The organism is Paenibacillus melissococcoides, assembly GCA_944800085.1.
GTDB lineage: Bacteria > Bacillota > Bacilli > Paenibacillales > Paenibacillaceae > Paenibacillus_B > Paenibacillus_B melissococcoides.
Window position 1 is genome coordinate 152,501 of record CALYLO010000007.1, and the last position, 57,671, is coordinate 210,171.

The following is a 57,671-nucleotide window of genomic DNA, read 5'->3' on the forward strand; positions in this document are numbered from 1 at the left end:
CAGATTAAGTGCATGCAGTTCATTCCGTTTTGCTTTTTTGATGAGCATCGCCACTCGCTTCTCGGCAGCTTCAAGCGTAAAGATCGCATAGTCGACCTCGTCTTCGCCAACCGCATACTGGAATCGACAATGGGCCCGTTCCCATTCCCGAAGCGCCTGTCTAATGTCATCCATCAACTGCTCATGTTCGATTGCCTCCGCCTCTTCCTGCTTTTGGACCCCGGAGAACCAACGCTTGATCGTCAGCCATCGCATGTTCCGTCCCTCCCCACTCCTTGGTATAACTATGGTTATGGGAATCGGGACAAGACTAGAACCGAAAATGCTGACAAAAAGCCCCTGGCTGAATGCCAGGGGCCGAGATCGCTCATGCTATATTATGCGCCGCCATTCCTGTTCAACGCATATTTCTATTGAATTTCCCGCCGTCCCTCCAGCGCTTTGGACAGCGTCACTTCATCGGCATACTCCAGGTCGCCGCCCACCGGCAAGCCGTGGGCAATGCGCGTCACTCGGATACCGAAGGGCTTCACCAGACGAGATATGTACATCGCCGTCGCCTCCCCTTCGATATTCGGATTCGTGGCCAAGATCAATTCCTTCACCCGCTCATCGCTTAACCGCTTCAGCAATTCGGCAAGACGGATGTCCTCCGGCCCAATCCCCTCCATCGGAGAGATTGCGCCCTGCAGCACATGATAATACCCCTCGAACTCCTTGGTCCGTTCCATGGCCACCAGATCCTTCGTCTCCTGCACGACGCAGATGACGGAAGGATCCCGGGTCTTGTCTTGACAGATTCGGCACGGATCCGAATCGGTTATATTGCAGCATACCGAGCAATATTGCAGATTGCGCTTCACGTTGACCAATGCTTTGGCGAAATCGATGACATCATCTTCAGGCATGCGGATCACGTGGAACGCAAGGCGGGCAGCCGTCTTGGGCCCGATGCCCGGCAAGCGGGAAAATGCCTCGATCAACTTCGCGATCGGTTCTGGATAATACAAGGCTGCCTCTCCTTTTCAATGGCATAGGATGCGGACGCCGGTTCTCGCGAACCGGCTATCCGCGCGGCAGACTCCGCAAGATCGAAATCTCCGCTCTATCGGGCATGTTCAAAAAGGCCGGTTTTCAGCACCGCAAAGACGGCAAGAAGCCAAAGCCGACTTTTGAACTCCTCTACAATAATAGAAGGGCATATACCGAATGGTATATGCCGATCATGTCGCCTTATTAGAACAAGCCTGGAATTTTCATGCCGCCTGTAAATTTGGCCATATCGTCATTCGCCATATCTTCTGCTTTGGTCAGCGCATCATTGACAGCGGTAATTACGAGATCTTGAAGCATTTCGATATCTTCCGGATCAACGACTTCAGGCTTAATCGCAATGCTGAGCACTTTTTTGTGGCCGTTCACTTCAACAGTGACTGCGCCGCCGCCGGAAGTCCCCGTCGTCTTCTTGTCAGCCAGTTGCTCCTGGGCCTTCAGCATTTGCTCTTGCATTCTCTTGACCTGTTTCATCATTTGATTCATATTGTTCATCGCTGTAATTTCTCCTTTTTCACATAGAATAATATAATTACTCTTTTATGACAACGAGGTCTTCCCCGAACATGTGGAGTGCCTCGTCAATCCAAGGTTCTTGCGCCGATTCCGCTTCGGAACCTTCCGGTTCCAGCCGGAACGCCGGCTCTTCCTTCTCTCCGGCAGACCGCTCCGCCGTCTCTTCCCAATCCTTCAGCATCATCGTATCGAGCTGATACGGCTTGCCGAACACTTCGGACAGGACACGCTCAATCACCTGCTTGTTGTTGGGCTTCTCGGTCGTATCCCGGTGAATCGTATTTTTGAAGGCGACCAGCACCCGATCTTCCAGTGCCGATACCGGCTCTCCATTGACAAGCCAAGCGTGAATCGTGACGCCGGCTTCCTTCACCCGCTGCAGCACCTGCCCCCAGTTGGAGCGGATGCGGTTCGAGTCGGAGGAATCCTTCAAGGCGGTATACCGTTCGAAATGAGGCGGCTGTTTCGCCATCCGCGACACCCGGGCAGGAGCTCTGGTAGCGGCCGGGGCCCGTTCGGGTTGTCCCCCGTCTGAACGCCCGTCCGGTATTCTCGCCTTCGCCAATTCATTCAGCTTCGCTTCTAATGACGCAACTTGACGCTGCAATTGTTGCACGATGGAAGAAGATCCCACCGCATCGGAGCGATCGGCCTGCCGTTCAGCCGCCTCCGGTTGGCTTGTCAGCGCCCCCGGTTGATTCTGCACGGCTAACTGCAGCAAGGCTACCTCGAATAACGTTTGCGGTTGCACCGCATATTTCATGTCCGTCTGATACCGGTTCAAGGTATCGATAATCCGGAACAAGCTCGCCGCTTCAAAAGCATCGGCCAGCTCCCGGAACGCTTCCACACGAGTCAGACGATCGGTCAGCCCTTCTCCATCCGGCACCATCTTGAGCATCAACAGATCGCGGAAAAAGTAGAGCAGGCTCTCCATGCACTTGTCTGCGCTCTTCCCTTCCTGCATCATCGACTCCACCGTGGTTAGCACGGATCCTACATCCCCGGCTTGAACGGCGCGGGCGATGTCCGCGAACTGTTCCTCCGGTATCCCGCCGGTAATGTCCAGCACTTGCCGGTAGTCAAGACGGCCGTCGGTGAAGGATGCAGCCTGATCAAGGAGGCTGATCGCATCGCGCATGCCGCCGTCCGACAGCTTCGCGATATAGACCAGACTGTCCCGGTCTGCCTCAATTCCCTCATCCCTGCACACTTGCTCCAGACGGGCCACCTGTTCCTCCAGCGTCACTCTCCGGAAATCAAACCGCTGGCACCGGGAGACGATGGTCGCCGGCAGGCGATGAGGTTCCGTCGTGGCCAGAATGAACATGACATGAGCGGGAGGCTCCTCCAGCGTCTTGAGCAGCGCGTTAAAGGCCTCCGTCGTCAGCATGTGAACCTCATCAATGATATACACTTTGTGGCGGACTTCGGAAGGCGCGTATTTGACCTTTTCCCGAAGATCGCGGATTTCTTCCACGCCCCGGTTGGATGCGGCGTCGATCTCGACGACATCCATGACCGCACCGGCGGTGATGCGCCGGCAGGCTTCGCATTCATTGCAGGGCTCCGGACCCGGCCCCTGTTCGCAGTTGACCGCTTTGGCCATGATCTTCGCAGCGGTGGTCTTGCCGGTACCCCGGGGACCGCTGAAAAGGTAGGCATGCGAAAATCGCCGCTCACGCAGCGAGTTTTGCAATGTCTGAATAATATGCTGTTGTCCAACCATGTCACCGAATGACTGTGGCCGCCAAGCGCGATACAATGCAATATGTCCCATGCTGTAACCTCGAGAGCGTTTTTCTTATTATACTATATCACAAATTGTAAAAAAACAGCCATTCCCTCTCTTTGGCAATCAGGAAAACGGCTGTTCATGACTCCTATGATGTTCGAAAATGCGGCGATTTATGGCGCCGGGAATGGGAAATAAAGGGTGAAGGTCGTGCCGTAGCCTTTGGTCGAAACCCGTATCGAGCCGCCCAAATCATGAATAATCCGCTGGCAGACCGATAATCCTAGACCTGTGCCGTTCGCCTTGGTCGTGAAGAACGGATCGAAAATTTTGTCGATAATGTAGCAAGGAATGCCCGGACCCGAATCCTGAATGTCGATCAGGACCCGCTTGCTCTCGTCATCCCGTCTTGCCGTCACGTTCAACACGCCGCCTTCACTCATCGCTTCGATGCCGTTTTTGGCAATATTAATGAACACCTGCTTGAGCAGCTCGCGGTCGCCGATGACCAAAGGCAGCGGCTCGTCCGCCTTGTAATTGACCTGAACCGCATGAAGAACCGCCTCATTCTGAATGATAGGCAGAATCTCGCCCAGCACCTGGTGGAGATTCACCCGCTCTATCGTCAGATGCTTCGGCTTGCTCAGCAGCAAAAACTCGCCGACCAATTCGTTGATCCGGTTAATCTCGGTCAGCATAATATCGGTGTAATGCACTTCCTTGATCATGCCATGCTCGTCGAGCTTCTTCTTGAACATTTGCAGGAAGCCCTTGATCGAGGTTAGCGGGTTCCGTATCTCATGAGCCGTTCCGGCCGCGATCTGGCCGATCATGGCCAGTCTGTCGCTGCGCTGCACTTGCTCTTCGAGCGATCGCAGATTGGACACATCCTTGAGCAGCACGTAAGCGCCAACAATCTGAGCCTGCTCATCCCGGTGTACGTTCGAGTCCATCAGCAGTTCATAGCGATCCGAACCGTTGGTCCAGGAGACAGCATGGTTATGGGTGACGACACCTTCCAGAAGCGACCGCTGCACAAGATGGTACTCCGTCGGCATCTCGCCGAACAGGTCATTGACCCGGCGATGCAGCACTTCGGGCTTGGTCCACCCGAGGATCCGGCACGCCATGTCGCTAATATCCACCAGGCGGAACTGGACATCGAGGAGCAGGATGCCCAGATTGACGTCCTGCAAAAAAGCACCCGCAAACTGCTGCAGCAAATTCAGCTTTCCTTGCTCCTGATCCTGGCCCTCTGTCGATCCGGCAGAGGAGAGGGTACACGCTTGCTGAGAACCAAGAGGCTGATTCAATTCCGTCATAGGCTCACCTCATCGTATTTTTCGCCCATCTCTACCGCTCCCTCTTGATGCTGGGAGATATGTATAGTATTCCGTAAACGCAAAAAAAATCCTGCCTTCTTACTTTAATATTTGAGCATATCTTCATAAGTAGAGAACAAAAAACACCGATTCGCTCGGTGTTGGACATTCGATATTGGAACCGTGCACCTGTTATTGATAATTGTGATCCGAGCGGCACCCTCGTCTTACAGCTCAGGCCAGGCTTCCCTCCGGCACATGAAAAACCCTACTTATGGCTGCTTCCTTCCGGACCTGACCAGATTCATAGGTATTCATTGCGAAGGACCCAGCCGTCAACACCAAAGACGAATACCAAGCCTCACATCAACAAAACCTCTAACAGGAATTCAACCTCGCTATAGCGGATTGCGAGTTACAGGGCACCGCTACCTCCCCGTCTAGCACGGCATAACTTAGTATAGACGATCTGTGCCGAAAGTGCAACCAAAGTCAATTGTTTACAGCTTCCCGGTCCTCCGCCGCTTCCTTCTCCGCCTTGGCTTCGGCCTCTCGTAAGCCCCATAACAGCAGCGTGCCCGAGGCGCTAATGAAGCCGCACAGCCCATATGCGCCTATATGCGTGTTGTCCAGCGGATACAAGCGAAGGAAGGCGCAGGTGACCAGCACCATCCACGCTGTCCCGAATCAATCCAGAACGGGCTGAAGCTCAGTCTGCGGCCGATGAACAGCAAATGGAGATAACCGAAGCCAATCATGATGCTGTATGCGACAAGCAGGCTCAGCCATGCCAGGGCCGGATTCGCCTCCGTCTGCTCCGGCCAGCCCCATGCCGGAAATGCCCCCTTGGCCAGGACAAGCATTCCATAGATGACGCCCCACACGACCAGCGCTCCCGCCATGGACAGCAGGCTTTCGGCTGCGAGGCGGGAGAACTTCCCCTCATGCGGCGGATGGCTGCCCCGTTCCGCCTGTATCCAGGCTTGGTAGCGCCGCTTCCCCCACACCTCTACGGCGGCGGCCAGCAGCAGCATCGCTCCGGCCGCAAGAAGCAGCGCGGGGGACAGGTCGCCCCGCAAGAGCCGGATGAGATATCCGAAGCCGAAGCCGAACAGTTTCTCGGCCATGATGTCACTCCTGCCCCGGAGCGGAGAGATCGGCCTCAAAGTCAAGATTGACCGGGGCGGCAGGCAGGGACTGCCCGATCTCCGGCAGCATATCGGTAACCGGGACGGTCTCGTCGACCTCCTCGAAGCGCAGGCCGTCTATCCAGATCTGTCCCGGTCCGCTAAGCAGCGCCCCGAAGGCAATCGACTCCGCCTGCTCGGGCACATCCAGCACGATCGTATACAGCGCCCATTCGGTCGTGCCCTGTATCGGACGGGCCGTCATATTGTCGAAGGCAAGCACCTTCTCCTCCGGCCCGTCCACGCGCATCCACATCCCTGCATACTGCTTTACCCGCTCCGATTTCATAAATCCATTGAGCCGGATTCTTCGTCCTCTATATTGTCCGGCATCGAACATCTGCATCAGCGTCCCGAAGCCGTCCGGCTTGGCCGACGCATCTCCCCGCAGCGTCCCGGACGCCTTGCCCCGGTGCACCTGAACCCGATCGATGCCTGCCGTGTATTCATGCGGATAGAGCCCGGTTATGAGCCATCCTTGGGGCGCGGTCTGCGGAGCCCGCAGCGGGTTGGACGGCTGCGCCACGTCATCAAATACATCACTCACCATCAATCCCTCCTCCGTTCGATGAAATATCCGGAAGCCGCTCCGGTATTGGTGGGGCGTCATGCCGTAGGCGCGCTTGAACGCGCGCGTGAAGGAGTCCTGCCCGGCGAAGCGGTATTCCAGCGCGATGTCCAGAATCCGCTTGTTCGTCCGGAGCAGATCGGCCGCGGCCCTGGCGAGACGCCGCTCCCGCAAGTAGGAAGCCGCGCTGTACCCCAACTGCCTCTGGAATACCCGATGCAGATGAAAGCGGGACACTGCCGTGTGGCGGGCTACATCATCAAAGTTCACGTCATCGGTCAGATGCCGTTCAATATAAGCCACCGCCTGGCGTATCCACCGCTCATGCTCCCTTCCTCCCATTCGAACACGCTCCTTCCTGACATCCCGGCTTTCCTCTCTAGCATACCCGGCCGAATCGGATGCGGTTTTGACATTTTGTGCTCGACGTCGCGTCCGCATAAAAAAATAAACCCCCTCGCTGTCACCAGCAAGAGAGTCTATATTTAACGTATTACATGCCATATTTCTTCTTAAATCTATCCACACGACCGCCCGCATCGACAAACTTCTGTTTGCCTGTGAAGAACGGATGGCAAGCCGAGCACACCTCTACTTTCAGGTTTTCCTTAACCGAACCTGTTTCGAACGTATTACCGCATGCGCAAGTTACCGTTGTAATGTGGTATTTTGGTTGAATCGCTTCTTTCATTCGAATTCACCTTCTTTCCGCCCTGAGCCCTTTGCGTTCCCAGAGTTATATAGAACAATAATGAATTATAGCACGGCCCGCCCAACAGCGCAACCAGAAAGTAGCGTATCGGGAAGAGCCGCAGCGTCTGTCGGCTCGTCGAATCTCGCCCCGGCGCTCTCTATTAGCTGACTGAGGTGCTCCGGGTACGGCGCGTCGGCGTCGGCGTGTTGCCGTTGGCATCCAAGGTTGCCAGGAATTCCGTGTTCGTCTTCGTATCACGCAGCTTCTTGAGGAACTGATCGATGAATTCTGGCGTTTCGTTCATATTTTTCCGAATCATCCACAGCTTGTCGAGCTCTTCCTTCGATAGCAGCATCTCCTCGCGGCGCGTGCCGGAGCGTCGGATATCGATGGCCGGGAAAATGCGCCGTTCCGCCAATTTGCGATCCAGGTGCAGCTCCATGTTGCCTGTGCCTTTGAATTCCTCGTAGATGATATCATCCATGCGCGACCCGGTCTCGACCAGCGCCGTCGCCAGAATGGTCAGGCTGCCGCCTTCCTCGATATTGCGCGCCGAACCGAAGAAGCGCTTCGGACGATGGAAGGAAGCCGGATCGATACCGCCCGACAGCGTTCGGCCCGATGGCGGAATAACCAGGTTATAGGCCCGTGCCAGCCGGGTGATGCTGTCCAGCAGGATAACGACGTCCTTCTTGTGCTCCACAAGGCGAAGCGCACGCTCAAGCACCAGCTCGGCGACCTTGATATGATTTTCTGGCACTTCATCGAATGTGGATGCCACGACTTCGCCCTTGACGGAACGCTGCATGTCGGTGACCTCTTCCGGGCGCTCGTCGATCAGAAGCACGAACAGCTCAATTTCAGGATTGTTCTCCGAGATGCTGTTCGCGATTTCTTTTAAGAGCAGCGTCTTTCCGGCCTTAGGCGGTGCGACGATCAAGCCGCGCTGTCCCAAGCCGACAGGAGCGATCAAATCCATAATCCGTGTTGAAATGCGGGATGGGGAAGTTTCGAGCACCAGCTTCTTCTGCGGGTAAAGAGGAGTTAATGCAGGAAAGTGCAGCCGTTGCGCGGCATCTTCAGGATTTTCGCCATTCACGGCATTAATCTGCAGCAGCCCGAAATAACGCTCGTTCTCTTTCGGAGGGCGGCACTTGCCGGAAACGACATCCCCCGTTCTCAGATCGAATCTACGAATTTGCGACTGCGAGATATAAATATCTTCCGCGCTGGGCAAATAGTTAATCGGCCGGAGGAAGCCGAAGCCTTCCGGCAAAATGTCAAGAACGCCCTCCATGAACATATAGCCGCCCTGCTCCGCTTGCGCGCGCAAAATCGCGAAAATCAATTCTTTTTTCTTCAATTGACCATAGCCCGGAATCTGGAACTCCTTCGCCAGCTTGTACAATTCGGTCAATTTCTTCGTTTCCAAATCGGAAATTTGTAAATCCATGAATACAACTCCTATTCTGTTATGAAATGCGGACAATGTCGTATCAATAAGTCCATTTCCCTTATTCAGCACGGGAATACAGCAGTTGCTCTTTTATCTATGTCATTGTATTGATGGGCTGTTTCACCGGAAAGAAATCGTGGACGGAATGAAGATGAGAAGATGGTGAGCCAGAGGCAGCCAATTCTTCGTCATAGGTTGATATATCGTAGAAATAGAAATCTTGTCTCTGTATGGATTGTGCCCATATCAATCTATTATTAACCTATCTTTACCCCAACAGAATCGATTTATTCCACCTGACGCCATACATCGGCGCCAAGATTGCGCAAATTGGACACGAGATGATCATACCCGCGGTCGATAAATTCGACTCCTGAAATCTCCGTGACATCGGTATCTACCGTCAAGCCGGCAATTACGAGCGCAGCGCCGGCACGCAGATCGGATGCTCTCACCTTCGCCGCATTCAGCCTTTTGCCCTCGATGACGGCGGTTCGCCCTTCGACCCGAATTTTGGCCCCCATGCGAGCCAGCTCCGGGACATGCTTGAACCGGCTGCTGTACACGAGATCCGTCAGCATGCTCACCCCTTTGGCTTGCGTCAGCAAGCTGGTCATCGGGGATTGGAGATCCGTCGGGAATCCGGGATATACAAGCGCCTTCACATCGATGCTGTTATATTCGGGCTGTCCGATAACGCGAAGCGATTCATCGCCCTCGATGACGCGCACGCCCATTTCTTCCAGCTTCGCCGTAAGGGCTTCCAGATGTTTAGGGATAACGTTGTCAATCAGAATATCGCCGCAAGTGGCCGCAGCCGCAATCATATACGTTCCCGCCTGAATGCGGTCCGGAATAATCGAGTGCGTGCAGCCGCGCAGGCTGTCCACGCCTTCAATGCGGATCGTCTCCGTGCCCGCTCCCTTGATGCGGGCGCCCATCGCATTAAGCAGTGTGGCAACATCTATAATTTCAGGCTCTTTGGCCGCATTTTCAATAATCGTAGTGCCCTTGGCGCGCGAGGCCGCAAGCATAATATTAATGGTCGCCCCTACACTGACGACATCCAAATAGATCTTGGCGCCGCGAAGTTCCCGCGCGTAAATATGGACGGAGCCGTGATCGTTCGTCACCGTCGCGCCTAAAGCTTCAAAACCTTTGATATGCTGATCGATCGGGCGAGGCTCGAAATTGCAGCCGCCCGGCATGCCGATGGTCGCTTCGCCGAACCGGCCCAGAAGCGCGCCCATCAAATAGTAGGAGGCCCGCAGTTTTTTGACGGGTCCATTGTGCATCGGTACCGAAATCATCCGCGACGGATCGATGCGCAGACAGGAACCCTCCCAGCTAACCTGTCCGCCAAGCTCCATCAAGATCTCCATATAAGTGGCGACATCGCTCAGTTCGGGCAAATTATCCAGTACGACTTCCGTCTCCGCAAGGATTGCTGCAGGAATAAGCGCAACCGCGCTATTTTTGGCACCGCTGATCTGAACAGAGCCTCGAAGCGGCCGACCGCCGCTAATCATTAACTTCTCCATGTCAAGCCAGTTCCTCCCATGCGTTGCTGACACCCCCGATAGCCGGCGACATCCGGACTGTATCGGCTCCCCATAAAGCAAAAAGGGAAGAACACCGGCGAACCGGTGCTATTCCCGCATTCGTAAACGTAGTATTAACTATGGAATTGCGCTTGTTACGCTTGGTTGTTGCTGCCGAACAAGCGAATTTTGGCGCGAACGACTTCCACCATCGCTTTACGAGCCGGAGTCAAATATTTACGAGGGTCGATCATATCGGCATCCTTCGCCAATGCTTCGCGAATCGCCGCCGTACAAGCGACTTGGTTCTCGGTGTTCACGTTGATTTTGCCGGCGCCTGCCGCGATTGCCTTGCGGATGGATTCGTCAGGCACCCCGGAACCGCCATGAAGCACGACTGGCACAGGAATTTTGGAAGCTACCGCTTCAATGATATCATAGTGAAGTTTTGGCTCGCCTTTGTACATGCCGTGGGCCGTGCCTACCGCAATCGCCAGCGCGTCTACGCCCGTTTCTTCGTAGAAACGAATCGCTTCTTCCGGCTTCGCCAGTTGTGCGGATGCTTCATCCACTTCCAGGTCGTCTTCGACCCCGCCGATAGTTCCCAATTCGCCCTCGACGGATACGCCCATCGCATGAGCCGCTTTAACGACTTCCTTGGTCAAGCGAATGTTGTCTTCATATGCATGATGGGATCCGTCGAACATGACGGAAGAGAATCCTGCACGGATACAAGCCATAGCGACTTCAAATGTGCTGCCGTGGTCAAGATGCAAAGCGATTGGCAAGCCGGATTTCTTCGCAGCCGCTTCCGCCATGGCAACCGTATATTCCATTCCCATGTAACGCAATGCCCCTTCGGATACACCGAAGATGATTGGCGCATTCTCTTCCATGGCTGCTTCCGTAATCGCTTGAGTGAATTCTAGGTTGTTAATGTTGAATTGGCCCACCGCAAATTTGCCCGCTTTTGCTTTTGGCAGGAATTCGTTCATCGAAACTAATGGCATGGTCTCCATCCTCCTAAGAAGTTGTCTTTGTCTGTATTTCTGTAGTTAGCCGACATCCAGTACGGAGTTATTATATCACATTTGACCGTAAAAAAGTAAACAACCTCTTGACAAACCCTGCCGCTTCCAAGCCGCCATTAGACCGCCATTTCCGCGCTTCGCCATTCATCCGTGCCCGCCCAAAACAAAGAAGCCGGGTGTCAGCGCCCAGCATCGTTCAAACCTATGTCATTGCCTTGCGTAACGGGTCATGTCGTCATATTCGCCGGGTTCGACGCCGAATGGTCCTGTTGCAGCGTCATGTTCACCGCCACTCTCATCTCATCAATGTCGAACGGCTTCGTAAAATGCATGATCGCGCCAAGATCGGTCGCTTCCTTGATCATGTCCAGCTCTCCGTAGGCTGTCATCATAATGACTTTCATCTGCGGCTCCATCTTCTTAATCTGCTTCAAAATTTCCAAGCCGTCCATGCCCGGAATCTTCATGTCCAGCAAGACAATATCCGGAGATTCCTCACGCACGATGTTCAATGCAACCTTCCCGTTGGAAGCTTGGTAGGTCGAGTATCCTTCGCTGCTGAATACTTCCATCAGAAGAACCCGAATACCGTTTTGATCATCGACTATCAATACTTTCTTCTTCTCCAACTGGTACCCCTCCCATCGTGTAACACGAGCGAGTGCATCCGCTAAGACAGGCGTCGCCTCGTATGAACATGCTTTTTTTTCCAAAGCAAGAATAATGGTACTTATTCGCCTTGATATATTAAAATCCTGCTTGAAATACGGAAAAACATGAACTTCCCCTTACGAAGTGCAAAAAATAGGCAGAAATCCCCATAATGGGAATTTCCGCCTGGATCATTATCCGCGGTGCGCCACGGCCGCCCGGACAAACTCCCGGAATAGCGGCTGCGGGCGATTCGGACGGGAGGTGAATTCCGGATGGAATTGCACCGCCAGGAACCAAGGATGATCGGCCAGTTCCACGATCTCGACCAGCCGCCCGTCCGGAGACGTGCCGCTGAACTTCAGACCGGCGCGCTCCATCGCTTCGCGGTATTCATTGTTGAATTCATAACGGTGACGATGGCGCTCATACACCAGCTCGTCCTGATAGCTTGCCATCGCAAGCGAACCTTCCTGAAGCTTGCACGGATACAATCCCAGACGCATCGTTCCGCCCAGATCCTCGATATCCTTCTGTTCAGGCAGCAGGTCGATGACCGGGTAATCGGTCGACGGATTGATCTCCGAGCTGTTCGCTCCTGTCATGCCCAGCACGGAACGGGCATATTCGATAACCGCCACCTGCATGCCGAGGCAAATCCCGAAGAACGGAATCTTCTGCTCGCGGGCATAGCGGATCGCCGATACTTTGCCTTCAATGCCGCGGTCTCCGAAGCCGCCCGGCACCAGAATGCCGTGCACGCCCTCAAGGCTCTCCCGCGCGTTGTCGTCCGTAATCTCCTCCGCGTTCACCCAGCGGATGTTCACTTCCGTATTCGCATCGAACCCTGCGTGCGCCAATGCTTCGACGACAGACAGGTACGCATCGTGCAGAGCCACATATTTACCCACGATCGCAATCTCGACTTGCCCCTGGAGCTGCTTCACGCGATCGACGAGCTTGATCCACTCGGTCATATCCGGCTGCTTCGTCTCCAGCTTCAAATGATTGACGACAATGTCATCCATGCCTTGATCGCGAAGCATCAGCGGCACTTCGTACAAAGTGGAGGCGTCGCGGCATTCCACGACGGCATTGGCATCAATATCGCAGAAGAGCGCGATCTTGCGCTTCAAGTCCTCGGACAAGGCGTGCTCTGTCCGGCATACGAGCATGTTCGGCTGAATCCCGATGCTCCGGAGCTCCTTCACGCTGTGCTGTGTCGGCTTCGTCTTCACTTCGCCGGCAGCCTTGATGTATGGAATCAGAGTGACATGGATGTACATGACGTTGTCGCGGCCGACATCGCTCTTAATCTGGCGGATGGCTTCCAGGAACGGAAGGCTCTCAATGTCGCCGACGGTGCCGCCGATCTCGGTGATGACCACGTCGGAACCGGCTTCCTTGCCGGCGCGGAAGACGCGCTCCTTGATCTCATTCGTAATATGCGGAATCACTTGAACGGTGCCGCCCAGATATTCACCGCGGCGTTCTTTGGAGATGACCGATGAATAAACCTTGCCGGTCGTAACATTGCTGTTCTTCGACAGGTTGATGTCGATGAAGCGCTCGTAGTGTCCAAGATCGAGGTCGGTCTCTGCTCCGTCATCGGTAACGAACACTTCGCCGTGCTGATACGGGCTCATCGTACCCGGATCTACGTTAATATAGGGGTCGAACTTTTGAATCGTAACCTTCAGCCCCCGATTCTTCAGCAATCTTCCCAGGGACGCTGCAGTGATCCCTTTGCCTAGAGAAGATACAACGCCGCCCGTCACAAAAATATACTTTGCCACTGGTGAAACCCTCCTATGATCAAATGCATACAAGACATGTTCTCGGGAGGCTTTGACTCTTGAGTCAGGGTTCGAAGAAATCACATGCTGCCTGATGTTATCGTAACCCATTTGCACGAGAAAAATTGATGAAAAAATGTCAATAAAAAAATAAAAAAGTGACTCCCGTAGTGTCACGGGGCACTTTCATCTTTTAGCGTCAATCAACCTATTCAATTACAAACAAATCAAAAGCCCATATGCTAGTTTACTCTGTAGGACATGCCGTGTCAAGGGAACGTTTGCGGATTTTCCAGCCAATTGATCGCGGCCTCGCCACGATCCAGATTCGCCCAGCACAAGGAGGGGATTTCCGCCGCTTCCAGGCGGCAGCGGCCCGGCTCCGGCATGCGGGACAAGGAGCATACAAGCCCAGAGCAGAGGGGAGGATCCAGATAAAAAACCGTTTGCTTATCCCCCCGCCGAAGCGCCTCGAAGGAGATCGCCCGGGAAACATAAGCAAACGGTCCGTCACAGCCGCTGGCTCGGATTCCGATTACCGATTGTCATCCTCGTCCATATCCGGCTCTTCTTCCTCGTCAGGATTGTCTTCATCGATCTCTTCATCATCGATAATGACTTCCTCTTCTACCTCCGCATCCTCTTCTTCATCCACATACATGTCTTCATCGTCTTCGCCGTCTTCGTCCACGAAGTCGAAGTCTTCATCATTGTTGTAGCTGTCGTCCTCTTCGACGAACATATCGTCGTCTTCCAGATCATCGTCGTCGTCGTTAATGATGCGAGGACGCTTCGTGCCCATCGACTCTTCCGAGCGATCGACAGGATACCAGCGCTTCAAGCCCCAGAGATTGTTCCCTACGCACGCGAAGCGGCCATCAATGTTGATTTCCGTATATAACTGTGCAATGACATCATTAATTTGCTCTTCGCTAAGTCCGCGAAGCTTCGCAACTTCATTCATCAGATCACGGTAGTAGAAAGGCGTGTTGGCTGCTTTCAAGACGAGGAAAGCAATATCCACCATCGGCATTTCTTGCACTTTGTCGGGATCCAGATTCAATTCCAACGGGGTGCTCATAAGGACACATCCTCTCTCAAAGGTTCAAACGGATAACTACGATCATATCCAGTTTCACACCTAAGTAAAACCGATTTTCCATGAAAAAGCAAGTTTATCCGACGCGGACAAAAAAATGCCACATGTCTGTCTGCTTTCCCTGCCATAGATGGAAAAAAGAAACGCGAAGGGGATCCCTTCGCGTTCGACTGTATCCGCACCACAGACAGGTTTACACCTCGTCTACCGTGTGCAAAGCCCTTCGCCGGCTCTTCTTCATCCTATGTCCGCAGCCGCCTTTTGACACGGAAGAAGGCCTAACTTTCGCAAAAAAGGCAGCTACCCCAGTCCACCCTCCTGCCCTTGGCATACGATACCCCACAAGGAATTGTCGGGAGGGACTCGACATTGGATATGACGGCCTTATTGCACATATTGCTTCAAGAGATGTCCTTCAGCGGACGGCCTGCAGCGAAGCGGTTGATTCGCTTCCATCGGCCGGAGCGGTTCGCCGCACTCAGCGAGGCGCTCCGCACGCTTCGCCGGGATCGGCCCGAGCTCCCGCATATCCGCGAACTTCCGCTCATCCGCGCCTGGAGTTGCCCGGTTCCCGAATCAGTTGCAGAGCTGCTGTCACGGTATCCGAACGAGTTCACGATCGAGGACGACGCGTTGATCGCGATTCAGGCCGCTTCCCACAGGCCGGTCTCCTGGGAGCGGGGGATTCCGTGGGGCGTGCGGCAGATCAAGGCTCCGCAGGCATGGGGAACGACCACAGGCCACCGCGTGCATATCGGCGTGATCGACACCGGCGCCGATTACCGCCACCCCGATCTCCGCCAGTCGCTGATGCGCGGAGTCAACTTCGTTCACCGCGGCATGCCGCCGTATGATGACAACGGTCACGGCACCCATATTGCGGGCACGATAGCTGCGGCCAATCAAATGTACGGCATTATCGGCGTGGCTCCCCGCGCCTTAATCCATCCCGTGAAATCATTTGATGAGAACGGGGCTGCTTATGTGTCTGATATTATCCAAGGCATTGAATGGTGCGTCCGCAACGGGATGCACATCGTCAATATGAGCTTCGGCATGAAATCCCGCAGCAAGTCGCTGCTGCAAGCGGTGACCCAGGCCTATCAATCCGGGGTCACCGTCGTCGCTTCATCCGGGAACGACGCGAAGCGCAAGTCCATCGATTACCCGGCCCGCTATCCCCAGACGATCTCGGTCGGGGCGACCGATCGCATGCGGCGGATTGCGCCGTTCAGCAACCGGGGGCAATTCGTCGATATTTACGCCCCCGGCGAGAAGATCGTGTCCTCCTGGATTAAGGGCAAATATCACGAGATGAGCGGCACCTCGATGGCCACCTCGCATATCAGCGGCGCGATCGCGCTCCTGCTTGCCATGCGGCCGCGCTTGAAGCCGGGCGAGATCAAGGCTTTGCTCCGGCGGACGGCGAACCCGGTCCGCGGCCGCAAGACCCGGAACCTCCAGGCCAAGGCGCCGGGGGAGGTCGACGTGATGCGGCTGCTGAAGGAAGCCGAGCGGCTGTAGCGGTCGCCTAGCAGTATCCCTGGCCGGGCCAGAAGCGGTCAGCCAGGGATGGGATATGCGCATGCAATCGTCCCTCTCCGGAATGACGGGCTGCCGAGCGCCCCGCCCCGATCAGCGCTCCCCGCGAATGGGCCCCCGGAGGGGCTCTTCCCGTTCCGGCGAGGAAGTAACTTCCGAGCCTGTGGAACGTTGGGCCTCCGCTCTGTTGGACACTCAGCTTCTGCTCTGCGGAATGTCGGACCTCTGCTCTGCTGGACACTGGGCTTCTGCTCTGCGGAATGCCGGGCCTCTGCTCTGCTGGACACTGGGCTTCTGCTCTGCGGAATGCCGGGCCTCTGCTCTGCTGGACACTGGGCTTCTGCTCTGCGGAATGCCGGGCCTCTTGCTCTGTTGGACACTGGGCTTCTGCTCTGCGGAATGCCGCAGCGTTTCTCGGAACAGGGTCTCATGGCTCGGATCTCCATACAATGATGCAAAACTGCAGCTTTGTCCCCCGTTGCCGCGTCTTGCAATAGAAAATCCTGCAAATATACAGCAATCACCGGGCATTTCTGCTCAAACTCGAATTCTGCCGGGAAAATGATGTACATTTGCAGGAATGATGCTCAGTCAAGCCCCGAACCGAGGCAGAATCCTGCATTACAGCAGGAATTGGGCGTTCCATCGCGGCCATGACAGGAATGATATTCCCTTGACGACGACCGCATACCGTATTCGTCATTTGATGCACGAGGGAGCTGCCGTTCCTTGATGCTCCTTGATAGTGCCGGGAAGCGGCTGCCCCTCCTGGATTCACGCCCGCACCGCTTCCGGGACAGGCGCCGGCCAGTCCTCCAACGTGTAGGCCATGTCCCAGAACAGATATTCCAACTGGCAGCTGGTCAGAAAATGCTCCTCCAGCCGCTGCTTGCGGGCGACAGGCAAAGACTCCGCCCACTCATCAAGCAGCTGGCGAAGCTGCATCGTGATCCCGCTCTCCCGATCTCCATAAAAATGCATCCAGTCATAGAACGGATGGGATGAATCCGGCTTCACTTCCTCCAGCAGCCTGCGGCCGATTTCGGTATACGTCCAAGGGCAGGGCAGCAATGCCGCCACGATATCCTCCCGCGTTCCTCCGTGAGCGACCGTCAGCATATGGTTGACATAGTGATTGGCCGAAGGGGCCAGGGGGAAGCCTTGCAGTTCTTCGTACGTCACCCCGGCGACATCGCAAAAATTTTGATGCGGATGCGTCTCGCTGTCCAGAATAAACGAGATTTGCTCGTTAAATAGAGCCATCGCGGCGCGGTGGTCGCATTTGGAGATCGCAATCCCGTATACCCGGATAAAAGCGTTCAAGTATTCAAAATCCTGCTTGACATAGTGAATGAGCTGTTCCTTCGCCAACGTTCCTTCCGCAATGCCCCGAACGAACGGATGCGCAAAAATCGCCGCAAAAATCGGATCCGCCGTACGCCGGAGCTCTTCTGTAAAACGGGCCATACTCAGCACCTCCGCCTCATTTTCGATGAAATCCAATCAGGAGGAGCCGGCGCGGCCATACAAAAAAGCCGCCCCGAAATGGAGCGGCTTCGTCAAGTCATCATTAAACTGAGCTTCAACTCGAACCTGTGAAGGCCGTCTCCACTTCCCTACGCCGGTATTAACCGGATCAGGTTCAAAGGGTCCAAGCGTCTCTTGTCTCAGCCGCCTTGCGCGGCTCCCCCAGCGGATTTCGTATAAAGTTCACTGTCACGTCTTACTTTAGCTTCGATTCCCAATTTTGTCAAACTATTCTTCCCGATTCATTGCCCGCAGGCCGAAGCGCCTGCCGGACAAGCGATCCCGAACCGTTCATGTGACGCTAAGCGGTTCGAGATTCGCCCGCGGCCCGTTCCACAGTTCAATCCACTTCTTGATGGCGGATACCATAATGACGATGCCGAGCACCAGCATAATGATGGACAGCGCGGCGTTCAGCACGCTGTACCCGGAAGCGGACGGGTTCAGATAGACGTTCTTGACCATCCAGTAACCGGCATAGTTGACCGTGACGAACAAATACGCGAGCGGAATGAGACAGGTCAGCATGTATCTCCGCTTATCCGCGATGTTCAGAATGACTGTCGCCCCGACAATGAGCCCGATCGATGCCATCAGCTGGTTGGAGACGCCGAAGAGCGCCCAGACGGAGCCGATATCGCCCGAGTAGAGCAAGTATCCCCACATCAGACAGGCCAAAGCGCTGGCGAAGATGGAGCCGGGCACCCAATCGACCTGCTTCAGCGGCTTGTAGATGTCGCCGAAGAAGTCTTGAATGAGATAGCGGGCCACCCGGGTGCCGGCGTCAATCGCCGTCAGAATGAAGACCGCCTCGAACATGATGACGAACTGGAAAAAGTAGGACGATAAGTGGCTGAACCACGGAATTTTGGTGAAAATATACGTCATGCCGACGGCCAAGGTGACGGCTCCGCCGGTCCGCCCTTCGAGATCGAGGCCGATCTGCTGCGCCAGCTCCGGCAGATGCACGGTCGACATTCCGAGCGTCTTGAATACTTCCGGCGCCGCATTAATCGCGAAATAGTCGGCCGGCTGCAGCGCCGCCGCCGCAATAAGCGCCATAATTCCTACCAGGGATTCGACAAGCATCGCGCCGAAGCCGACCACCTTGATGTCGCTCCAGCGGTTAATCATTTTCGGCGTCGTGCCTGAGCCGACGAAGGCATGGAAGCCGGATATGGCTCCGCAGGCGATCGTGATCGAGATGAACGGCCAGACCGGTCCGGCCAGTATCGGGCCGCCTCCGTTCACGAACTCCGTGAAGACCGGGAACGGGATCGCCGGATTGATGATGAAGACGCCGGCGATAAGAGCGATGAAGACGCCGATTTTCATGAAGCTGCTCAAGTAGTCCCGCGGCGCCAGGAGCAGCCAGACGGGCAGGGCCGCCGCGAAGAACGCATAGATCGGCAGCAGGAGGGCCAGCGTCTTCGTATCCAGCGTCAGCCAGTCGCCCAGGACGGTGCCTTGGATGGAGGGCCCGAGGAATACGCCGGCCATGAGCAGAAGGAAGCCGATCCCGGAAGCGAGCTTCAGATTCCCCGTCTTCTTGTAGAACAAGCCGACGCCCATCGCGATCGGAATCGTAATCCCGACGGCGAAGGTGCCCCATGGGTTATGCTCCAATGCGTGGAGCACGACCATCGAGAGTCCGGCCATCGTAATCGTAATGATGAAGAGCATCGCCAGGCCGGTGCAGAAGCCGGCTACCGGGCCGAGCTCGTCCTTCGCGACCTCGGAGAGCGACTTGCCCTGCTTGCGCATCGAGGCGAACAAGACGACGGCATCATGCACCGCGCCGCCGATGACCGCGCCGATAAGCAGCCACAGCAGGCCGGGCAAGTAGCCGAACTGCGCCGCCAGTATCGGGCCGACGAGCGGCCCGGCCGCCGCGATCGCGGCGAAATGGTGGCCGAAGGTGACCCACTTGTTGGTAGGGACATAATCTTTGCCGTCATTCAGTTCATGGGCCGGGGTCGGCTTGGAATCGTCCAGCTTCAGCACTTTGGCCGCCATGAACGTTCCGTACAGCCGGTACGCGATCATCAGGATGCATATCGATCCGATTACAATCATTACCGCATTCATGTGTACCACTCCCTGCAATCGTTTTGGAGTCATCATACAATATGAAAGCTTCCCTGCTTCGTTTTCATGACAGAATGCGATAGAGGCCGATTCAACTGCAAAAAGGCCCCTTCGAAATGCAAGCGGTTACACCCCTCGCCCGGACGCCCTCATCGCCATTGCGATCGGGAGAGCCCGATCCGGATTCGGCCGAATCAGGCTTCATGACATCCCGAGCAGCTGCTTCAATTCCTTCATATAGGTGCGGCTGACCGGAATGCGGGATCCGTCCTGCATCCGAAGATGGCAGGTCGAATGGAACCACGGCTGAATCTCCACGATGCGATCCAGATGAACGAGGAACGCCCGGTGGACGCGGAGGATGGAAGGATGATTCAGCTTCCGCTCCAGTTGGGTCAGCGATTCGCCGACCTTGTATTTCCGCTCCGTCGTCGCGATGACCGTCTTCCCCTCTTCGAACCCGAGGTAGACGATATCGTTGACATGCAGCACGATAATCCGCTCGTCAACCGTGATGGCCAGACGCTCCTGCCGCTCCCGCTCCGCCATCCCGCCCCGGGCGGCGGGCGATGCCGAAGCCGAATAGGACTCCCGCTCGTGAAGGCGAAGCAGCTTGCGGATCGTCTGCTGCACCCGCTGCTCGTCGAACGGCTTCAATATATAGTCGGCGGCGTTCAGCTCGAACGCCTTCAACGCAAATTCATCATATGCGGTGGCGAACACGACATCAGGCGGCGTGTCCAGCTCCCGCAGCCGGCCGGCGATATCGAGCCCGCTCTCTTCCTGCAGCTCAATATCGAGGAAGACCACATCCGGCTGCGCCGCAGCGACTCCCGCCAAGGCGTCCTCCACCGCGTCCGCTTCGCCAACGACCTCCACCTGCCTCGTCCTTCTCAGCAAATAAATCAGCTCATCTCTTGCCAACGGCTCGTCATCGACGACAAAGGCCTTCAGCATGACGCTTCCCTCCATTCATGGAACTGAATCGGCACGGCGATCATCACGGTCGTCCCCTGTCCGGGCTCGCTGTCTATCCGGAAGGAGGCCTGCTTCCCGTATATCTCGGCCATTCGCTGCCGGATGTTGTACAGCGCCGTTCCGGTGCCCTCCGCCGAATCGACGGCCTGCTTGCCAAGCGCCCCCTGGATGTCCTTCGCTATCCCTTGGCCGTTGTCCCGGGTCAGCAGAATCATCCGATCGCCTTCCCGGTACGCTTGCAGGGTCACGCTCCCGCAGGGCAGAGCCGCGCCGCGGGGGAAAGCATGGCGCACCGCGTTCTCGACGAGAGGCTGGAGCGTGAACGGTGGCACGAGGACATCCTCCAGCTCCGGATCGATATCGGTCGAGACGGTATACTTGTCCGGGAAGCGCGCCTGCTCCAGGGATAAATACGCTTCCACATGCTCCAGTTCTTTGTGCAGCGGGATGAGCATCGTCCGTGCGCCCTGCAGATTGCTGCGGAAGAAGATGCTGAGCTGCTGCAGCAGATCGCGGGCCTTCTCCGGATCGGTCCGGCACAGCACCGAGATCGTGTTGAAGGCGTTGAAGAGGAAGTGCGGATGAATCTGGGCCTGCAGCGCCTTAATCTCCGCGTCGCGAAGCAGCTTGCTCTGCAATTCCGCCTCGGCCAGCTCCAATTGGGTGGAGAAGAGCTTGCTCAGCCCTTCCCCCAGCTCCTGCTCGACTTGATCGAGCTGCGAGGAACGGGCGAAATACAGCTTCAAGGTGCCCACGGTCCGGTGATGCGCCTGGAGCGGCAGCACGAGGGCCGCCTGCAGGACGCAATCCGGATTGAGGCAGTGGATCTCCTCCCGCGATCTCGCCATATGAATCCGTCCTTCCTTCAGCACCGTCTGCGTCAACTGGGTCGAGATCGGCTGGAGCGGCACGTGATGATCGGAGCCTGCTCCGACATGGGCCAGTATCTGATGCTCATTCGTGATCGAGATGGCGTCGGCATTGGTCTCCTTCAATATAATAAGGGCCGCCTCCCGGCAGGAATGGGCATTCAAGCCCTGGCGGAAATAAGGCAGCGTCTGATCCGCGATGTACAGCGCCTGGTGGGTCTGCAAGGCGCGGGTCCGCTCCTCCTCCTGGAATATCGACTGGATAATCAGCATGAAGAGCAGCGTGCCGAAGCCGTTCACGGCAATCATGGGCACGCTGATCATTTTGACCAGCTCCAGCGCATGGGTCCGGGGCTCGGCCGCCAGCAGTATGATGCCCATCTGCACGGCCTCCATCAAGATGCCGATAAGGGCCGCATGCCAGGCGGCATAACGGTTCTGAACGCGGAAGCGCTTACCGATCAGCCCGGTGACCATCCCGGCGAGTATCGTCGAGATGCCGCAGGCGAAGGCGGTGTAGCCGCCGAGCGTCAGCCGGTGAATGCCCGCGAGCAGGCCGACGCCTGTCCCGACCAGGGGACCGCCGAGCAGCCCGCCGATGGCCACCCCCATAATGCGCGTGTTGGCGAGCGCGCTGCCGCTATCAACGCCGGCGTTCCACGCCTGGGTCGAGATGAGATTGTCATGAATCTGGACGGCGGTATAATTGCTTACAATTCCGAATGCGCCGAAGACGATGATCAGCATCAGCTTTTCTGCATTGCCATGCTCGTTCTGGATGATCTGCCGAAATGATTTCATCCGCGACAGCACAAACGCGATAATCAGCAATATACCGACCCGCTCCAGCATTAACGGAAGCAGGTGAACCATGGGCCTCACCTTCTCTTATGATGATTGTGCTTCTATTATACCTGAGAACCGGCGATAGACGATGGAGAAACATGCTTCCAGGCACTCAAAAAGCCGGCCCCGACAAGCGGGAACCGGCTCCATTGCGTTATATGATTCGTCTCTGCCTTACATCCGTTCTGGAGCGGATACGCCGACGAGACGGAGCACATTGGCGAGCACGGTCCGCACTGCGCCCAGCAAGGCCAAGCGGGACTGGGTCTGTTCCGCATCCTCGGTAATGACGCGCTCCGCCTTGTAGTAGCTGTGGAAGAGCGACGCCAATTCATAGACATAGCGGATGAGGCGGTGCGGCGCATAATCGCGCGCGGCGACCGCAATCTCCTCCGGCAGCTCGCCCATCTTGCGAAGCAGGTCATACTCATGCTCCGCGGTCAGCTTCGCCAGTTGAATCTCCGCGAGCGGCTTCCGCGCGATTCCCTGCTCCTCCGCCTGGCGGAAGATGCTGCAGATCCGCGCGTGCGCATATTGCACATAGTAGACCGGATTCTCATTGGAGGTCGAGATCGCCAGATCCATGTCGAAATCAAGATGCGAGTCCATGGAACGCATCGTGAAGAAATAGCGGATGGCGTCGACGCCGACTTCGTCCATCAGATCCTGCATCGTCACGGCCTTGCCCGTGCGCTTGGACATCTTCACCTTCTCGCCGTCCTGATAGAGGCTGACCATCTGGGCGATCAGCACGATAAGCTTGTCCGGATCGTTCCCGAGCGCTTCCATGGCGGCCTTCATCCGCGGGATATAACCGTGATGGTCCGCTCCCCAAATGTTGATGATCTTATCGTAGCCGCGGTTATACTTGTCCATATGATAAGCTACATCCGGCGTCAAATACGTGTATGAGCCGTCATTTTTGATCAGCACCCGATCTTTGTCATCGCCGAATTCGGTCGTGCGCAGCCATGTCGCGCCTTCCTGCTCGTACACCTTGCCGCGCGCCTTCAACGCATCCAGCGCCTTGATCACTTCCCCGTTCTCATACAGCGAGGTCTCGCTGAACCAGACGTCGAATGGCACGCCGAAGCGTCCCAGATCGCGCTTGATCTTGTCCAGCTCCTTCTCCAGGCCATAGCTGCGGAAGAACGCCAGCCGCTCAGCATCCGGCAGGTTCAGCAGCCGATCGCCTTCCTTGTCGACGAGTTCCTGCGCGAAGCCCTTGATGTCTTCGCCGTAATAGCCGTCCTCCGGCATCTCCGCATCCTGCCCAAGCGCCTGCTTGTACCGGCATTCGATCGACTTCGCCAGATTGTTGACCTGATTGCCTGCATCATTAATGTAATACTCGCGCGTCATCTCATAGCCGGCGAAATCCAGCAGATTGCAGAGCGCGTCGCCGACGGCCGCCCCGCGGGCATGGCCCAGGTGAAGGCTCCCCGTCGGATTGGCGCTGACGAACTCCACCTGGATGCGCTGTCCGGCGCCGATGCCGATGCGTCCGTAATTGTCGCCCTGTTCGCTGACTTCGGGGATCACATCATAAAGATAGGACCGGTCCATCCGGAAGTTGATGAAGCCCGGACCTGCAATCTCCGCGCTCTGGATCGAAGCCGCCGCCAGATCCAGATGCTCCACGATAGCCTCCGCGATCTGGCGCGGATTGCGCTTGGCGATGCGGGTCAGCTGCATGGCTGCATTCGTCGCCAGGTCGCCGTGCGACTTGTCCTTCGGCACCTCGATGACGAAGGCCGGAAGCTCCGATTGCTCCGCCAGTCCGGCCTTGACGACCGCTTGTTCGATCGCCGCTTTGACAGACTCGTTCACTTTTTCCATTACACTCATGCTCATGTAACCTGCTCCTCCTAATGGTTCAGCGGGCTTCCGCCCGTATCTGTAGTTGAAAATAACCGGCTCGCTCTTCTTCCATATATAGCGTATAGGACCATGACGCCGTCCAGGCGCGCAGCCTTCCGGCTTCGTCCTGTTCGTATACGGGCGGCTTCCAGTCCGATGTCTCCGTAACGACGGAGAATCGCATGCCGCTTATCTGATAGTAGCCAATGCCCCGCCCGTCCTTGACGAAGGACAGCTCCGAGTTCACCCCGCCCCGGCGCATCAGCTTGCCGCCATGCGCGCCGGCCTTGAAGGTGACGGAGGTCACCAGCGGGTCTTCCCCGGGATGTCCGGATGCTCCTTGCCCGGTTGGACGCTCCATATCGGAAGCCGATTCCTTGTACAGCAGATAGAAGCTGCTTCCTTTCCGGTACAGCTCGCCATCCGCATAGAGAACGGTAACCTCGCCATCCTGCCGGCTCTCTATGGCGATGCGGACGCGCTCGGCTCCTGTGTGGTTATTGCTCATTGAATTCAACCTCAATCCCTGATGTGCATCCTCTGTTCATCTTATCACTTCATTATCCGGTATGCGTGCTTCTTTTGCAACATGGAATGAGACGGCTTCTTCATTGGCAGCGAGGCCGCTCAAGCCGCCATCAGCCCTGTCTGTTCTGTTCCCGCGTATTCCTTGGGAATCGCTAATAAGTGATGGACTGATAGACCTGCAATGGCCGCTAAAGGAGGCGGTCCGGCAGGCTTGCGAGCGAAACGAATAAGGATCGATGCCGGAAGGGACGCCGGCTTAGATAAGGAAGAACAGGGAAGCTGCCTCCAGGGCGGCTCCTCTTTATGGTTGGGTAAGCTGAATTTGCGCACCCTATATATACGGAAAACATATCGAAAATGAATGAAATATATATTTTTCATATAGACCAGCCAGTGATACGATGGCATCAATACGCTATTCGAGGCAGCGGGGCCTGCGGCCCCTGTCTTGACATCTTGGGGTTGGACTGACTTTGGGGACGGCTGGGCCTTCCTCACCGGAGGATGCGCCGGCCGGACTTCTATCGGACAGGAGTGTGATCTCGATGAACAACCGATTGATTGAAGCGGCCGGGCGCGGACAGACGGACACCGTCCTCGCGCTTATCCGGGAAGGAGCAGACATCAATGCCGCGGACGCTTCCGGCCGTACGGGGATTCTGGCTGCCGTGCACGGGCGGCATGCGGGCACGGTCCGCACGCTGATTGAACTCGGAGCCGATCCCCACATTGCGGACAAGGATGGCGTAACTCCGTCAGAGCATGCTGCGAAGCGGGGCTAGCGCGAGATCGAGCAGCTTCTTGCCGAAGCGATCCCGCGGGACGGCGGACAGAGCGGCCGTCACGATGACGGTCCTGCGGCGGCTGAACCCTCGGCTCTCCGTTCTTACCCGATACTATCACCGTCAAAGGAAGGGATTGTTATGTATAGCGAATACTGGCTGACGCATGTCCGGTTGGAGACCGGCTACATGAAGGAAGATGGGCACATTACGGGCACCTCGACATCGCTGTTCCATATCCGCGTCAAGGACGGGATGATGGAGGAGATTCGTCCGGCGGCCTCACTTCCGGCCGACCCGCTGCCGCGGATCGACGCGCAGGGGCTGCTCCTGCTTCCGCCCTTCCGCGAGATGCATATCCATCTGGACAAAACCTATTACGGCGGGCCATGGAAAGCGGTGCGCCCGGTCTCGAGCATCTTCGAGCGAATCGAGGAGGAGCGCCGCCTGCTCGTGGAGCAAGCCCCTTATGTCAGAGAACGGGCAGCGCAAATTCTCGATCTGATTCTGCGCAACGGCTCCACTCATATCCGGGCTCACGTCAATATTGATCCGGTCTCCGAGCTTCACAATCTGGAGAAGTGTCTGGAGGTGCTGGAAGCTTACCGCGACATGCTTACGTATGAGATCGTCGCCTTCACCCAGCACGGGCTGCTCCGCTCCGGCATGTCCGGGCTGCTCCGGCAGGCGGCCCGCAGCGGCGCAGGCCTCATCGGCTCGGTCGATCCGCATTCGGTGGACGGCGAGATGAAGCAATCGCTCGCTACCTTGATGGACATTGCCGTCGAGACGAATACGGGCATCGACATCCATGTCCACGACGCCGGGGATCATGGCTTGGCCACCCTGCAACATCTGGCGGATCTGACCGAGGATGCCGGCTGGCAGGGCCGCGTCGCCGTGAGCCATTCCTTCGCCTTCGCCAGCGCCTCTGCGGAACAGGCCGCCGAGCTGGCCGACCGGTTCGCCGCGCTCGGCATCGCGGTCCATTCGACCGTGCCGATCGGGCGGCGCGTCATGACGCTGCCGATGCTGAAGGAACGGGGCGTGCCTGTCGGGCTCGGCACGGACAGCCTGACCGATCATTGGTCGCCGTTCGGCACGGGCGACATGCTGGAGAAGGCGGGCCGGCTGGCGGAGCTGTACGGCTATTCGCATGAGCAGGGACTGTCTCAGGCACTCGGATACATTACCGGCGGAATCACACCGCTGAATCCGGACGGGCAGCAAGCCTGGCCGGCGCCGGGCGTTCCGGCGGGCGGCGTGCTCGTGCAGGCGAGCTGCTCCGCCGAAGCGGTGGCCCGCAAGAGCATTCGGCAAGCCGTGCTGCATGAGGGCCGGTTCGTGGCGGGGTCGCTATGATCGGCGCGCGCGGACAAGAACGGCACGCGATAAATCATCAGGCGTTCATGGAACAGGCCGTCCGCCTCGCCTATGAGCATACGGTCCGCCGGGGAGGCAAGCCGTTCGGGGCGGTCCTCGTCCGCGAAGGCCAGGTCATCGCGACCGCCGTGAATGAAGTGCTGACGAGCCATGACCCGACCGATCATGCGGAAATGCGCGCCATCCGCGACGCCTGCCGGCAGCTCGGCACCCCCGATCTGTCCAGCTGCGTGCTGTACGCCAGCGGCGAGCCGTGCCCGATGTGCCTGAGCGCGGCCTATCTGGCCAAGCTGCCCGTCATCTATCACGCCTATCGCCAGGGGGAAGCCGAGGCGGCCGGCCTGGGCACGAGCTGGCTGTATAAGCAGCTCGCCCTGCCTGCGGAAGAGCGATCGCTCCGAATCGTCGCACAGCGGGCGGACGCCGGAGCGGACTCGCCGTATGCCGCCTGGATCCGCCGCCAAGCCGACGGGGACAGCGGATAATAACAAGGGGGGCCGATATGGATGTAAGGCAGCTTCGCTATTTCATCGCCATCGTGGAGGAACGGACGATTACGGCGGCGGCCCGGCGGCTTCATATCGCCCAGCCGCCGCTCAGCCAGCAGCTGAAGGCGCTGGAACGGGAGCTCGGGGTGCAATTGATCTGCCGCGGCCGCAAAGGGCTGGAGCTGACCGAGGCGGGCCAGGCCCTCTATCGGCACGCGACAATGCTGCTCAAGCAAATGGAGGAAGCCGAGCAGATGGTGCGGGACATCGGAGGCGGGACCCAAGGGACGCTGAAAATCGGCGTGAACACGCTGTCCGATCGCCGCCTGCCGGACTGGCTCCGCGCCTTCCGGGCGTCCCGTCCCGAGATGAGATACAAGATTCACCAGAACGACTCGCGCCAGCTGTGCAAGCTGGTGAAGGACCGGGATATTGAACTCGCCCTGATTCGGCTTCCGCTTTATCTGTCGGAGTTCTGCGTTCATCCCTTCCCGGCCGAGCCGTTCTATTTCCTGGCCGGCCGCTCCTTCCAGCCCACGCGTCCGGAACTGACGCTGCGGGATATTGTTGCCGCTCCGCTCCTGCTGCCCAGCACGGAAGGGCTCGGAGTCTACCAGGTCATTATGGATGCGTTCCGCCAGCGCCGCCTCGAAGCCCCTATTCTGGGGGAATGCTCTGACATTTCGCTATTGATGGAACTCGTCTCGACCGGCTTCTGCATGAGCATCGTGCCGCTGACCGTGCAGGGCCGCTGGGGGGAGGAGAACATTCAAGCGTTCCCTCTCCCCGAGATTCACGGCGCTTCGGCTCTCATCTGGCTGAAGGAGCATCATTTGTCCCAAGCGGCGCAGCAGTTCATCGAGATCGTGTCACGATAAAATAAAAACCTTCACGTTCATCTCCTTGCGCCGGAAGGCGCTGCGGAATGCGAGGTGAAGGTTTTTTTGTCTTATTATTGTAAAAAAACACCCCTCCATTCCCCACTCCGCACCAACGGCGGCGGAGAGGATGGAGGGGTATTGTCTTGATGCGTTCGATGCTACTTCACGAAGCCGAGCAGCATCTCGCGGATAATCTTGCTCGCCGTAATCGGCGTCTGCTCGGTCGGGTCATAGATCGGCGCGACTTCCACGAGGTCGCAGCCGACGACATTCGCCTCGGATCGGGCGATGAGATGCACCGCTTCGAGCAGCTCCTTCGACGTGATCCCCCCCGCTTCGGCCGTGCCGGTGCCCGGCGCGCAGCTCGGATCGAGCACGTCGATGTCGATCGTGACGTAGACCGGACGTCCTGCCAGCTCCGGCAGCACGCTCTTCAGCGGCGCAGCCACATCGAACGGATGGAAGTTGATGTTCTCGCGGGCATAAGCCCACTCCTCGCGGGATCCGGAACGGATGCCGAATTGATAGATGTTCTTGCCGCCCATCATTTCCGCCGCCTTGCGGATCGGCGTCGAGTGCGACAGCGGCTCGCCTTCATATTGATCGCGCAGGTCGGCGTGCGCATCGATATGGATAATCGCCAGATCCGGATACTTCTTGTGCACTTCCTGGATAACCGGCCAGGAGACAAGATGCTCGCCGCCCAGACCGACCGGGAACTTGCCGTCAGCCAGCAGCTTGCTTACGAATTCCCCGATGATGTCCAGGCTCTTCCCCGCGTTGCCGAACGGCAGCAGCAGATCCCCGGCATCGAAGTAATTCAGCTCCTCAATGCTCTTGTCGAGATAAGGGCTGTACTCCTCCAGTCCGATCGAAGCCTCGAGGATGCGGGCCGGGCCGAAGCGCGAACCCGGACGAAACGATACGGTGTAATCCATCGGCATGCCGTAAATGACCGCCTTGGCGCTCTCATAGTCCTCCGAACTGTAGATGAACACGTTGCCCGAATATTTTTGATCCAATTTCATAGGTATGCTCCTCCTCGCTGCAGCCTGCCTAAGGGCTTACTTGCAGAGATCCTCGACGAATTTCGGCAATACGAAGGCGGCGTGATGCAGACGCGGCGAGTAGTACTTCGTCTCCATCTCCGGAATGCTCGCTTCCTCCACCTTCAGCGGATCATGCTTCTTGCTCCCCATCGTGAACGTCCACATGCCGCTCGGATAGGTCGGAATGTTCGCGGCGTAGACGCGCACGATCGGGAAGATCTCCTTCACGTCGCGGTTCACCTTCTGAATCAGATCCGCCTTGAACCAAGGATTGTCCGTCTGCGCGACGAACAGGCCGTCATCCTTCAACGCGTCGTAGATGCCTTGGTAGAAGCCGCGCTCGAACAATGGAGCTGCCGGGCCAACCGGCTCGGTCGAGTCGACCATAATGACGTCGTACTCGTTCTTGCTGTTCAATATATGCATATATCCGTCATTCACCTGCACTTCAACCCGCGGGTTGTCCAGCTCGCAGGCGATTTCCGGAAGGTATTTTTTCGAATATTCGATGACTTTGCCGTCGATATCGACGAGAACGGCCTTCTCGACCGAAGGATGCTTCATAATCTCGCGCATCACTCCGCCGTCTCCTCCGCCGACGACAAGCACTTTCTTCGGATTCGGATGCGTTACGAGTGCCGGGTGCGCCACCATCTCATGATAGACGAATTCATCCTTCACCGTAGTCATAACCATGCCGTCCAATACGAGCATTCGTCCGAATTCTTCGGTATCCAGCAGTGTCAAATGCTGAAACGGCGTCTGTTCATTCACATAGGTCTCGCGGATCTTCGCCGTAATGCCAAAGCTCTCCGTCTGCTTCTCTGTAAACCACAATTCCATAGGAATCAACCTTCTTTCTTATCGGTAATGGTATCGTTGGTCCCTGCTGAAATGCTCGTAATGGTTCCCATGTGTACATTCGTAACACTTCATCTACATATCGCACCAAGCTGCTCAGTGTATAAATAGACCATTTGTATTATACGCGAGTCACCCCGTCTTAGCAAAATAAACATTCATGAACTCTCGTTCGCAAACCTAGCATGAAAATAGCGAGGGTTTAGTGGTCGGACCTATTTCCCATACTGCTACTACATGACGCGAAACACGTTCTTTTTAATGGTGGTGTAACCCCGACAAATAAACTGTTGAGGATGAGTTCTGTGTACAAACCTGTGCTGGCTCTGTATGCCCAATCAGAGAACCGCGAACAGAAAAATGCTCAAGCTCGAATTCATCCGCCGTCATGTATTTCAGTTATGGAGGGAAGCCAAGATGGAAGTATTGCTTGAACGCTGTGCTGGAATGGACGTTCACCAAGAGACAATCGTCGTTTGTGTGATGACCACAGATGCTGCGGGGGAGGCCCACAGCGAGATCCGAACCTTTGGAACGATGACCAAACATCTTTTCGAACTGCTTAAGTACCTGGAGTCCCAAGGCGTTACACACATCGCAATGGAGAGCACGGGAATCTATTGGAAACCTGTCTACAACATCCTTGAAGGCTACTTCACCGTCGTACTGGCGAATGCGCAGCGCATTAAGAATGTTCCTGGCCGCAAGACGGATGTTTGTGATGCCGAATGGATCGCGAAGCTGCTTCGAGTCGGTCTAATTGAGCCCAGCTTTGTGCCATCCGAGGACTTAAGGGAGCTACGGGACCTCTGCCGACTTCGAAAAAAACGAATCGGCTCCCTAACAGCGGAGAAAAACCGAATCCAGAAGTATCTTGAAGCAGGTAACGTCAAGCTAGGCAGTGTCATCTCAGACGTATTCGGTGTATCCGGGCGCAGTTTGTTGCAACGCTTAATCGAAAAAGGTTACGTTGACGCGGAAGATGTTGAAGCGAGCGTCAAGGGTTCGATCAAGAACAAAAAAAGTGAAGTTACTGACTCTCTTTTTGGCACGATGACCCCGCATCAAATTCGATTGATTAAAGATTGTTGGGAGCATATCGAATACTTAGAGAAGTCCATTGCTCGGTTGGAAGCCGAAATTAACGATCACTTGGAGCCCTATCGGACGGAGTACGAACTGCTTCAGACCATTCCAGGTGTTAGCGAACGAACAGCTGCAGCACTCCTTGCAGAAATCGGGGCCGATATGGAGCAATTTCCATCCGCAGATCACCTTGCCTCTTGGGCTGGCGTAGCACCCGGCAACCACGAGAGTGCAGGCAAAAAAAAAGTACAAAAAGCGTAAAAGGCAATCCTCATGCAAAAGTGACACTATGCGAAGCGTCTTGGGCAATCGCTCGCTCACGAAACACGGTCTTGGCAACAAAGTTCTGGAAGATTGCTTCACGACGAGGAAAGAAAAAAGCTTGCATTGCCATTTCACGTAAGATACTTATCATTGCTTACCACATGCTGAAGAACAAACAAATTTACATCGAAGGTGGACCACAAGCACCACTCATGCAGATCAACTAACCTTACAGCATTGACGAAACATAGCGATTTTAAACAAGGCCCCTTCAAAGAAGGTGGACCGGGCATCTTATGGTCATTTCTCAGAAAATTGCTGCTTTTTAAAGACGATAATCGTTCATGAGTGCGTTTGGATTTTCACAGAAAAAAAAACGGACGATAGGCATTCCTGTCGCGGCCCCCGTTCGGGGTTCGGTCCCCCTCATATTCCCCCTGTTTCCCGCATCCCCGGGTACGGATGAAGGCGATTCCGCTGTGCGGAGCAGCCGATTTTTTAGCTTGCCAGGAATAAGCCATTCTATTCTTTTCCATACTGAGAAATAACGCGAATGATTGTCGAACGGACGGGAAATCGGGGACAAGGAGGAGTCATAATGGATCGTCGCCGCACATCAACCAAGAAGCGCAAGCGGCTTCGCTTGCTGCTCATCAGCTCCAGCGCCGCCTTCGTCATGGCGATTGGCGTGGCTGCCTCCGTGCTCGGTTACCTCTATGTCAGCGATCTGCCCGTCACCGCGACAGAGCAGGCCTCCCGGATTCTGGACGGCCATGGCCAACTGCTGACGACGCTGTCTCCGGGCCAGAAGCAGCAGATGCATGTCCCCTTGAAGGATATTGCCGAGGATCTGGTGCATGCGACGCTGGCTACGGAGGATCGGCAGTTCTATCATCATCCCGGGATCGACGTGAAGGGCGTCGCGCGGGCCGTGCTCGTCAATCTGGAGAACATGTCCACGCGGCAAGGCGCCAGCACGCTGACCCAACAGCTGGCCCGCAATCTGTACTTGAGTCATGAACGGACATGGAAGCGGAAGGTGAAGGAAGCGCTGTATGCCCTGCAGTTGGAGATGAAGTACACCAAGGACGAGATTCTCGAGATGTATCTGAATCAAATCTATTACGGGCACGGCGCCTATGGGATCGAAGCGGCGGCCCAGCTCTACTTCGACAAATCGGCCCGCGATCTGACCTTGGCCGAGAGCGCCATGCTGGCAGGCATTCCGCGCGGCCCTGTCTATTATTCACCCTTCCTGCAAATGAAAAATGCGAAGGATCGGCAAAAAACCGTGCTGAACGGCATGGTCGAGACCGGCTATATCTCGCAGGAGGCGGCTGACAAAGCCTACCACGAGCTGCTGACCTTCCGGCCGCAAACTGAACGCCCGGATACGCTCGTGGCCCCCTATTTCCGCGATTATGTGCGGCGGGAGCTGACCGATCTGGGCATCCCGGAAGTGGCGGTCGACGGCGGCGGCCTGCTCGTCTATACAACGCTTGACGCCCGGGCGCAGCAGGCGGCCGAGGAAGCGGTGGCGAAGCAGATTCCGGCGGAAGGAGAGCTGCAGGCGGCCCTTATCGCCATCGATCCGCGCAACGGGTACATCAAGGCGATGGTCGGCGGCAAAAACTACCGCCTCAATCAATACAATCGCGTCTTTGCCGACACGCGCCAGCCGGGCTCGGCCTTCAAGCCGATTGTATATCTGGCCGCCCTGGAGGAGAAGGCGATCACGGCGGCGACCCACTTCGTGAGCGAGCCGACGGCTTTTCCTTATGACGAGGGGCGGCAGGTGTACCGGCCGAGCAACTATGGCGGCAAGTATCATGGCGACATCGATCTCCGCCAGGCGATTGCCGCCTCCGACAATATCTATGCGGTGCATACGCTGATGCAGATCGGCCCCGACAAGGTCATCTCCCTGGCGCGGCGGCTCGGCATCGACGGAGCGATGAAGCCGCTCCCGTCCTTGGCGCTCGGCACCTATCCGGTCAGTCCGTTCGACATGGCCGCCGCCTACGGCGTCTTCAGCAATGAGGGCAAGCGGGTCATCCCGCGCGCGATCCTGAAGGTTACGGATCAGACGGGGCGAATCCTGTACGAAGCGCCGCCGGTGGAGGCGGAGCAGGTCGTGAACCCGGCGGAAGCTTATGTGCTCACCAGCCTGATGGAGAGCGTCTTCGAAGCGGGCGGGACCGGCAACCGCGTCTCGCCGGTCATCAAGCGGCCCGTGGCCGGGAAGACGGGCACGACCGATGCCGACGCCTGGATCGTCGGCTACACCCCCGAGCTGTCGACCGCCGTATGGGTCGGCTACGATCGGGGCAAGAACATCTCGCTGACCGAATCGCACAAGGCCGCGCCGATCTTCGCCGAGTTCATGGAGAAGGCGCTGCACAGCGTGCCGCCCAAAATTTTCACGGTGCCGGATGATGTGGTCAGCCTCTATATTGATCCGGATTCCGGACAGCTCGCCGGAGAGGATTGTCCGGGCAAGCGGCTGGAGACGTTCGTCAAAGGAACCGAGCCGACGGAATGGTGCGGCCTGCATGGTTCGGCGAAGCCGGAACCGGCGCCGGACAAGCCGGTCGAGAAGCAGCCGGAGAAGCGCTCGTGGTGGCAGCACTTCAAGCGCTGGTGGACCGGATAAGGCATCGGGCATAAGACGATTAGGCGCTCAGCCAAATGTATAGGACGACAAAAACAGCCGGACCGCTGGCGCCGCTCCTTCCGGGGAGTTGCGCCGGGGTCCGGCTGTTTGGCGTTATCATCCGCAGCGGAGTAAGCCCGGGAAGCGGCTGCTGCTTAGCCGATATGCCGGTTCCGCCCCGCTCCCAGTCCGGCGACAACCATGATGGAGGATGTCGCGAGCAAGGTGATGATCGGCCATGTCCAGGCCGCTGTCAGGTCATGCAGCGCCCCGAGGCATATCGGGCCGAGCGCCGCCAGCGCATAGCCCATCGATTGCGCCATGCCGGACAGCGCCGCCGCTTGCGTCGCATTTTTGGCGCGAAGCGCGATGAAGGTAAGCGCCAGGCTGATGCAGATGCTCTGCCCGATCCCCATCAGGATGACCGATACGGTCGCGATGGCGGCGTTATCGATCAGCAGGCCGGCGTACCCGGCCATGCCGACGAGGGCTCCAGCCGCGGCCACGAGCCGTTGGTCCTTCAACCGTTCCGCAATCGCCGGAACCAGGAAGTTGAACGGAATGCCGGTCAACTGCATGACCGACAGCATCCAGCCGGCATTGACGGGAGACCAGCCGTGACTGAGCAGAATCTCCGGCAGCCAGGCGACGGATACATAATAATTGAAGGATTGGAAGCCCATATAGAGCGTAACCTGCCAGGCAAGACCGGACTTCCATACATTCGCGGTCTTGCCGGAGGCGGCGCGCTTCGCGCCTCCTCCGCTCCGCGCCTTGGCGGATCGGGCCATCGGCAGCCAGACCAGCAGGCCGAGCAGCGACAGCGCGGCCCACACCAGGAGCGTGTTCCGCCATCCCCAGCCTGCGCCCTGAGACAGCGGAACGCTGACACCCGATGCGATCGAGGCGAAGATGCTCATCGTCATGCTGTACAGGCCGGTCATGAAGCCGACCCGGTTGATGAAGTTCTGCTTCACGATGCTAGGCAGCAGGACGTTGCAGACGGCGATCCCGATGCCGACGCCTGCGGTGCCGACGAACAGCAGCGGAATCGAATCGAAGGCGCGAAGCCCGATCCCGATCGTCATGAGCGCCAGCGTCGCGACCAGCGTGCGCTCGGTCCCGTAGCGGCGCGCCAGCGAAGGCGCGAACGGAGACAAAACGGCGAAGCCGATAAGCGGTATCGTCGTAAGCCAGCCGACGGCCCCGTTCGACAAGCCGGTATCATCGCGAATGAAGCCGATGAGCGGTCCGACCGAAGCGATGGCGGCGCGCATGTTCGCGCCCACAAGCACAATCCCCAATAAGAGCATCACTAACGTTTTATTTGACGGAACCGGTTGTTCTGCCTGCAGTGCGGGTCTCAATATGCATCTCTCCCTCTTTGTATCTCTACATTTATCTGTTTACATCTGTCTTCTCTCCATGTGTACGTTATGTGTAAGCCGAATAGGCATCCATAGGCATATATCTGCCGGTCAGCCATTCATTCGGAAATTTCCAAGTTCAGCTCCAGCAATTGGCGTACGAGCCGCTGCGCGGCATTCCCGTCCTGCCGCTCGATCGCGTCGACCAGCTCCTCGTGGAAGCAGGCCATCTTCTCCCGCTGCGGGCTGCGCTTGATGAACAGGTCCACCGATTGCCTTACCGCATCCGCAATGCTGCTGTATAGGTTAACCAGCAGCTGATTATGCGTCGCCGCCGCCAAGGCTAGGTGAAACTGATAATCATGACGGACATAAGCGTCATCGTCCCCGAGGCGGAACGCCTCGTTCGCCTGGCTGAGCCAGCGGCGCATCGCATCCAGATCCGCATCCGTGCGGCGCTCCGCAGCCAGCCGCGCGATCTCCCGCTCCAGACAGAAGCGGACCTCGGCCGCTTCTCTTATATCCGCCTTCCTTAATTGATGATGAAGGATCGCATTCAAGCTGCTCTTCGAGCAGACATACGTTCCGTCGCCCTGCCTCGCTTCCAGCACGCCGACATGAATAAGCGATTTCACCGCTTCCCGAATGCTGTTGCGGCTGATGCCAAAAGCTTGAACGAGCTCCGGCTCCGGCGGAATGCGACTGTCTAATGGCCACGATTCGGACTGTATTAACTCCTCCATTCGTTCAATCGCCTGCTCCACTAACGTTTGTTTTTTTAAAGGGCGGTGTTCCACCATGCTCCTCCTTACATTTTTAAACATAGGATGATTGGATGTGTTGTGTGTGTTTTATATTACATACAAATGAGAGACATTGTCAATTAAACCTCTTAACATTAAAAAACGCCAAGCCTATACTTCCCGGCGGCTTGGCGTTAATATCGTATGTAAACTTTGATGATGGTGATATTTACATCTTCTTCATTCAATGGATTTTTTCTATGCTTAAGAGCAAGTATTTCACATGCTCCGTCGACTGGGGAACATGGATCATTTTCTCAACTCAGCAATTGCCTGATCAACAATCTGCTTCCGTTCCGCCAACTGTTGTTTCATAGCATTAATACGAGCAAGCGCTTTTTGTTCTTTCTGTAAATCTTCAATTTGCTGCTGTAACGAATCAATTTGTTGCGAGTATTTTTCTTTTTTCGCCTTTGCTTCCCATGAATCATCCAAAGCAAGTACATTACGTTTTGATTGAATGTCCAGTTTTTCTTTACTTAACCCTAAGATCAGCTCATCATATTTCTCATCACTATATCTGCTAGCTAGGGGATACTCGCTTTGTATAGCTTGGATCTGGGAATTGATATATCTTTCAAGTTTCTCATAATCACTTCGTAACTCTCTAATTTTTCCTGATACATCATTCTGAACAGTCTGCTCAGGCGCAGTGCTTATATTATCTCCGTGTTCAACCGGTTGTACTGTATTTTCCTTATCGTTTGCTGAATATTGGGAAGAAAGGTCGTCCTCATCGTCTGTTGAATATTTAATAAATAGGCTGTCCTCTCGTTGCTCAGTTTGAAAACCCTGTTGTTTCTTCAATTTGGAACCGATGTCAATTCGTAAAAGTTTCTGGTCAAAATTAATTTGATAACCCAATGCCTTAACGACATCCTCTAGCGGCAAATATACGCTTCCCCCAATTTTTTTCGGAGCTTGAGATACTCTAATATCTTTCCCATTTACATTTATCATATCGCTTTCCTGTAAGTATCTTACTTCCCCTAATTTTGAAATATACACGTGCTCATTCGTTACACTATCGGTTGTCCATTGAGTACGTGGCCACAAATACAAGAGAATATTGGAAGTAGCCATTACACGGTTTCCTATAGTTAGAGTGTAAACATCTTTTTGCAGCTTGTTATCAATATATAAATGATAGTTCAACGGAGTGAACCCTACATTATTCACACTATCTATTGCGTACCGGGTTAGTGACAAGTATATGTCTCCTTCTTTGACCCCAACATGATATCCAGTTATATCGGATAATTCTCTTAAAGGCAAGTATGTGGTATTGTTAATAATTACAGGCTTAGTGCTCATATACTGTTCTTCCTTATTAATGAATATTTTAGCGTTGGATGTTTTGGCAATTAGATCTCCGCTTGCAGCAAAGGATATGCCAGAAAAAAATATGGCGCCGCACAAAAACCCAAGTAAGAACTTCTTCATTTAGTATATCTCCTTTATGTGAAATTACGTGTATGGTCAGTACGCTTCAAAGAGAAGGCTCGTCATACACATTCTGTCAACTCCTTTTATCGGTATGAGAAGTGAAAAGGATTACCTCTACCTATGAAATTTTCCGTCCTTATGTAGCTTTACTCTAACCAAATTGGGCAGACCTTGAATAAATATACGTTCATTAACCCAAAAAGACCTGTGCTCCCTATGGGACACAGGTCTTCTTCATGTAACATCTTTCTTCATCGTTGGGTTACTATGCCAGCTTCGACTTCAATTCCTCCGATGAACGCTCCCACCATTCCGCATTATGCGTCATCAGCAGCTCGCGCAGCGCCGCCTTCTCTTCCGCGTCGAGTCCGTCCACAATGATGCGGCGCTTCATCGCGTAATCCATATTGTTCACATGGTCGGCGAGAATCTTCCAGCCGCGTCTCGCCTCCGTATCGATGAGCATCTCGCAGGCGGTGACTCCGCCATAGGATGTTCCTTCCGCCGTCCGATCGACCGCAACCCACACGATCCAGCAGCGGCGGCCATTCGGCACGTCCTCGCGGTTCGGGGAGAACTTGATGCCCCGCTCCACCTTGCTCTTCGCATGCATGGCCCCCATATCGATGTATGCCCGGCCTTCGTCAATAATGACCGGAGAGACATTGTTCAAATCGATGCTGCCGGCGCCAAATCCTTTATGCTTAGTGCCGCTCACGACATTAAGCGCGATGGGCTTCTTCATCTTCTTATCGGAAGATTCCATTCCGCACACTCCTTCCTCACCCGATGCTCCTGACTGCGGAGAGGCCGGGTATCAAAATCATTTTCATTTTAGCTAATATTCCGCAAAAAGCCAACATATACATGCCATAGATGCTTGTCAACGGGAGGTAAGAATCGTATGACCCGACGCAAAAATTATCGCCCACTGCTCTGGATCGCCGCAGTTCTCATCGTAAGCTCCGTCTTGTATGTCCGCTTCTGGCCTTCTGAGTCGGTCCCATCCCTCGGTTCGGACATGCCGAAGAACATCGCTATGGAGCCCGTTACTCCGCAGAAGGTCGAGACTCCGGCTGCAGAAGTGCTCAGTGAACGTATCGTTGAATATCATATCAATGTCAGACTGGACGAGTCGGCTCATCTGCTCCAGGGCGCCCAGACCGTAACGTGGATTAACCCGGGCAAAAAAACGGTAAACGAGCTCTACTTCCATCTGTATCCGAATGCATTCGAGTCCCCGGACACGACCTTCATGCGGGAGTCGGGAGGCAGGCTGCGGGAAGACGCCATGCCGGCTGACGGGTACGGCGGCATAAGCTTAACGGCGCTGGAGACGACCGACGGAATGTCCTTAATGAACCGGATTGAATATGTGCAACCCGACGACGGCAATGCGAAGGACAAGACGCTTATGAAAATTCGGCTTCCTCAGCCGGTCAAGAGCTATGAGAAAATAACGCTCACCATGAAATTCGAAGTGAAGCTGCCCAAAGTATTCGCCCGCATGGGGTACGCGGAGGATTTCGTTATGGCCGGGCAATGGTTCCCCAAGCTGGCCGCTTATGAGAAGGTCGGGGTAAGAGGCCGCTCGGCAGAAGGCTGGAATCTGCACCAATACCACGGCAACTCCGAGTTTTACGCCAATTATGGCATTTACAGCGTCAATATTCAGGTTCCCGATACCTATACCGTCGCGGCAACAGGCTTCCCTACGAAGACGCCAGTGCTGGCGAACGGCCGCAAGACGTATCAGTTCTATGCCGACGATGTTCATGACTTCGCGTGGGCCGCCTCGCCGAACTTCATCTATGCTGAGGAGCCGTTCTCATCGCGGAATGTGCCGGGCGTGCGCATCAAGCTCTATCTCGATCCGAAGCATGAGAATTTGAAGGAACGATATCTGTATGCGGCGAAAGCCGCGCTCTCCAAGTTAAGCGAATGGTACGGCCCGTATCCTTATTCGACCCTGTCCATTGTCGTCCCGCCCAAGGCGGGCAACGGCGCAGGCGGCATGGAATATCCGACGCTTGTGACCGCCTTCGGGGCGGAAGACGACAGCCCGGGATATAATTTGGAACGAACCGTCGTTCATGAGATCGGACACCAATACTTCTACGGGCTGCTCGCCTCCAATGAATTCGAGGAACCGTGGCTGGACGAGGGCTTTACCTCCTATGCCGAAGATAAGCTGATGGAGCATGAATTCGGAGTCACGCCGAATCTGGCCGTGGAAGGAAGCTATATGACGGACCCGGCCCCGCTCAAGCTGGCAGCCTGGGAATACAAGGGCCATAGACATTATGCCGAAAATGTGTACATGCGTTCCAAGCTGGTCCTGATCGCCATCGAGAAGCAGGTCGGCGAAAAGACGATGCACCGCATTATGCGGACGTATACGCAGAAGTACCGCTTCAAGCATCCGACGACCTCAGATTTCCAGCGTGTCGTCGAGGAGGTCACCAAGCGGAAATGGACCGATTTCTTCAATCAATATATTTACGGAAATCAGATGGCGGACTTCGCTGTCGAGGGGATCGATACCCGCGTCGTGGAGAGCGAGGGAACTCCCCGCTACGAGGCCACGGTTCACATCGTGAAAAAGGGGGCCGATTATCCAAGCGTGCCGATTGTATTCCACTTCGCGGACGGCAACACCACCCGCAAGGTGTGGAACGGAGACGGTGAACGGATGCAGTACCGGATTAGCCATACGGCGCCGCTGGACTGGGTCATGATCGACCCGCTCTATACGATTGTCGTGGAGAATAAGCATATCAACAATTATATGAAGGCGCATGTGGAGGAGCCTGTCCGCACCCGCGTCAATCTGTCCATTATCAAATTGCTTGAAATGATCTCGAGCGCAGTGGGGTGGTGAATCGAATGAAAGCCTATATGAGCCATGGTCTATCCTGGGTGAAGGAGCATATCTATATCGCAGTCATCCTCTTCTTATATCAATTATTATGGGGCTTCTTCGTCTATCGCTTCGTTGACGGCGCGGTGATGCCCGTCCTGCAGCGCTATCCCGATCCCGCGCCGACCGAGATGACGGCACGGCTGTTTCTGGCCGAGAGCCAGTTCCATCTGATGAAGACGAACGATTACTTGCCCTTTCTATGGACGTTGGCCGCCTTTATCTTCATCCGCCTGCTGCTGACGCCATTCATCCGGGCCGGCGTATTCTATTCCATGGCACGGCAATCCGGTTCGGGGCTCGCTTTTTTCGAAGGAATCAAATCGATCTGGAAGCCGATGCTGCTCCTCTACTGGATTGAGACCTTGCTTATCGCGCTTCCTGCCTACTGGTTCATCCCGCATGCCGTGCGCCAGTTCGCGGACCGTCCGACGCTGGCGGCCGTGATGACCGACATCGTGCCTTACGCTGCCTTGTGGCTGCTGGGCGCGTGGGTTATCCGCCAATTGTTCCTGTCGATGCAGTTCGGGGCCGCCTCGGAGCTTCCTATCCTGCATGCCCTCCTCCAAGGGATTCGACGCATGGCTCCGCTGCTCGGCTTGTCCGCCGTCTTTGCCGGCATTGCCCTGCTATCCGGTCTTCTGTTCACCGCGGCGGGCATGTTCTGGACAGGGCTGACGGCGCTGATTCTGCAGCAGGCGTTCCCTGCCGTCCGCACGCTGCTCCAGCTATGGGGATTATCCTCCCGCTATTCGGTATGGCAGCAATCGGGAACGGAAGAGAAATAAGGCGAGAGAAGTGGCTATTAATTTCTGTCTGTTCGAGGTTAATCCTTCCCTTGAATTCCAAAAACTTGTCCATTTCGTCACACCGTGGCGATCCGGACAAGTTTTTTTGGTATTTATGGACAAAAAGTATTTGTCAAAGCAAAAAAGGTCTGTTACAATAAGTCGTAGATTTATTACAACTTTGTCATGAAAACGGCAATATCTCTTGCATTTTTGTTACATATCATTGGACCTAAATCTTAGACAAAGAATGCCGAATTTCCGGATGTCCGGAAAGCGGGGGAACCAGTTTTTTGGGTGAATTGATCTCATTCGCTTCGATCAGAGATCATAGGGGACCTTCAACCGAACCCTCCAGCTAACCTCGCAGGCAAGGAAGGGGCTTTATCATTTGAAGAAGAAGTTGGTAACTGCTGCATTGGGGCTTGGCCTCCTGTTCTCTTTCAGCGCAGGCAGCGCATTTGCAGCCACGAAGATGGATTCGACGATTGACGATTTGCTAGGTATTTCTTACATGTATGGCGGTTCAACAACGAGTGGCTTCGACTGTTCTGGCTTCACGAAGTACGTATTCGACAAATTCAACATTGATCTGCCGCGTTCGTCTTCTTCCCAATTCGAAGTTGGCGAGAAGGTGAGCAAAAGCGAGCTTCGTCCTGGCGACCTGGTGTTTTTTGACACTAGCGGCGGCAATGGCGTATCGCATGTCGGCATCTATGTCGGAGACGGCAAGTTCGCCCATGCTTCGACGAACAAAGGCACGCGGATTGATGAATTGAGCATGGATTATTATGAAAAGCGTTATGTTGGTGCCCGCCGCGTCATGAGCGAGAAGGAATACATCACCTACGCGACGGAAGAGTAATATCGCAATCATTTTATATTGGTTACCTAACCCGATGGGAAGCGAATAATCGCTGCTTATCGGGTTTTTACATTTCCCTGCCAATCAACCTGGACTATAAATCATATGCTTGCTAGCTCGGATTCGTTCTGGTCCTTTGGAGTAGAAAAGAGTTCCTATCCATGACTTACCCCGTATTGCCGCAATTGGAACTCCATTTTGAATCCGGATGGGTGAAGGGCCAGCCTCCCCTTTATAAAGAGTGCAGACTGCCTTGTCAAGCAGCAAGGCAGTCTGCTCGGGCCGAACAGAGCTCTTGGTTTACTCTCCTACCTCATCTGTCTTCCACAAGACCGGCAATTATTCGCCATGACGCTCCATATTGCGATGTTTCTCGTGGAACAGTCTTCCTTCCTTGCCCAGCTTTTCCCTCAACTCTTGTCGAATCTGCTTGCTGGTCTTGCCTTCCGTCGCAATGCCATGCTTCTTCGCAAGCAGCAGTATTTTTTTCTCGTGCAGCGATTTCATCTGCTTCCGCAATTCTTGCATCTGCGTCTTGATCTGCTCCAATTCCTTATCCGTATCGGCCGTTTGCACGGAACTGCCCTTATCCGGCGCGTTCTTCGGCTGCGCGGTATCCGATACGACCTGTCCGGAAGGCTGCCATAGGGCCGCTTCACTGGCGCTTCCCGCTTCTGCCGCGACCGGAGAGGCAAGCAGCAGAACCATGAGGGTCGTCCATGCTGCTACGGCCGGTGTCCGCTTCATGAGTATCCACCTCCTTATGCCGAAGTTGGTACTAGTATGTTCATCCAACCTGAAACCAAACTGAAAGGAGATTAAAAGTTTGTTCAGGTCTGATAGATAGTCATTTATTTGCCCAACGTGAATTCCCCGGAACGAGTCCGGACCTTCAGCATCGTTCCGCCATTGCCGAATGCCCCGCGTACCATATGGTCATTCTTGTTCTGCTCCTCGTAACGCATGCCGTCCCAACGGATGCGCCCGCTCCCCGAGCCTCCGCTGAAGTCCACCGCCAAGTCTGCAGGCTCCTTGGCCAGGTTGACAGTTACATTGCCGCTGGACGCCTTCAGCTCCGCATCGTGCCGCAGCTCATCCGTTTCAACCGTAATGTTCCCGGACCCCGATTCCCCGTTCAGCTTTGCATGTCCATCCGATAATCTCGCATTTCCGCTGCCCGTACGGAAGTTCAACACGCTGGACTCATATTTCTCCACTCGAAGGTTGCCGGAGGAAGCAATGGCTTCCATCTCAACCGCTTCGATATTTTGGATGCGGATATTGCCGCTCTTCGTCTGAACCGTAAATGATTCGGCATGGATGTCCCCCGTCGCAATATCTCCCGATCCGGCCTGCAGCGCGGCAGTGCGTGCCTCGATCCCGTTGAGGCGGATATTGCCGCTTCCCGAAGTGACTTCCATTAAGGCGCTGTTGAGATTCTCCGCCTCCACATTGGCGCTTACAACCGCAACCTGAAGCGCGTTCCACTGCTGTTCCGGCAGTTCAACCGTCAGCTTGACATCGAAAATATGAACGCCGAAATTCACGCCGTCAGGCAGCTGAACACTTAATTGAAGCTTCTCGCCCTGCGGGGTCACCTTCAGGTCAATGCTGTCCGCATCATTATTGCTGACCCGGCCATGCAGGCGGGCGACAATGTCGTCCGTGCTGCCGGGCATCAATTGCACATCCACGCTTCCGGTCTCGACGGCTACATTTTTTATCCCGGCCGCAGCAACCGACTTCTCGATATGTACCACCTTGGTCGCCGTGTTGAGCAGACTGTCTCCCGCCTGTGAGAGCCATTCGCCAGACTTATCCGCCATAGCCGGATTGAACATGAACACGACTCCGATTACCCCGGCAATGATTAACAATACCCCGATAACTTTTCTCATATCTGTTCTCCTATAAGCGCCCGTTTTTGACAGATGAACACGCGGTCCGCCTGATTGGTCTGCTTCAGTATAGCACGCTGAGCCGCATCACTACTCCGGTCCGACGAAGTAAATGAAACCCGACTTAGGTCCAGTTCGTGGAAACGGATGGGTTACCGATAGAGCCCCCTGTGTGAAGACGCCCGCATCAAGACGATCCAATAGAAGCGCCTCCCCCGGCGGCGAGCCCAATACGTTCAGCGGCGGAGCTTCCTGCTCCGCCGCTGCTTCCTATCCGGTTACTTCCGCTCCTCCCCGCTGCATATCGGTATATAGATTTTGATTCTCATCTCGTCCGGATAGGAAGACTTCATCACGTCCGTCACCTCGAAATCGGGCCCCTCTCTGCGGTCATAGTTCGACTGGGGAAGCCAGGTGCCGTAAATATAATCCCGAATCTCCTGCACCGTATGCGCCGGTCCGTATGCCTTGAACTCCGCATAGGTTCCTGCCGGAAGCTGCATATGAACATAACCGGGCTCCAATTGGCCGGCATCGATGCCGGGCTGGACCTCCTCCCCGACTACGAACGTAAACTCGCCGTTGTCCTCGAACTCGCAGGAAACGCCGTACGCCATGTTGGGCGCTGCCTGGCTGGGGATGCGCGCATAGCGCTGACATTCTCCGAATTCCCGGTAGAAGTCCGGAATCTCCACATAGTGCCGGTCATCATTCAAGCTCGTCCGGTAAGCATATCCTACAATCTCCTTGGCCGGCAAATCTGCAGTGGTTGGCTTCATCAAAGCATCATTCCCCTTTCGGATTGACGGATCGTCAATGAAATTTATTTTTTCCTGGCGCGGACAGGCCAGATCCGTCTTACGGTACTTGCCCGGCGATATGCCGAAGCAGTTCTCGAAGGCGCGGGTAAATGACTCCTGAGACTTGTACTGATAGGCCAGAGCAATCTCGAGAATGCTCTGGCCGGTGCTTCTCAGCGCCTGGGCCGCTTCCGACAATCTCCGCTTGCGGATATATTCCTGAACCGTGAAGCCGGAGATGGCCCGGAACATGTTAATCTACTGTCATTATGCCGTATTTCGGTGCCGATTTCTTGATAATCCGTGCGGGATATCCCAGGGCTCAAATGGAGTTCGAATGTTCGGCTGAAGCTGCCTTGTTCGGCTATTAATGCTGGCTTGTGACGAGGGTGGCCCGGGACCCCAAGCGAACATGGCTACAGTCCGTTCGGACAGGCTGCTCCCCGCTTCTTCCCGGATGTTGACGCCAGGAGCATGCCCTGTGCGCTCGACTGTCAAAAAATCCGGCAAAAACGCAGCTTTTTACCGACACCGCCTTAACGAAGAAGTGAAGCCTGCAAATCTACATCAATTTCGGGCCATTTCTGCCCAAAATGTAAGATTGATGGGTGAAAGCTGCCGTTGTGCAGGAATTCTATCGATTTCGCCATCCAAAGCGGGAAATTGCTGTAAATTCGCAGGAAGTCAGCCGGGAATGATATGAGGTTCATGATCCGCCATACAGAACACGGCTGCTCGACATGCTCCACAGGGCAGCGGCAGCATCGCAATCACACCAGCATGAAAAAAACCGCAGCTTTCAAGACTGCGGCACATCTGTAACATCAAGAAGTATATTCGCCTCGCTTCGGCGCCTCCGCCGGGATATCCTCCATCTCCAGGATGACGGGGCAGTGATCGCTGCCGGTAATCGCCGCATCAATCTCCGCATCCTTGATATATTCCTTCAAGCGGGCGGAGACGAGAAAATAGTCAATCCGCCAACCGATATTCCGTTCCCGCACCTTCGGCATGAACGACCACCAGGTATAAGCGTCCGTCCGCTCCGGATAGCGATGCCGGAACGTGTCGGTAAATCCGGCATCCAGCAGCCGGGTCATCTTGTCCCGCTCTTCCGGAGTGAAGCCGGAGTTGCCATGGTTCGACTTCGCATTTTTCAGATCGATCTCTTGATGAGCCACGTTCAAATCGCCGCATACGATAACCGGCTTGCGGGCATCCAGCTCCTGCAAGTAGCGGCGGAAGCGCTCCTCCCACTCCAGCCGGTATTCCAGCCGGGACAGATCCCGCTTCGCGTTGGGCGTATACACCGTAACGAGATAGAAGGACTTGAATTCCAGCGTAATCATCCGTCCCTCCGGTTCGTTGTCCTCCTCCATGCCGTAGCGTACCGAGAGAGGCTCGATTCTCGTAAAGACGGCGGTGCCGGAGTACCCTTTTTTCTCCGCATAATTCCAATACTGCCGGTACTGCTCGCCCAGCTCGAGGCAGATCTGTCCCTCCTGCAGCTTCGTCTCCTGCACGCAAAAAATATCGGCACCGCTTGCCTTGAAGTAGTCGATAAATCCATTATTGACGCAGGCCCGCAGACCGTTGACGTTCCACGAAATCAGCTTCATCCTCTTGTTCTCCTTACTATAGCCACGTTTTGTTACTGCTAGTGTATCATAGTTGTCCATCTCGACGGGAGAGAGCTCCATAGACATCCGCGATTTTGAAAAATTTGTTTGCCGTTGGATGGAGACACAGGGAAATGTTGATGCAAGAAGGCCGGGAATCTCCTCGCGGATAAACCCGGCCAACCGATTCGCCGCCTCACAGGCAACAGTTAGGAATTATGCTCCTTATAGGAAGCCGCGGCCTCGATGAAGCGCTCGCGCTTCTGCTCGATTTTCGACTGAATTGTCCAGAAAACCACCTGCGTGAACTGCCGCGGCGATTCGATCAGCGTAATGAGCATCGCGATTTTAATTTTGTCCTCTGAGACCCATTGGATCTCGAACTGCAATGCAGGCAAGCCGTTGATTGTCACGCTCTTCGGCTCGACAGGCCCCTCTGGCGCAAGCTCGCTATAGTTCCGCTCATACAGCAGGTCATAGTAGTCTTCGAGGGTCTGGATATCTCCCATCTCCTCGCGCGCGTCAGGAACGACGATGACGAATTCATTGCCCGCAGGATTTCTTCTTCGGCGCGGATTTCTCCGCGGTGGGTTGTGCGGACGTGCTATCGGCTCCCCCCTGTCCCTGTTGCTGCTTGCCGTCCAAGCTGCCTTGCGACCCGCTACCGTTGCCACATCCGGTAACCAGCCAGGCCCCCATGACTACTGCCATTGCGATCTTGTGCCACTGCCATTTCATCCGTTTCTCTTTTACCCTCTATGCGAGTGCTATACTAGGCTAGAACGATCATCCACAATTTCCCTTCCTTGAATATCATCGGCGACTCCCCCAGGTTTCTTTAGGAGCAAGCGTTTTTTCAGGCTGGTTCTCATACATATAACTATTAGAAATGCCGCCACGACGTAAGAAATGGACTAAATAGTAAACCAAAGGTGATGTGCGATGAAAAAATTTAAGATCATTGTTCTTTTCGCTTTTCTTGTGAGTATGATTGCTGGCTGTACTGATAACAGGGAAAAAGAAACGGAAGATAAGAGCATACATGTACTAGAGAATAGCTTAGAAGAGCTTTTGACAACATCCACAAATACGAAATATGGAAGTAATGTAGAAAATTTTCGCGTCGTAGGTCTTGGAGAAATCCTGCTTCGTAACCTTTCTTTTTGAAAAAGACAGTGTGAACTGGCATGCTGTCATGTATGCTGAAAAAATGCCCGATGATAACTATGAGCTAGGCTTTCTGGATGGAACGAAGCTAACGAATCATGACCCGATTAGCATATATAACATGGTTAGCGAAACGATATCTGGCAACATAAAAAAAGAAATCATATCGTAACGGGAAGCATCAATGATCATCGTGTCAATACAATTTATATTAGCTATCCTAATGGAGAGGTTTCAGGAATAAAAGTAGGACCACATCAAACCATCTATACAGAAATCGCAATAGGTATGGAAGGTTATCCCGCTTCGGTTACAGCCGTCTCCGGCAATGGAGAAGTTCTATTCGAGAAAAAGTACTAGGCTGCGGTACGATTCGTGTTCACCCATGAGAGACAAGAAGCCCGCCCCGGTCATCCGGAACGGGATCCATTTTTTTCATGGCCGCTTTAATCCAATACCGCCGCCATATGCTCAGTCGTTACCGCCCAGTGGGAGGCCGTCCAGTATTTTTGCTTGTCTTTGACATAAATGATTTGCGGCGACTCATGCTTCACATCGAGATCCTCGGCAATCTGATTGGAGACGGGGCGGGACTCGATTACCTTGACGAGAACATAATCGATATCGCTGTTCGGATTGCCCTGCAAATACTGCTCGTACTCGTTCAGCGCATTCGCGCTTACGGGACAGGTGGTGCTGTGCTTCAGCACGACAACCCCGCGCTCCGCCGAGTGTTCCAACAGGTCTGCCCACTCGTCTGCTGTCGTGATCTCTTTCCAATCCATCGTTCGATCGCTCCTTTACCGTAGTCTTGCTGCCACTTGCGACTGGTTTTGTGTATTATAGATCTTTTATCACAAATTGAAGATATTCGCAAGGCTCGCAGGTTAATCCTGTTGATCTTGAGCGCAGACGCGCAGTGATCTGATCTAAGGACTCCCCGACATATACAGCACTTTGGACAAAGGATGGGGAGGGCCGATTTCGTAATCGGATCGATCCGTTGTCCCCATGCTGCCCTCGTGCTCGGCGTACTGCCGGGCCCCGCCCCTGCTTGCTTATGCCGCTTTGGAGCGATTGAAATCGATCGGAGATCGGCCAATTCGGCGTATGATGATCTCGGCCAAGCCGAAGAGCAGCAGGATCGTAGCATAGACGGCAGCCGTATAGCTGGCTGGATACGGCAAGCCCAATCCGTCATGGAGCGCAAAGGTAAGGAGATGAATGGCCAGGTTCGTGAAGCAAAAGACGTAGCTGCGAATCATCCATGCCCGGTGGCGGCTCATCTGCTTCTTTTTTATTTTCACGATCGCCATCACGGTGATGAACATCCAGATCATGTTCAACAGATTGAAGGCAATGCTCGCGGGCTTCCCTCCTGTCGCATACGGAGCCATGTAGCCTGAAGTCAGCACCACCGCAAAAACGGAGATCACATACAGATAGCCGTTGATTCGATGGAAGAGGCGGTATTTTCTCAGCAGCGTATGTATGAAGTTAACCGCTCCCGACAGAATCGCCAGGCAGGCGAAGGCCACATGAACCTTCATCACCGGCAACCAGACATTGGCGTTAAGGGGGCGGGCGGGATTGGACTTGCGGCTCAAAAATGCAGCGGCCTGCGGATCGTGAAGGTAATTAATATACAGGACGTAGATGATGTAACCGGCCATGACAGCAAGCAGAGACCAGGCGGATAGTTTTCGTTTGGACATTATGCGGATACCTCGCTCGGATCAAAATAGGTCGGCAATAGCGGGCGATGGCAGGATCGTTCCGTCCTGTCCTTTACCCTTTGCCAGAGAAGTTATGCTATGATTGGTATACGAATAAGAAGCCATTGAACGGAAATGAACGGATTCCCGAAAGGACCAGGTTCATGCGCAAAGGAGAAAAAACAAAGCTTCATATCATCATGAAATCGGCGTAGCTCTTCAATCAGAAGGGATACGCCGCCACGACGATGCAAGAGATTATGGACGCCACCGGCTTGACCAAGGGCGGACTGTACCGGAGCTTTCCAAGCAAGGACGAGATCGCGATCGAAGCGTTCAAATATGCGGGCGAGGTGCTCTGGAGCCATTTCTCCGCCGCGATGGAAAACTGCCGGACGGCAACGGACAAAATCCGGGCCATGTGCGAAGCATACAGCGATGCCGCGCACAATCCTCCGATGAAGGGGGGATTATGGCAAGCCGCCTAACCCGGGAGAACCGGCATGTTCATCATGCGACAGTGCAGATCGAGAGATGGTTGGCGACATTTAAGCCTGCGTAGGCGCCGGTTCCTCCGGAGGCAAGCCCAGCGCAGGCGCCTCCAACGTTTCGGCCGTAGCCCCTATCTGTGATCGGGTCCATTCCGCGGAGTTGCCGGATCAATCCCCTCCTCTCATACGTGAACCCTCCCTTTTTGAGACCGGACGGTTCGCTCTCTTTTTATACGACTCTACTCTCATCGGTTATGCAAACGCATTCTTCGGCCAATCGAACCCTTTATGCCCAAATTTTTTATGATAAACTGAAACCGCAATCCACATCGGCAACCGTTATTTTCTTATCCAGGACGAGAAAGGAAGCGACGGCGTTGAAGGATCGGTCAGTCTATATTTTCGAATGGTCGCCGAGAACGCATATCGACCCGTTCCATACGCATGATCATCTGGAAATCGGTTACTGCCTGTCGGGAACAGGAACATTTTATTTCGGAGAAAAGCAGTATACGGCCGAGCCCGGCGACCTGTTTGTCATCAACAATATGGAGCGGCACGCCGCGTCCTCGGATCCGCGCAACCCGAGCAATTACTTTTTTATCTACTTCGACGCCATGATTATCGAGCAGGCGGATCCGAAGCTTCTGCTTCCGTTTGTCTATTATCCGCAGCAGTTCGAGAACCGCATTGACGGGTCGTTGCCTGTCGCCGCCCGCATCGGCGCGTTATTCGCCAAATATGGGACGAGGATCGGCAGAAGCAAAGCGGTTACAAAGGGATGATACGAAGCAAAATTATCGAGATATGCGCGCTGCTGCTGCGCCACTATGGGGAGTTCACGCCGCTTGCGGAACGGAGCCGGGCGATAGCATCGTATTTCCGCATCAAGCCGGCTTTGGACTACATGAAGGAATGTTTCCGGGAACCGCTGACCCTGTCCGACGCGGCCCGCGTACTGTCATTGAGCCCGTCCCGCACCCGCCATCTGTTCAAAGAAAAGCTCGGTCAGGGGTTCAAGGAGTATTTGCTTCAACTGCGCGTCAATGAAGCGAAGCGGCTTCTGGCGGCCACAGATTTGCCGATCGCCGACATCATGCATGCCAGCGGGTTCCAGAGCCAGGCCCCGTTCTATCGAACGTTCAAGCAGACCCCGGCTTACAATGATAGTGCACCGGCAGGACCGCAATAATGATGCGAGACGGAGAGTGGAACGATGGCGTCTGTGGATGTGTTATACGGATGGGTACGGGAAGAAATCAAGCAGCGCGAGGAGGAAGGCTGCCCTGTCGACGGATTTCGTTCGAAGCTGGAGGCGGCAGCCGGGGATGAAGGGAAGCTGATGGCCTTATATGCGTAGCTCTCGGCGCTGGAACCCGCGCCTGATTTCCCTTATAGGGAGCCGAATGGCTTGGCCGAGATCCGCGCCGAGCGGCCGGAAGGCCGCCGATCAGGTGGATCTGGTGGAACGAATCTGGGATGCGTTCAAGCACTACCACCCGGTTCACACGATCAACAATGCGGCCCTGTGCGCGGCAGCGCTCGTCTTCGCCCGCGGCGACTATGAGCTGGCGATTACGACGGCGGTGCTGGGCGGCTGGGACACGGACTGCAACGGCGCCACGGTCGGCTCGATTATGGGAGCGATGCTCGGGGCGAAGCGGCTGCCGGAACGGTGGACGGCGAGACTCAACAATACGCTGTACGCGGAAGTGAGCGGCTTCCATCCGATAGCCATCTCGGAATGCGCCCGGCGCAGCTACGAGGTGTTCCGGGAGATTAGCGGGTAATACAAAAGAGGCGGACTCCCCGTGTTGTACAGCCTGTAACGCGATGTACGACACTCAGAGCCTGCCATCTCTTTTTGATAACGACAGAATCGCTATTCCGTTGTTCTGCTTCCGTGTTGAATGCGGTCTCTCCGCACTTACTCCTCCCCCGTCGCAATCGGATTCTCATCGTACGAACTCCAATCGCTCCAGCTCCCGGCATACAAGCGAACCTGCGGGTAGCCAAGCTCATGCAGCGCCAGCACATTCGGGCAGGCGCTGACCCCGGAGCCGCAGTAGACGATGACCTCGCGCCCGGCTTCCAGCGCTTCCACGATAGCAGAGAGCTGCTCCCGGCGCTGCGCTTCCGGCTTCCAAGCGCCGCGCTCATCGACATTATCCTTCCAGAACTGATGGATCGCCCCTGGAATATGACCCGCCTTCGCATCGATTGGCTCGGTCTCGCCCCGATAGCGCGCCGCGTCGCGCGAATCGACGAGCAGCACATCCGGCCGGCCCAGCTTCTCCCGGACCTCCTCCATACGCGCCAGCATGTCCGCCCGAACCTTCGGCACGAAGGCGGCCGGCACGACAACCCGCTGCGCGTCGATAACCGGGTACCCGGCATCCTTCCACGCCGTGAAGCCCTCTTCCATCACATGGACGGCATCATGGCCGAGCCAGCGCAGCATCCACCACAGCCGCGAGGCATAGTCGTATGCGACGATCCGGCTGGAATTGCTGATGCCGGCGCGGCCGAGCCGTTCCGCCAGCACGGCCGGATCAGGCAGCGGATGGCGGCCGCCATGGGCTTCGACCGGCGCCGACAGGTCCGTATTCAGATCAAGATAGACGGCTCCCGGGATGTGGGAGGAGGCATAGTCTTCTCTCCCGGCCTCGGGCCGCCCAAGGTCGAAGCGGCAATCGACGATTACGATATCGGGCTCATACATGCGGGCTAACAGCCATTGCTTGGATACGAGAATTGGTCCACTCATATAGCGCCTCCTTAGTCGTGTACTGCTTATGCATAGTGTATCACAGAGACCGAACCGCCGGTTATCTCTTTCGCCCCGTAGCGTTTAACCCATAGCCGCCGGCCCGCTGACTGACCAGTGCTCTGCATCCCTTATTGTCAAGCCGATGCAAACATGCGAAAATAGCAACTAAGAAAAATCAAGCAACAGAATGCACGATCTGGAACCGACGCCGCATCGCTCGGTATCTCCTGTGTAAGGAAGTGATTGCATTGCCGGCTTCTTACCGCCATTCCCCGTCCCGCCCGCCGAGGCTGCCCTTCCGGGTGCGCCCGATGACCGAGGAGGACAGCGCACATATCTGCTCATGGACCTACGAGCCGCCTTATCAACTGTATGGATTCCTCCCGTGGGATCAAATGAAGGCCCTGGAAGTCGAATTCGGTGATCCCCGCATCCGGAGCGAGCAATATGTATCGGTAACGGATGCCGAGGGGGAGTTGTTCGGCTTCGCGCAGTTCTTCCCTCTGCTCGGCGTGACCCGTCTCGGTCTGGGAATGCGCCCCGATCGGCTCGGGCAAGGATATGGCGTCCCCTTCGTCCGGGCGATCGTCGAAGAAGCCCGGCGCCGCCATCCCGGCGATATGATCGATCTGGAAGTGCTGACCTGGAATGAACGAGCGATCCGCACATACCGGCGCGCCGGATTCCGGATCACCGATACGTATACGCGGCAGACGCCGACCGGGCCCGGCGAATTCCATTGCATGGTCTACAACCCGTAACCCCGCCCGCGCTCATCCGAGTGCGGGCCGAATCAGGTCAAGGCGATGCTGGCCACCGTCGCGCTGTCGACGACGACCTCGATGAGATGGAATTCGGGGTCATACTGCACGCTTCCGCTGCCGATGAAGAGCAGCCGCTCCTGCCCGAGCCCGTAAAACACATCATCCGCAAGCGCCTCCAGCACTTCATGCCGTTCCTGCTCCCCCAGCGCTTCCCATTCCTCCTGCCCCATGTCGAAGAACTGATAACCATCCGGGATTAGCGGCAGCGCCCCGACCAGATCCTCCAAAATATCTTTATACGGTCTTCCGTAAGCCACGCCCATTTTTCGTGCTGCCCCTTTCTGCTCACGCTTGTCTGTATACCTCGTATTGTAGCATAGGTGAACCGGCTTTCTCGAACCCGGATGCAGCGAAAAGGCCTGTGCATCCATCCGGCGTGCACAGGCCTCTTTCATTCGAATGGATGCGGTCCCTCCATCGGATTCATCGCTTCACGGACATGGCTGCGATAAGCTCCTCTGCCGTCAGGACCATACCGGGGAGCCCCCACCGCTTCCCGAGCTGCGTCGCATACGGCGTATCGAGACCGGATTCGCGAAGAACCTCCTGCCGGGAGAACACGTGACGCGTCTCATCGTCCATCAGCACCCGGCCCCGGTTCATGACAACGGTCCGGTCGAAATGAGCCGCAGCGAAGTCCATATCATGCAATATCGCCAGCACGAGCTTGCCCTGCCGCTTCAACTGCTCGATAATGCCGCCAATTCGGCGCTTCCCCGCATCGTCCTGCGCGATGGTCGGCTCGTCCAAAATAAGAATGTCCGTGTCCATGGCAACAATCGAGGCGATGCTCACCAGCTTCTTCTCCGACAAGCCGAGATCGTGGGGATTCATCTCCCGGCGCGCGGCCAGGCCGACCATGTCCAGCGCCGCCATAGCCCGCTCCTTCGCTTCGGCTGCGCTCCGCTTCAGGTTAAGCGGCCCGAACATGACCTCCTCCAGGACTGTGCGCTTGCATATCTGATCGTTCGGGTTCTGAAAGACAAGCCCGATTCGGCCGGCCAACCCCGCGACCGTCGCTTCCTTCGTCCGTATCCCGCATACTGTTATTTCGCCGGCCGTCGGTGTAAGCAGCCCTTTGAGCAGCTTGACCAGCGTCGTCTTGCCGGCGCCGTTCTGCCCGATGATCGCCGTCGCCCGCGTATCGAAATCCAGCGTGACATCAAGCAGTACTGGCTGGCCCGGGTCATATTCGAAATGCATATTCCGGATGCGAATCATCTCACTCATCCCGCTCATCCCCCTCCCCCTCTTCCGGGCCCGCCGCCAGACCGCCGCCGCTCTTCCCGCCGTACGCCGCCTCATAAGCCTCGGCCGCTTCTTCCAAGGTTACCGGATACGTATCCTTGCCCGGGGAGCGCAGCCCGAGCTCGCGGCATACCTGCGTATAGACGGGCGGCTTGACTCCGTATTCCGCCAGATCGGCTCGGGAGAACAGACGGGCCGGCGTATCGATGCCGATTAAGCACCCTTCGTGCAGAAGAGCGATCCGGTCGGCGTACGCGGCGAGCTTCTCCATCTTATGCTCCGCCAGAATGACCGTCATCCCCTCCCGGCTCAGGCTCTGAATGGCCCGGAACACTTCCTCCGAGCCCTGCGGATCGAGCTGCGAGGTCGGCTCATCCAGCACGATGACCTGCGGCCGCATCGCAATGACGCAGGCGATGGCCATCCGCTGCATCTGGCCTCCGGACAGGTCGAAGGGCGGCCGATCCTTATACTCGTATATATCCAGCAGATGAAGCGCATGATCGATACGCTCGATCATCTCGTCCCGCTCCACGCCCAGCTGCTCCAAGCCGAAGGCGACCTCCTCGTACACCGTCAGCTTCGCTCCCGTCACCTGCGTGAACGGATTCTGGAACACGATGCCGACATGGCGTATCATCTCATCGACGCCGCTCTCCGCGACATCCGTGCCTGCGATGCATACGCTGCCTCCATATGCGCCCTTATAGAAATGCGGCACAAGGCCGGTGAGCGCTTGGCAGAAGGTCGTCTTGCCCGCTCCATTGGCCCCGATGATCCCGATGAATTCCCCAGCCTCCACCGACAGCGAGATATCATTCAGCGCCAGCTTCTCCGTAGACGGATAACGGTACTTGAGATGCTCCACTTCAATCAGCTTCATACGAAGATCCTCCATAGAAGAGCGGCGGCGACGATGACGAGCATCGCCAGCCGCAGAATGCCGGCATGCCGATACCGCTTCTCCTCATTCAGAAATGTTTTGCGCCCGGGCACATTGAAGCCCCTCGCCTGCAGCGCTAACGTGCGCTCCTTCGTATCGAGCAGCGAGCTGAGCACGACCGGGCCGATAAGCGGAAGGAACGCCTTGATGCGCGTCATCAATCGTCCTTCCGTCTCTACGCCGCGCGAACGCTGCGCGTCGGTGATCGTGCCGACGGTCGCCATCATCTGCGGGATGATCTGGAACACGGAGTTCAGCACATAGCCGATGCGGGGCGACAAGCCTTTGCGGACGAGGGCTTCCACCAGATCGGACGGCTTCGTCGTCAGGACGAGGATAAGGAAGGCTCCGACAATATTCAAGGCACGGAAGCTGATGCCAAGGGCGAACAGCAAGCCTTCCTTATAGAACGGCCATGTCCCGACGGTGAACAGTACCGTCTCATTCCCGACATAGAAAACCCCCTGGATAATGACCACCGTCACCAGCACGAAGCCGACGAAGCCCATCACCGCCAGCCCCCGCCGGAACACCCGCCCTGCGGCAAGCAGCCCGAAGCTGATCAGCATGCAGACCCAGGCCGCATGGAGGGAGGGCACTATGATGGGAATCGCGATCGCCGCAGCGATATAGGCCAGCTTCGTTATCGGATCGACGCGATGGACGGCCGAGTCTTTTTCCACGTACAAGCTCATTGATTTCATGCATAGCCCACCTTTGCCAACCGCTTGCGGACGGTTACAGCTTCTCGATATCTCCGCTATTCTTGTACATATTCATCAGACTGTTCGGGAGCACGCGGTATATCCCGTAAGCGGCAAGAACGGTAATGAGCTTATCCGGCAGATCGACGACCAGCTCATCGAGGAAGGAAGCGAGCCAGACCGATTGGGTCCCTTGCAGCACATAACCGAAGACAATATCGCCCCAGACATTGCCGGTCTGACCGCCCCAGAACGCCACATTGAGCGGGGTGGAGATGACGACCGCGGTCAATCCTACGGCCAGACCGATGACGGACGCCTTGCCCCAGCTTGAGATCCAGCCCTTGGACGCCATAATCCCGGCTACCAAGCCAATAAAGACGCTTGTCAGGGCATAGACGAACGAGATCGGATCCATCGTGAGGCCGTAAATGATATTGTTGATAAGTCCGGACAGCCCGCCGATAACCGGACCCGCCAGCATGCTGGCCAGGACGGTACCGATCGCATCGAGCCACAGCGGCAGCTTGAGCACGCCGGCGAACAATTTGCCGATGTAGTTAATGCCGACCGCGACCGGGATCAGCACGAGCGCCGCGGTTGAGAACGACCACATACTTCTTTTGGACATATTGATCCCTCCTGAAGAATTCATCTTTCTGTTCTAGCTCATCCCCTGATCCGCTCCTACCTAATCCATCTCTGCATTCCTCCTTCCCTATTGCAGGGTTCCGCCAATCGCGCGGTGGCCGTTTGCGGACGCTGCCGGACTCGGCGGCAACGGCGCCGTCACATAATCATGAGTGTTCCCTCTGAATGCCAAATCATGCGATGATATGCAATCGCTTTCACGTTCGAGACAGGAAGTTTCTCTTTACGGCTTTAGGCCGGCGTACAGCTTCACAACTGCTTCCGGCGGCTTGCACTCCTGTCTCTTTCTTCTCACTATATCTTGTTCCCGGGCAAAAG

The 57,671-nt window shown here is 55.8% G+C and carries 54 protein-coding genes, 1 other RNA gene, 2 pseudogenes and 2 riboswitches (1 of these 59 cut by a window edge); of the genes and pseudogenes, 17 read left to right on the forward strand and 40 right to left on the reverse strand.

The annotated features are described in order from the left end of the window. The 15 genes from OCY70_RS23710 to rpoE all read right to left on the reverse strand — a co-directional run. Positions 1–255, reverse strand: partial view of a DUF2508 family protein gene (locus tag OCY70_RS23710; protein WP_213429441.1) — the 5' portion only. It extends 18 nt beyond the left edge of the window; 255 of the gene's 273 nt are visible here — the first part of the coding sequence; its start codon is at positions 253–255; the stop codon falls past the left edge of the window. 155 nt (positions 256–410) lie between these two features. Next, positions 411–1,010 carry a recombination mediator RecR gene (recR, locus tag OCY70_RS23715; protein ID WP_213429442.1) on the reverse strand — a complete coding sequence of 200 codons (600 nt, stop codon included), beginning with the start codon at positions 1,008–1,010 and terminating at the stop codon, positions 411–413. Positions 1,011–1,236: 226 nt separating this feature from the next. Then, positions 1,237–1,548 (reverse strand): YbaB/EbfC family nucleoid-associated protein, encoded by a 312-nt coding sequence (locus OCY70_RS23720; protein WP_213429443.1) that lies wholly within the window; start codon positions 1,546–1,548, stop codon positions 1,237–1,239. Between the two features lie 37 nt (positions 1,549–1,585). Then, complete coding sequence (gene dnaX / locus OCY70_RS23725) at positions 1,586–3,349, reverse strand: DNA polymerase III subunit gamma/tau (RefSeq protein ID WP_213429444.1); 1,764 nt, start codon at positions 3,347–3,349, stop codon at positions 1,586–1,588. A 128-nt stretch (positions 3,350–3,477) separates the two neighbouring features. Next, a complete protein-coding gene (locus OCY70_RS23730) occupies positions 3,478–4,626 on the reverse strand; it encodes an ATP-binding protein (protein WP_213429445.1) in 1,149 nt (382 codons plus the stop codon). 181 nt (positions 4,627–4,807) lie between these two features. Beyond that, positions 4,808–5,075, reverse strand: an RNA gene (gene ffs / locus OCY70_RS23735) — signal recognition particle sRNA large type. Positions 5,076–5,240: 165 nt separating this feature from the next. Beyond that, a complete protein-coding gene (locus OCY70_RS23740; RefSeq protein ID WP_213429446.1) occupies positions 5,241–5,753 on the reverse strand; it encodes a hypothetical protein in 513 nt (170 codons plus the stop codon). Between the two features lie 4 nt (positions 5,754–5,757). Next, entirely contained in the window at positions 5,758–6,723 is a 966-nt protein-coding gene (locus OCY70_RS23745; RefSeq protein ID WP_213429447.1) for a helix-turn-helix transcriptional regulator, read from the reverse strand. Between the two features lie 151 nt (positions 6,724–6,874). After that, positions 6,875–7,072 (reverse strand): 50S ribosomal protein L31, encoded by a 198-nt coding sequence (gene rpmE / locus OCY70_RS23750; protein WP_213429448.1) that lies wholly within the window; start codon positions 7,070–7,072, stop codon positions 6,875–6,877. A gap of 163 nt (positions 7,073–7,235) precedes the next feature. Further along, positions 7,236–8,528 (reverse strand): transcription termination factor Rho, encoded by a 1,293-nt coding sequence (gene rho, locus OCY70_RS23755; protein ID WP_168183008.1) that lies wholly within the window; start codon positions 8,526–8,528, stop codon positions 7,236–7,238. A gap of 290 nt (positions 8,529–8,818) precedes the next feature. Further along, complete coding sequence (locus OCY70_RS23760; protein ID WP_213429449.1) at positions 8,819–10,072, reverse strand: UDP-N-acetylglucosamine 1-carboxyvinyltransferase; 1,254 nt, start codon at positions 10,070–10,072, stop codon at positions 8,819–8,821. A 155-nt stretch (positions 10,073–10,227) separates the two neighbouring features. Next, complete coding sequence (gene fba / locus OCY70_RS23765) at positions 10,228–11,082, reverse strand: class II fructose-1,6-bisphosphate aldolase (RefSeq protein WP_168183010.1); 855 nt, start codon at positions 11,080–11,082, stop codon at positions 10,228–10,230. Between the two features lie 248 nt (positions 11,083–11,330). Next, a complete protein-coding gene (locus OCY70_RS23770) occupies positions 11,331–11,732 on the reverse strand; it encodes a response regulator (protein WP_213429450.1) in 402 nt (133 codons plus the stop codon). 216 nt (positions 11,733–11,948) lie between these two features. Further along, a complete protein-coding gene (locus OCY70_RS23775; RefSeq protein WP_213429451.1) occupies positions 11,949–13,550 on the reverse strand; it encodes a CTP synthase in 1,602 nt (533 codons plus the stop codon). 535 nt (positions 13,551–14,085) lie between these two features. Beyond that, complete coding sequence (gene rpoE / locus OCY70_RS23780; RefSeq protein WP_213429452.1) at positions 14,086–14,631, reverse strand: DNA-directed RNA polymerase subunit delta; 546 nt, start codon at positions 14,629–14,631, stop codon at positions 14,086–14,088. Positions 14,632–15,018: 387 nt separating this feature from the next. On the opposite strand from rpoE, the gene OCY70_RS23785 reads away from it, so the two are divergent. Continuing rightward, a complete protein-coding gene (locus OCY70_RS23785) occupies positions 15,019–16,173 on the forward strand; it encodes a S8 family peptidase (protein WP_213429453.1) in 1,155 nt (384 codons plus the stop codon). A gap of 792 nt (positions 16,174–16,965) precedes the next feature. Here OCY70_RS23785 and tenA read toward each other — a convergent pair. The 6 genes from tenA to OCY70_RS23815 form a co-directional block, all read right to left on the reverse strand. Further along, positions 16,966–17,658, reverse strand: coding sequence for a thiaminase II (tenA, locus tag OCY70_RS23790; protein WP_213429454.1), 693 nt, complete (start codon positions 17,656–17,658; stop codon positions 16,966–16,968). A 129-nt stretch (positions 17,659–17,787) separates the two neighbouring features. Further along, positions 17,788–17,892, reverse strand: a riboswitch (TPP riboswitch). Between the two features lie 117 nt (positions 17,893–18,009). Continuing rightward, complete coding sequence (gene cstA, locus OCY70_RS23795) at positions 18,010–19,806, reverse strand: carbon starvation protein CstA (RefSeq protein ID WP_213429455.1); 1,797 nt, start codon at positions 19,804–19,806, stop codon at positions 18,010–18,012. A 201-nt stretch (positions 19,807–20,007) separates the two neighbouring features. Beyond that, on the reverse strand, positions 20,008–20,763 hold the full coding sequence (locus tag OCY70_RS23800; RefSeq protein ID WP_213429456.1) for a LytR/AlgR family response regulator transcription factor: 756 nt from the start codon (positions 20,761–20,763) through the stop codon (positions 20,008–20,010). Continuing rightward, a complete protein-coding gene (locus OCY70_RS23805; protein ID WP_213429457.1) occupies positions 20,757–22,526 on the reverse strand; it encodes a sensor histidine kinase in 1,770 nt (589 codons plus the stop codon). The genes OCY70_RS23800 and OCY70_RS23805 overlap by 7 nt, the downstream gene beginning before the upstream one ends. A gap of 147 nt (positions 22,527–22,673) precedes the next feature. Further along, the gene (gene argS, locus OCY70_RS23810) at positions 22,674–24,353 is read right to left on the reverse strand and encodes an arginine--tRNA ligase (protein WP_283776777.1); all 1,680 of its coding nucleotides are present in this window, start codon (positions 24,351–24,353) and stop codon (positions 22,674–22,676) included. A 22-nt stretch (positions 24,354–24,375) separates the two neighbouring features. Continuing rightward, positions 24,376–24,867, reverse strand: coding sequence for a DUF1934 domain-containing protein (locus OCY70_RS23815; RefSeq protein ID WP_213429458.1), 492 nt, complete (start codon positions 24,865–24,867; stop codon positions 24,376–24,378). Between the two features lie 565 nt (positions 24,868–25,432). On the opposite strand from OCY70_RS23815, the gene OCY70_RS23820 reads away from it, so the two are divergent. The 4 genes from OCY70_RS23820 (at position 25,433) to OCY70_RS23835 (ending at position 28,418) form a co-directional block, all read left to right on the forward strand. Beyond that, positions 25,433–25,669 carry an ankyrin repeat domain-containing protein gene (locus tag OCY70_RS23820; protein ID WP_213429459.1) on the forward strand — a complete coding sequence of 79 codons (237 nt, stop codon included), beginning with the start codon at positions 25,433–25,435 and terminating at the stop codon, positions 25,667–25,669. Between the two features lie 141 nt (positions 25,670–25,810). Continuing rightward, on the forward strand, positions 25,811–27,031 hold the full coding sequence (locus OCY70_RS23825) for an amidohydrolase (protein WP_213429460.1): 1,221 nt from the start codon (positions 25,811–25,813) through the stop codon (positions 27,029–27,031). Next, positions 27,028–27,537 (forward strand): nucleoside deaminase, encoded by a 510-nt coding sequence (locus OCY70_RS23830; RefSeq protein ID WP_213429461.1) that lies wholly within the window; start codon positions 27,028–27,030, stop codon positions 27,535–27,537. Before OCY70_RS23825 ends, OCY70_RS23830 begins: the two co-directional genes overlap by 4 nt. A 17-nt stretch (positions 27,538–27,554) precedes the next feature. Then, on the forward strand, positions 27,555–28,418 hold the full coding sequence (locus OCY70_RS23835; protein WP_213429462.1) for a LysR family transcriptional regulator: 864 nt from the start codon (positions 27,555–27,557) through the stop codon (positions 28,416–28,418). Between the two features lie 161 nt (positions 28,419–28,579). On the opposite strand, the gene speB is transcribed toward OCY70_RS23835, so the two are convergent. After that, the gene (gene speB / locus OCY70_RS23840; RefSeq protein WP_261945050.1) at positions 28,580–29,449 is read right to left on the reverse strand and encodes an agmatinase; all 870 of its coding nucleotides are present in this window, start codon (positions 29,447–29,449) and stop codon (positions 28,580–28,582) included. 36 nt (positions 29,450–29,485) lie between these two features. Further along, a complete protein-coding gene (gene speE / locus OCY70_RS23845) occupies positions 29,486–30,313 on the reverse strand; it encodes a polyamine aminopropyltransferase (RefSeq protein WP_213429464.1) in 828 nt (275 codons plus the stop codon). Between the two features lie 435 nt (positions 30,314–30,748). Here speE and OCY70_RS23850 point away from each other — a divergent pair. Together OCY70_RS23850 and OCY70_RS23855 are read left to right on the forward strand one after the other, a co-directional pair. Beyond that, a pseudogene (locus OCY70_RS23850) lies at positions 30,749–31,908 on the forward strand (IS110 family transposase). A gap of 371 nt (positions 31,909–32,279) precedes the next feature. Continuing rightward, the gene (locus tag OCY70_RS23855) at positions 32,280–34,334 is read left to right on the forward strand and encodes a transglycosylase domain-containing protein (protein WP_213428594.1); all 2,055 of its coding nucleotides are present in this window, start codon (positions 32,280–32,282) and stop codon (positions 34,332–34,334) included. A gap of 155 nt (positions 34,335–34,489) precedes the next feature. On the opposite strand, the gene OCY70_RS23860 is transcribed toward OCY70_RS23855, so the two are convergent. The 4 genes from OCY70_RS23860 to OCY70_RS23875 form a co-directional block, all read right to left on the reverse strand. Further along, on the reverse strand, positions 34,490–35,701 hold the full coding sequence (locus OCY70_RS23860) for a CynX/NimT family MFS transporter (RefSeq protein ID WP_373871459.1): 1,212 nt from the start codon (positions 35,699–35,701) through the stop codon (positions 34,490–34,492). 119 nt (positions 35,702–35,820) lie between these two features. Beyond that, positions 35,821–36,525: a FadR/GntR family transcriptional regulator gene (locus tag OCY70_RS23865; protein WP_315973936.1), complete on the reverse strand. Its 705-nt coding sequence runs from the start codon at positions 36,523–36,525 to the stop codon at positions 35,821–35,823. A 228-nt stretch (positions 36,526–36,753) separates the two neighbouring features. Continuing rightward, positions 36,754–37,947 carry a stalk domain-containing protein gene (locus tag OCY70_RS23870; RefSeq protein ID WP_261945052.1) on the reverse strand — a complete coding sequence of 398 codons (1,194 nt, stop codon included), beginning with the start codon at positions 37,945–37,947 and terminating at the stop codon, positions 36,754–36,756. Between the two features lie 268 nt (positions 37,948–38,215). Then, positions 38,216–38,716 (reverse strand): YwhD family protein, encoded by a 501-nt coding sequence (locus OCY70_RS23875; protein WP_213428590.1) that lies wholly within the window; start codon positions 38,714–38,716, stop codon positions 38,216–38,218. A 138-nt stretch (positions 38,717–38,854) separates the two neighbouring features. Here OCY70_RS23875 and OCY70_RS23880 point away from each other — a divergent pair, with 138 nt between their 5' ends. The 3 genes from OCY70_RS23880 (at position 38,855) to OCY70_RS23890 (ending at position 42,523) form a co-directional block, all read left to right on the forward strand. Continuing rightward, on the forward strand, positions 38,855–40,831 hold the full coding sequence (locus OCY70_RS23880; protein WP_213428588.1) for a M1 family metallopeptidase: 1,977 nt from the start codon (positions 38,855–38,857) through the stop codon (positions 40,829–40,831). Between the two features lie 5 nt (positions 40,832–40,836). Beyond that, entirely contained in the window at positions 40,837–41,658 is an 822-nt protein-coding gene (locus OCY70_RS23885) for a carbamoyl transferase (RefSeq protein WP_213428587.1), read from the forward strand. 241 nt (positions 41,659–41,899) lie between these two features. After that, positions 41,900–42,046, forward strand: a riboswitch (cyclic di-AMP (ydaO/yuaA leader). A gap of 3 nt (positions 42,047–42,049) precedes the next feature. Further along, entirely contained in the window at positions 42,050–42,523 is a 474-nt protein-coding gene (locus OCY70_RS23890; RefSeq protein ID WP_213428585.1) for a C40 family peptidase, read from the forward strand. 339 nt (positions 42,524–42,862) lie between these two features. Here the strand turns inward: OCY70_RS23890 and OCY70_RS23895 are convergent, their stop codons facing one another. From OCY70_RS23895 to OCY70_RS23915, 5 genes are all read right to left on the reverse strand, one after another. Then, a complete protein-coding gene (locus tag OCY70_RS23895) occupies positions 42,863–43,270 on the reverse strand; it encodes a serine protease (RefSeq protein ID WP_213428584.1) in 408 nt (135 codons plus the stop codon). Between the two features lie 104 nt (positions 43,271–43,374). Then, positions 43,375–44,421, reverse strand: coding sequence for a DUF4097 family beta strand repeat-containing protein (locus tag OCY70_RS23900; RefSeq protein ID WP_261945053.1), 1,047 nt, complete (start codon positions 44,419–44,421; stop codon positions 43,375–43,377). A 278-nt stretch (positions 44,422–44,699) separates the two neighbouring features. Next, entirely contained in the window at positions 44,700–45,473 is a 774-nt protein-coding gene (locus OCY70_RS23905; protein WP_249725153.1) for an AraC family transcriptional regulator, read from the reverse strand. A 572-nt stretch (positions 45,474–46,045) separates the two neighbouring features. Next, a complete protein-coding gene (locus tag OCY70_RS23910; RefSeq protein WP_213428581.1) occupies positions 46,046–46,840 on the reverse strand; it encodes an exodeoxyribonuclease III in 795 nt (264 codons plus the stop codon). Positions 46,841–47,049: 209 nt separating this feature from the next. Continuing rightward, positions 47,050–47,514 (reverse strand): hypothetical protein, encoded by a 465-nt coding sequence (locus OCY70_RS23915; RefSeq protein WP_213428579.1) that lies wholly within the window; start codon positions 47,512–47,514, stop codon positions 47,050–47,052. A 268-nt stretch (positions 47,515–47,782) separates the two neighbouring features. On the opposite strand from OCY70_RS23915, the gene OCY70_RS23920 reads away from it, so the two are divergent. Next, positions 47,783–48,007, forward strand: a complete 225-nt coding sequence (locus OCY70_RS23920) for a hypothetical protein (protein WP_213428577.1) — start codon at positions 47,783–47,785, stop codon at positions 48,005–48,007. Positions 48,008–48,453: 446 nt separating this feature from the next. Here the strand turns inward: OCY70_RS23920 and ytxJ are convergent, their stop codons facing one another. Further along, entirely contained in the window at positions 48,454–48,792 is a 339-nt protein-coding gene (ytxJ, locus tag OCY70_RS23925) for a bacillithiol system redox-active protein YtxJ (protein WP_213428576.1), read from the reverse strand. A 273-nt stretch (positions 48,793–49,065) separates the two neighbouring features. Then, complete coding sequence (locus OCY70_RS23930; RefSeq protein ID WP_213428575.1) at positions 49,066–49,722, reverse strand: DUF2306 domain-containing protein; 657 nt, start codon at positions 49,720–49,722, stop codon at positions 49,066–49,068. A 248-nt stretch (positions 49,723–49,970) separates the two neighbouring features. Here OCY70_RS23930 and OCY70_RS23935 point away from each other — a divergent pair, with 248 nt between their 5' ends. The 5 genes and pseudogenes from OCY70_RS23935 to OCY70_RS23955 all read left to right on the forward strand — a co-directional run. After that, positions 49,971–50,210, forward strand: coding sequence for a TetR/AcrR family transcriptional regulator (locus OCY70_RS23935; protein ID WP_249725150.1), 240 nt, complete (start codon positions 49,971–49,973; stop codon positions 50,208–50,210). A gap of 380 nt (positions 50,211–50,590) precedes the next feature. Next, the gene (locus tag OCY70_RS23940) at positions 50,591–50,998 is read left to right on the forward strand and encodes an AraC family ligand binding domain-containing protein (protein ID WP_249725147.1); all 408 of its coding nucleotides are present in this window, start codon (positions 50,591–50,593) and stop codon (positions 50,996–50,998) included. Further along, a complete protein-coding gene (locus OCY70_RS23945) occupies positions 50,995–51,405 on the forward strand; it encodes a helix-turn-helix domain-containing protein (RefSeq protein ID WP_249725144.1) in 411 nt (136 codons plus the stop codon). The genes OCY70_RS23940 and OCY70_RS23945 overlap by 4 nt, the downstream gene beginning before the upstream one ends. A gap of 24 nt (positions 51,406–51,429) precedes the next feature. Beyond that, positions 51,430–51,573, forward strand: coding sequence for a hypothetical protein (locus tag OCY70_RS23950; RefSeq protein WP_213428573.1), 144 nt, complete (start codon positions 51,430–51,432; stop codon positions 51,571–51,573). Positions 51,574–51,661: 88 nt separating this feature from the next. Continuing rightward, positions 51,662–52,003: pseudogene (locus OCY70_RS23955) on the forward strand (ADP-ribosylglycohydrolase family protein); the annotation flags it as partial. 137 nt (positions 52,004–52,140) lie between these two features. Here the strand turns inward: OCY70_RS23955 and OCY70_RS23960 are convergent. Next, on the reverse strand, positions 52,141–52,980 hold the full coding sequence (locus OCY70_RS23960; protein WP_213428571.1) for a sulfurtransferase: 840 nt from the start codon (positions 52,978–52,980) through the stop codon (positions 52,141–52,143). Positions 52,981–53,294: 314 nt separating this feature from the next. On the opposite strand from OCY70_RS23960, the gene OCY70_RS23965 reads away from it, so the two are divergent. Beyond that, a complete protein-coding gene (locus OCY70_RS23965) occupies positions 53,295–53,744 on the forward strand; it encodes a GNAT family N-acetyltransferase (protein WP_261945063.1) in 450 nt (149 codons plus the stop codon). Between the two features lie 32 nt (positions 53,745–53,776). Here the strand turns inward: OCY70_RS23965 and OCY70_RS23970 are convergent, their stop codons facing one another. The 5 genes from OCY70_RS23970 to OCY70_RS23990 all read right to left on the reverse strand — a co-directional run bounded on the left by OCY70_RS23970 (position 53,777) and on the right by OCY70_RS23990 (position 57,333). Then, complete coding sequence (locus tag OCY70_RS23970) at positions 53,777–54,070, reverse strand: hypothetical protein (RefSeq protein ID WP_213428570.1); 294 nt, start codon at positions 54,068–54,070, stop codon at positions 53,777–53,779. A gap of 160 nt (positions 54,071–54,230) precedes the next feature. Further along, positions 54,231–55,028, reverse strand: a complete 798-nt coding sequence (locus OCY70_RS23975) for an energy-coupling factor ABC transporter ATP-binding protein (protein WP_213428598.1) — start codon at positions 55,026–55,028, stop codon at positions 54,231–54,233. A gap of 1 nt (position 55,029) precedes the next feature. After that, complete coding sequence (locus OCY70_RS23980) at positions 55,030–55,938, reverse strand: energy-coupling factor ABC transporter ATP-binding protein (protein ID WP_213428568.1); 909 nt, start codon at positions 55,936–55,938, stop codon at positions 55,030–55,032. Next, a complete protein-coding gene (locus OCY70_RS23985; RefSeq protein ID WP_213428567.1) occupies positions 55,935–56,702 on the reverse strand; it encodes an energy-coupling factor transporter transmembrane component T family protein in 768 nt (255 codons plus the stop codon). Before OCY70_RS23985 ends, OCY70_RS23980 begins: the two co-directional genes overlap by 4 nt. A gap of 34 nt (positions 56,703–56,736) precedes the next feature. Beyond that, entirely contained in the window at positions 56,737–57,333 is a 597-nt protein-coding gene (locus tag OCY70_RS23990; protein ID WP_213428566.1) for an ECF transporter S component, read from the reverse strand. Positions 57,334–57,671: the final 338 nt, after the last annotated feature.

What these genes read in the sequence shown, in the direction of transcription:
- OCY70_RS23720 (WP_213429443.1), bottom strand. Translation starts at nt 1,548, where the DNA reads ATGAACAATATGAATCAAATGATGAAACAGGTCAAGAGAATGCAAGAG.
- dnaX (WP_213429444.1), bottom strand. Translation starts at nt 3,349, where the DNA reads ATGGGACATATTGCATTGTATCGCGCTTGGCGGCCACAGTCATTCGGT.
- OCY70_RS23730 (WP_213429445.1), bottom strand. Translation starts at nt 4,626, where the DNA reads ATGACGGAATTGAATCAGCCTCTTGGTTCTCAGCAAGCGTGTACCCTC.
- OCY70_RS23740 (WP_213429446.1), bottom strand. Translation starts at nt 5,753, where the DNA reads ATGGCCGAGAAACTGTTCGGCTTCGGCTTCGGATATCTCATCCGGCTC.
- OCY70_RS23745 (WP_213429447.1), bottom strand. Translation starts at nt 6,723, where the DNA reads ATGGGAGGAAGGGAGCATGAGCGGTGGATACGCCAGGCGGTGGCTTAT.
- rpmE (WP_213429448.1), bottom strand. Translation starts at nt 7,072, where the DNA reads ATGAAAGAAGCGATTCAACCAAAATACCACATTACAACGGTAACTTGC.
- rho (WP_168183008.1), bottom strand. Translation starts at nt 8,528, where the DNA reads ATGGATTTACAAATTTCCGATTTGGAAACGAAGAAATTGACCGAATTG.
- OCY70_RS23760 (WP_213429449.1), bottom strand. Translation starts at nt 10,072, where the DNA reads ATGGAGAAGTTAATGATTAGCGGCGGTCGGCCGCTTCGAGGCTCTGTT.
- fba (WP_168183010.1), bottom strand. Translation starts at nt 11,082, where the DNA reads ATGCCATTAGTTTCGATGAACGAATTCCTGCCAAAAGCAAAAGCGGGC.
- rpoE (WP_213429452.1), bottom strand. Translation starts at nt 14,631, where the DNA reads ATGAGCACCCCGTTGGAATTGAATCTGGATCCCGACAAAGTGCAAGAA.
- tenA (WP_213429454.1), bottom strand. Translation starts at nt 17,658, where the DNA reads ATGGCCCGTTTTACAGAAGAGCTCCGGCGTACGGCGGATCCGATTTTT.
- cstA (WP_213429455.1), bottom strand. Translation starts at nt 19,806, where the DNA reads ATGAATGCGGTAATGATTGTAATCGGATCGATATGCATCCTGATGATC.
- OCY70_RS23800 (WP_213429456.1), bottom strand. Translation starts at nt 20,763, where the DNA reads ATGCTGAAGGCCTTTGTCGTCGATGACGAGCCGTTGGCAAGAGATGAG.
- OCY70_RS23805 (WP_213429457.1), bottom strand. Translation starts at nt 22,526, where the DNA reads ATGGTTCACCTGCTTCCGTTAATGCTGGAGCGGGTCGGTATATTGCTG.
- argS (WP_283776777.1), bottom strand. Translation starts at nt 24,353, where the DNA reads ATGAGCATGAGTGTAATGGAAAAAGTGAACGAGTCTGTCAAAGCGGCG.
- OCY70_RS23815 (WP_213429458.1), bottom strand. Translation starts at nt 24,867, where the DNA reads ATGAGCAATAACCACACAGGAGCCGAGCGCGTCCGCATCGCCATAGAG.
- OCY70_RS23820 (WP_213429459.1), top strand. Translation starts at nt 25,433, where the DNA reads ATGAACAACCGATTGATTGAAGCGGCCGGGCGCGGACAGACGGACACC.
- OCY70_RS23825 (WP_213429460.1), top strand. Translation starts at nt 25,811, where the DNA reads ATGTATAGCGAATACTGGCTGACGCATGTCCGGTTGGAGACCGGCTAC.
- OCY70_RS23830 (WP_213429461.1), top strand. Translation starts at nt 27,028, where the DNA reads ATGATCGGCGCGCGCGGACAAGAACGGCACGCGATAAATCATCAGGCG.
- OCY70_RS23835 (WP_213429462.1), top strand. Translation starts at nt 27,555, where the DNA reads ATGGATGTAAGGCAGCTTCGCTATTTCATCGCCATCGTGGAGGAACGG.
- speB (WP_261945050.1), bottom strand. Translation starts at nt 29,449, where the DNA reads ATGAAATTGGATCAAAAATATTCGGGCAACGTGTTCATCTACAGTTCG.
- speE (WP_213429464.1), bottom strand. Translation starts at nt 30,313, where the DNA reads ATGGAATTGTGGTTTACAGAGAAGCAGACGGAGAGCTTTGGCATTACG.
- OCY70_RS23855 (WP_213428594.1), top strand. Translation starts at nt 32,280, where the DNA reads ATGGATCGTCGCCGCACATCAACCAAGAAGCGCAAGCGGCTTCGCTTG.
- OCY70_RS23865 (WP_315973936.1), bottom strand. Translation starts at nt 36,525, where the DNA reads ATGTTTAAAAATGTAAGGAGGAGCATGGTGGAACACCGCCCTTTAAAA.
- OCY70_RS23870 (WP_261945052.1), bottom strand. Translation starts at nt 37,947, where the DNA reads ATGAAGAAGTTCTTACTTGGGTTTTTGTGCGGCGCCATATTTTTTTCT.
- OCY70_RS23875 (WP_213428590.1), bottom strand. Translation starts at nt 38,716, where the DNA reads ATGGAATCTTCCGATAAGAAGATGAAGAAGCCCATCGCGCTTAATGTC.
- OCY70_RS23880 (WP_213428588.1), top strand. Translation starts at nt 38,855, where the DNA reads ATGACCCGACGCAAAAATTATCGCCCACTGCTCTGGATCGCCGCAGTT.
- OCY70_RS23885 (WP_213428587.1), top strand. Translation starts at nt 40,837, where the DNA reads ATGAAAGCCTATATGAGCCATGGTCTATCCTGGGTGAAGGAGCATATC.
- OCY70_RS23895 (WP_213428584.1), bottom strand. Translation starts at nt 43,270, where the DNA reads ATGAAGCGGACACCGGCCGTAGCAGCATGGACGACCCTCATGGTTCTG.
- OCY70_RS23900 (WP_261945053.1), bottom strand. Translation starts at nt 44,421, where the DNA reads ATGAGAAAAGTTATCGGGGTATTGTTAATCATTGCCGGGGTAATCGGA.
- OCY70_RS23905 (WP_249725153.1), bottom strand. Translation starts at nt 45,473, where the DNA reads ATGTTCCGGGCCATCTCCGGCTTCACGGTTCAGGAATATATCCGCAAG.
- OCY70_RS23910 (WP_213428581.1), bottom strand. Translation starts at nt 46,840, where the DNA reads ATGAAGCTGATTTCGTGGAACGTCAACGGTCTGCGGGCCTGCGTCAAT.
- OCY70_RS23920 (WP_213428577.1), top strand. Translation starts at nt 47,783, where the DNA reads ATGAAAAAATTTAAGATCATTGTTCTTTTCGCTTTTCTTGTGAGTATG.
- ytxJ (WP_213428576.1), bottom strand. Translation starts at nt 48,792, where the DNA reads ATGGATTGGAAAGAGATCACGACAGCAGACGAGTGGGCAGACCTGTTG.
- OCY70_RS23930 (WP_213428575.1), bottom strand. Translation starts at nt 49,722, where the DNA reads ATGTCCAAACGAAAACTATCCGCCTGGTCTCTGCTTGCTGTCATGGCC.
- OCY70_RS23935 (WP_249725150.1), top strand. Translation starts at nt 49,971, where the DNA reads ATGCAAGAGATTATGGACGCCACCGGCTTGACCAAGGGCGGACTGTAC.
- OCY70_RS23945 (WP_249725144.1), top strand. Translation starts at nt 50,995, where the DNA reads ATGATACGAAGCAAAATTATCGAGATATGCGCGCTGCTGCTGCGCCAC.
- OCY70_RS23950 (WP_213428573.1), top strand. Translation starts at nt 51,430, where the DNA reads ATGGCGTCTGTGGATGTGTTATACGGATGGGTACGGGAAGAAATCAAG.
- OCY70_RS23960 (WP_213428571.1), bottom strand. Translation starts at nt 52,980, where the DNA reads ATGAGTGGACCAATTCTCGTATCCAAGCAATGGCTGTTAGCCCGCATG.
- OCY70_RS23965 (WP_261945063.1), top strand. Translation starts at nt 53,295, where the DNA reads ATGACCGAGGAGGACAGCGCACATATCTGCTCATGGACCTACGAGCCG.
- OCY70_RS23970 (WP_213428570.1), bottom strand. Translation starts at nt 54,070, where the DNA reads ATGGGCGTGGCTTACGGAAGACCGTATAAAGATATTTTGGAGGATCTG.
- OCY70_RS23975 (WP_213428598.1), bottom strand. Translation starts at nt 55,028, where the DNA reads ATGATTCGCATCCGGAATATGCATTTCGAATATGACCCGGGCCAGCCA.
- OCY70_RS23980 (WP_213428568.1), bottom strand. Translation starts at nt 55,938, where the DNA reads ATGAAGCTGATTGAAGTGGAGCATCTCAAGTACCGTTATCCGTCTACG.
- OCY70_RS23985 (WP_213428567.1), bottom strand. Translation starts at nt 56,702, where the DNA reads ATGAAATCAATGAGCTTGTACGTGGAAAAAGACTCGGCCGTCCATCGC.
- OCY70_RS23990 (WP_213428566.1), bottom strand. Translation starts at nt 57,333, where the DNA reads ATGTCCAAAAGAAGTATGTGGTCGTTCTCAACCGCGGCGCTCGTGCTG.